The organism is Rhodopseudomonas sp. WA056 (assembly GCF_010906995.1).
GTDB lineage: Bacteria > Pseudomonadota > Alphaproteobacteria > Rhizobiales > Xanthobacteraceae > Rhodopseudomonas > Rhodopseudomonas palustris_G.
Window position 1 is genome coordinate 1 of the sequence record NZ_QPFS01000022.1, and the last position, 47,531, is coordinate 47,531.

The following is a 47,531-nucleotide window of genomic DNA, read 5'->3' on the forward strand; positions in this document are numbered from 1 at the left end:
GGCCGTCGCCGAGCCGAATGCCGATCACCCGACCGTCCCGCCACAACAGGACGTCCGCCTCCCCCTCGATCACCGACAGATTCGGTGTGGCGAATATCGCGGTCTGCATCGCAGCCGCATACAACTTGCGATCGGCCTGCGCCCGCGGTCCGCGGACCGCTGGACCTTTGCGGCGGTTGAGCATCCGGAACTGGATGCCACCGGCATCAGCGACCCGGCCCATCAGGCCGTCGAGAGCGTCGACTTCGCGGACCAAATGACCTTTGCCGAGCCCACCAATGGCCGGATTGCAGGACATCGCCCCGATCGTGGCATAGCGATGCGTGACCAGCGCCGTTGCGGCGCCGATCCGGGCAGCCGCAGCAGCAGCCTCGCAGCCGGCATGGCCGCCGCCGATAACAATGACGTCGAAGGAAGTGCGCATGAGAGGGTTCTAGCTCAGCTCCTGGGAGCTTTGAAGGCGGCGCGCCAATCTGATACCGGCCAAAGCTCACCACATTGTTTCACGTGAAACAGCGTCGGCGGCAATCGGTGTGGCATGGTTACCAAATCGTTGTCCGGCGCGCCTCCCATAGCCAGATGCCGAATGGGTCTTCGATCCTGGTTTCAAAGCAGGCTCTTCTACTGTTTCACGTGAAACAGCGGCCATCCGCAGGGCTATGGTTAACCAAGTCTTACCCGCCGGCCGATTGCGGCCTCCCTATTTCCCTATGCAGAACCGGCCAAAGATCTCGCCGAGGACGTCCTCGACATCGACCCGCCCAAGCAAGCGTCCCAGGTCATGGCAAGCGGCGCGGAGTTCCTCGGCGACGATTTCCTCGGCCAGTCCCAGTGCCAGACTTCGGCCCAGCGCTGCCCCGGCATCGGCAAGCAGCAGCCGATGGCGGTCTCGGGTGATCAAGCCGGCCTCCGCAGAGGCGAAATATTGCGCGGCAAACTGCGTCAGTTCGCGCAGCAAACCGGCGACGCCCTCGCCGCTGGAGGCAGAAATACGAAAATCAGCGTCTGACGACCCCTTCTTCCGCCCCGCGTCCGTTTCCGCCAGATCGATCTTGTTGCGCACCCGCCAGACCTCCGGTCCGCTGAGATCCGGATCGGAAGCGTCGGTGGGCGTGCTGAGCCACAGCACTAGATCCGCCGCCGCCGCCCGCGCCCGCGCCCGCCGCACACCCTCCTGCTCGATCGGATCGTCGCTGTCGCGCAACCCCGCGGTGTCGATCACCGTCACCGGATAGCCGCCGAGATCGAGATGAACCTCGATCACATCCCGGGTCGTGCCGGCATGAGGCGACACGATCGCCACATCACGCCGCGCCAGACGATTGATCAGGGTCGACTTGCCGACGTTCGGCGGGCCGGCGATCGCCACCACCATCCCGTCGCGGAGCTTTTCGCCCTGGCCCTGCTCGGCCAAGACCTCCGCAATCTCCGCGGACAGCGCGGCGATCTTCGCCCGCGCGGGTGCCATCAGGTCGGCGGCGACGTCACCTTCGTCGGAAAAGTCGATCCCGGCCTCGACCAGCGCCAGCGCTTCGATGATCTGGTCGCGCCAACGCCGCGCCCGGTCGCCCAGCACGCCCTGAAGTTGCCGCAGAGCCTGCCGCCTCTGCACCTCGGTATCGGCGTGGATCAGATCGTCGAGACCTTCGGCTTCGGTCAGATCGAGCTTGCCGTTCTCGAATGCCCGCCGGGTGAACTCGCCTGGCTCGGCCGGCCTCACCCCTTCGAATGCGGAAAGCGTCTTGATCAGCGCCGCCGCCACCGCGCGACTGCCGTGGATGTGCAGTTCAGCGACGTCTTCGCCGGTGGCCGACGCCGGTCCCGGAAACCACAGCGCCACGCCGTCATCGATCATCTCGCCGCTGCGATTTCTGAGATCACAACGCACCGCACGTCGCGGCGCAGGCAACGATCCGGTCAGCGCCGTTACCACGTTCCCAGCCTGTGGTCCGGAAAGCCGAAAGATTGCGATCGCCGACGGCAGCGGCCCGGTCGCGAGAGCAAAAATGGTCTGGTCGCTCGGATGCATGAGCGCTGTCTTGCCGAGGCACTGTTCCGAACGCAAACAAAAAGGGCGCCCGCGCGGGACGCCCTTGATCGCTGGTGTTGGCCGGTTCGCTCAGGTGTTCATCGAGTCGAAGAATTCCGAGTTGTTCTTGGTGTTGCGAAGCTTGTCGAGCAGGAACTCGATCGCATCCATCGTGCCCATCGGGTTGAGGATACGGCGCAGCACGTACATCTTCTTCAAGAGCTGCGGGTCGGTGATCAGCTCTTCCTTGCGGGTGCCGGACCGCGAGATGTCGATCGCCGGGAAGGTGCGCTTGTCGGCGACCTTGCGGTCCAGGATCAGCTCCGAGTTACCGGTGCCCTTGAACTCTTCGAAGATCACTTCGTCCATACGCGAGCCGGTGTCGACCAGCGCTGTGGCGATGATAGTGAGCGATCCACCCTCTTCGATGTTGCGGGCGGCGCCGAAGAATCGCTTCGGCCGTTGCAGCGCGTTGGCGTCGACACCACCGGTCAGCACCTTGCCGGAGGACGGCACTACCGTATTGTAGGCGCGGCCGAGCCGGGTGATCGAGTCGAGCAGGATGACGACATCGCGGCCGTGTTCCACCAGGCGCTTGGCTTTCTCGATCACCATCTCGGCGACCTGGACGTGGCGGACGGCAGGCTCGTCGAACGTCGAGGAGATCACCTCGCCCTTCACCGAGCGCTGCATGTCGGTGACTTCTTCGGGCCGCTCGTCGATCAGCAGCACGATCAGGTAGCATTCGGGGTGGTTCGCGGTGATCGAGTGCGCGATGTTCTGCATTAGCACCGTCTTACCGGTGCGCGGCGGCGCGACGATCAGGGCGCGCTGGCCTTTGCCGATCGGCGCGACGATGTCGATCACGCGGGCCGACAGATCCTTGCGGGTCGGATCGTCGATCTCGAGCCTGAAACGCTCGTCCGGGAACAGCGGCGTCAGGTTGTCGAAATTGACCTTGTGCTTGGACTTTTCGGGATCTTCGAAGTTCAGCGAGTTGACCTTGAGCAGCGCGAAGTAGCGTTCCCCTTCCTTCGGGCTGCGGATATGGCCTTCGATGGTGTCTCCGGTGCGTAACCCGAACCGGCGGATCTGCGAGGGGGAGACGTAGATGTCATCCGGACCGGGAAGGTAGTTCGCATCCGGTGATCGCAAAAACCCGAAGCCATCGGACAGCACCTCGACGACGCCCTCCCCGATGATGTCGGTTTCCTTCGCCGATAGCTGCTTGAGGCAGGCGAACATCAGCTCCTGCTTGCGCATCGTGCTGGCGTTCTCGACCCCCAGCTCCTCTGCAAACGAAACGAGCTCGGCCGGCGTCTTGGCCTTCAGGTCTTGAAGTTTGATTTCCCGCATGGGGGTGGTCCTGTGGAAACGAGACTGGGGATTCGTCAGCGGAAGAAAAAGCGGGAGGAAATAACCGGAGGTCCGCAGGTCTTCAGGTCGACGGTGTCTTGAGCAAGGAAGGTGCGGGAGGTTTCAGACCCGATGCGGCGGCCGGTCCAAAAGGAGCCAGGATCGCAACCACATTCGCCTGCTTTAGGTGGGACGACGCAACTATAGGAAATCCGTCGCAATCACGCAAGACGATCCCGGTGCCCGGCGAGGATTTGCGCCCTCAGAACGGTTTGACGATGACGAAGATCACCGCCGCAACCATGAGAACAGTCGGTATCTCGTTGATAACGCGATAGAATTTATGCGACCGCGTATTCCGGTCTGCGGCAAAATCGCGCACATAGCGACCGAGCAGCAGATGGATCACCGTCATCAGCACCACCGCGGCGAGCTTGCCGTGAAACCAGCCCGACGCGAAGTAGTCCTGCTCCCAGGCGATGGCGAGGCCGGCGACCCAGGCGACCAGCATCGCCGGATTCATGATCGCCCGGTACAGCCGCCGCTCCATGATCTTGAAGGTCTCGGACTGCTTCGATCCGACCTCGGCGGTGCAGTGGTAGACGAACAGTCGCGGCATATACAGCATGCCGGCCATCCAGGAGATCACCGCCACCACGTGCAGGGTCTTCACCCACGGATAGACATAGATCCATTCGATCATTCGAACTTCCATCCCGCTGTGCCGAGACGCTGCAACGAGATCCGGAACGCAGGACCTGCATCGCGCGTTGATCGAATGCTCGAATGCGGAGATTTCCGCAAGCGCCAGCCTTCTCATCAATATTTATAGATTCTTAAGGTTTGAGTCTAAGTGGCCGTGGATTTGACTCACCCAACGGCATTGTCGAGTTGTTCTGTGCCCCTCCACATCTGCACAGCCGTCCCCAGCCGACATCGTCCTTGGACGTGCTTGCAGGATCAGAGGGTTGCGCCGGTTCGCCGCCGCATTACCGAGAGACAAATCCACATTCACCCGCTAACCTCGAACCGATCCCGAAATGCTCTTCTCACCCGACGCCTGTGAAGAAAAAGCCGGGTTATCCCGGTCGCGACGGCCGAGGGGCCGACCTGGTGCGGTTCTCGCCCCGTTGTTCACAGGTTACACAGGGCCACGATGCTGACCGACGGCTCCTATTTTCATCTTCATCTGGTCTCCGACTCGACAGGCGAAACCCTGATCACGGTGTCGCGTGCCGTCACCGCGCAATACGCCAACGTCACGCCGGTCGAGCACGTCTATCCGCTGGTGCGCAGCCAGAAGCAGCTCGATCGCGTGCTGCAGGAAATCGAGGAAGCCCCCGGCATCGTGCTGTTCACCCTGCTGGAGACCGAGCTCGTCAACCGGCTCGAGGCGAAGTGCCAGGAGATCAACAGCCCGAGCCTGTCGATCATCGGACCGGTGATGCAATTGTTCGAGGCCTATCTCGGCGCTTCGACCATGGGCCGGGTCGGCGCCCAGCACACCCTCAACGCCGAATATTTCCAGCGCATCGACGCCCTGAACTATTCGATGATGCACGACGACGGCCAGCACGTCGAAGGGCTTGAAGAGGCCGATGTGGTTCTGGTCGGCGTGTCGCGCACATCGAAGACCCCGACCTCGATCTATCTGGCCAATCGCGGCATCCGCACCGCCAATGTGCCGCTGGTGGCCGGCATTCCGATTCCGCACCAGCTCGAGACCTTGAAGAAGCCGCTGGTGGTCAGCCTGCACGCGTCGCCCGAACGATTGATACAGGTCCGGCAGAACCGGCTTCTGAGTCTCGGCGCCGGCGCCGGCAACGATTCCTATATCGATCGCCAGGCGGTCACCGACGAAGTGCTGCTGGCCCGCAAGCTCAGCGCCAAATACGGCTGGTCACTGCTCGACGTCACCCGTCGTTCGATCGAGGAGACCGCCGCGGCGATCATGAAGCTGCTGGCCGACAGGCAGCGCCAGAGAGGCCCGGAATGACGCTGTGGCTCGGGCCGCAGCCGCTGGTGCTGGCTTCGCAAAGCCGCGCCCGGCAGACAGTGCTCGCCAATGCCGGCATTCCGTTCGACGCGATTCCGGCCGACATCGATGAACGCGGTATCGCGGATGCGTCGGGTCTCAGCGCGCCGGGCGAGATCGCCGCATTGCTGGCGCAGCAGAAGGCGGCGTTCGTCAGCAATCATCATCCGGGCCGTCTGGTGCTCGGCGCCGATCAGACGCTGGCGCTCGGTGCGCGCGGCTTCAACAAGCCCGCCGATCGCGCCGCCGCCGCCAGGCAGCTCCGCGAGCTCGCCGGCCGCCGCCATGAATTGCATTCGGCGATCGCCGTGGTGCGCAACGGCATCACGCTGTTCGCCGACGTCTCGATCGCGCGCATGACGATGCGGCCGCTGACCGAAGCCGAGATCGACGCCTATCTGGACGTTGTCGGTGATAAAGCCACTACCAGTGTCGGCGCCTATCAGATCGAAGGTCTCGGAGTGCATCTGTTCGACGGCATCCACGGCGATCATTTCACCATCCTTGGACTGCCGCTGTTGCCGTTGCTCGGTTTTCTGCGTAGCCAGAACCTGCTGGCGGTCTGACGCGCGGACGACGAACCAGAAAAAAAGCGAGTCTCAGAACCGATCGGAATCGGATCTGAAATGTCTCGCGACGAAGACGGAGGCGACGGAATGCTGGTGCTCGGACTGACCGGTTCGATCGGGATGGGCAAATCGACCACCGCCAAGCTGTTCGCCGAAGCCGGCGTGCCGGTCTATGACGCCGATGCGACCGTGCATAAGATCTACGAGAACGAAGCGGTGCCGGCGATCGAAGCCGCGTTTCCCGGCACCACGGTCGGCGGCAAGGTCGATCGCGCGCTGCTGTCGGCAAAGGTTGTGCATGATCCGGCTGCGATGAAGCGGCTCGAAGCAATCGTGCACCCGATGCTGCGCGCCCATCACCAGCAGTTTCTCGACGATGCCGAGTCATCCGGCGCTGCGGTCGCAGTGGTCGATGTGCCGCTCTTGTTCGAAACCGGCGGCGAAAAGCGTGTCGACGCGGTGGTGGTGGTGACGACCTCGCCGGAGGTGCAGCGTGAACGGATTCTCGCGCGTGACAACATGACTCCCGACAAGCTCGACGCCATTCTGGCTCGGCAGATGCCCGATGCCGAAAAGCGCAAGCGTGCCGATTTCGTCGTGGATACGTCCAACGGACTCGACCCGGTGCGGGCCCAGATCCGCGAAATCCTCGAGGCGGCTGCTAGAATGCCGCGCCGGCGCGATTGATTCGCCGGATCCCCGACAACAACGGCCTGATCAGAAGCGATGCGCGAGATCGTCCTCGATACCGAAACCACCGGCCTCGACCCGCTGCGCGGTGACCGGCTGGTCGAAATCGGCTGCGTCGAGATCTTCAACCGGATGCCGACCGGCCGCACCTATCATCGCTACCTCAATCCCGAACGCGACATGCCTGCCGAGGCCTTTGCGGTGCATGGACTGTCGGCCGAGTTCCTCGCCGACAAGCCGCTGTTCGCCCAGGTCGCCGATGAGTTCCTCGAATTCATCGGTGATGACCCGCTGGTGATCCACAACGCCTCGTTCGACATCGGCTTCATCAATGCCGAACTGTCACGGCTGTCGCGTGCGCCGGTGCCGCGCGACCGGCTGGTCGACACGCTGCTGCTCGCCCGCCGCAAGCATCCGGGCGTGTCGAACCGGCTCGACGATCTGTGTTCGCGCTACGCGATCGACAATTCGCGTCGCACCAAGCACGGGGCGCTGCTCGACGCCGAATTGCTGGCCGAGGTCTATATCGACCTGATCGGTGCCCGGCAGTCGCAGCTCATTCTCGCCGATGTGCCCGCCGAAGTGGTCGGAACCAGTGCCGAGTCCCGGCGGCGGCAGCGGCCCGCCCCGCTCCCGAACCGGATCACCGACGCCGACCGCGAAGCCCATCGGGCGTTCATCGCCACCATGGGCGACAAGGCAATCTGGCCGGAATATCTCCCGGCGGGTGCCTAGATGTGAGCTTTCGGTCTGGCTGATGGCCGGTTCCGAAACGAAAATGCCCGGCACGAGGCCGGGCATGTATTCTTCGATCTAAGCGGCCGGGGCCGGCAGCTCAGCTCGGGCGGACCTGCTGCGATTCCGCGGCTGCCTGACGCTCCAGGTTCTGGCGATACAGACCGATGAAATCCACGGGGTCGAGCATCAGCGGCGGGAAGCCGCCGTCGCGCACCGCGCTGGCGATGATCTCGCGGGCAAACGGGAACAGCAGCCGCGGGCATTCGATCATGATCAGCGGATGCAGGTTATCCTGCGGCACGTTCAGAACCCGGAACACGCCCGCATAGGCCAGTTCGAAGCTGAACAGCACGCTGCTGCCCGATTCGGCCTTGCCCTCGATCGACAACGTCACTTCGAATTCGTTCTCGCCGACATTGTTGGCGCCGACATTGATCTGGATGTTGATCGCTGGCTGCTGCTGCTGCGGCGCGAGCGACGCCGGAGCGTTCGGGTTCTCGAACGACAGATCCTTGGTGTATTGCGCCAGCACATTGAGCTGCGGAGGAGCATCCTCGGGAGGCGTGCCGTTACCGTTGGTCATCGATGAATCTCCTGGAAGCGGACTGAAGGCGACCGCCGGCCGGCGGCGAGCGTCGCAACAATGGGCGGGTGCTGGGGCGAGTGGCTATCATACGCCTGCGGCGTTCCACAAGGTAGACGGACGCCTCTGCCGGATCCCGGTCCAGCCCTTCGTCAGATACCGGCAATCTGGTCGCCTTGTTCCCGAGGCCGCATCGATAAACCATTCGTTAACCGTTGCCCGACCAGGTTTCGGGCCGCTCCCGGTTTCCGGATCGGCCCGAAACGCGTAAGCTCGCGCGACGACTGCTCCAGAGATCGCGCTCGGGCTTGCGAACCCCAATGGCTGTGCCAAAACGCGCCATTGGCGTGCCGCGGTTGATGCCTACATGGTGAAAACCGGCCTTGCCGCGTTGGCGCCACGAGGCCGGAGACCAAAGCCGCGCCGGCAGGCCCCGGCCCGATCAGAAAGTGAATGCGACGTGGATATTTACACCATTATCTTCCTGGCGCTCGCGGTGTTCATCTTCCTGCGTCTGCGCAATGTGCTCGGCCAGCGCACCGGCAACGAACGGCCCCCGTTCGATCGCGCCGCGGCGCGCGACATGATTTCGGGCAAGCAGGACAACAACGTGATTTCGATGCCCGGCACCGTGATCGATCAAGCTCCGATCGCGCCGAATGCCGACGTGGTGCCGCCCTCCGACCGCTGGAAAGGCATCGCCGAGCCGGATTCCGAGCTGGAACACGGCCTCAACGCCATCGCTCAACACGATTCCTCGTTCGATGCCCGTCACTTCGTGGACGGCGCCAAGAGTGCCTACGAGATGATCGTGATGGCGTTCGCCAACGGCGACCGCCGCTCGCTGCGCGACCTGCTGTCGAGCGAGGTCTATGAAAGCTTCGACGCCGCCATCAAGGATCGTGAAAAGAACGACCTGAAGGTCGAATCCCGCTTCGTCGCGATCGAGAAGGCCGAGCTGATCAGCGCGGAGCTGCGCGATCGCACTGCGATGCTGACGCTGAAATTCGTGTCGCAGATGATCTCCGCGACCCGCGACAAGACCGGTGCGGTGGTCGACGGCTCGCCCGACAAGGTCACCGACATCACCGATGTCTGGACCTTCGCCCGTGACACCAGCTCGCGCGATCCGAACTGGAAGCTGGTTGGCACCGGCAGCGGCACCTGACGCACGCGGCGCCGCCATCGCCGGCTGCATGATCGCAGCCGCGCTGATGCTCGTTCCCACGACATCGGACGCGCGCAGCCGGCATCATCACCACGGCGCCAAATCCTCGCACCATGCCGGCTCGCATCCGCGGCATCGCCATGTGCTGTGGCCCTTGCAGATCGCCGACGGCCAGTATCTTCCCGCCGGCTGGGATCAGCTTCCCGGCTGGGAGGACGACGATCACCTGGCCGCGTTCAAGACCTTTCGCGCAAGCTGCCGCCCGATCCTGGCCGGTCGTGGCCGAGCCGATGCCAAGCCGCTCGGCGATTCGCTCCGCGAGCCGTGCCGCGCTGCCCGCGCCAGTGCGATCTCGATAGAACCGGCGGCCCGCGCGTTCTTCGAACGGCACTTCGTGCCGCTGCTGATTTCGCGGATCGGTGAAACACAGGGCTTCGTCACCGGCTACTACGAACCGGTGATCGACGGCTCCCCGGTCAAGACGGACGACTACACCGTGCCGGTGTATCGCCGCCCGTCGAATCTGTTCGTCCGCGGCTACACGCAAGGGGCGGCACTGCCGAACGGCGGACCGGTGTTTCGCAAGGTCGGCCGACGCAAGCTGGTGCCGTATTACGATCGCGGCGCGATCGAAGATGGCGCGATCGAAGGGCGCGGACTGGAGATCTGCTGGCTGAAGAGCCAGACCGATCTGCTGTTCGCCCAGATTCAGGGGTCGGCCCGGATCAGGCTGCCCGACGGCCGCGTCGTCCGCATCAACTACGACGCCCATAATGGCTATCCCTACACCCCGGTCGGCCGCATCCTGATCGAACGCGGCATCATCCCCCGCGAAGAAATGTCGATGCACCGCATCCGCGAATGGATGGACGCCAATCCCGACGGCGCCAAGGAGCTGCGGCGGGCGAACCGCTCGTATGTGTTTTTCCGGAAGGTCGACCTGAACGATGACGACGAAGCGGTCGGCGCCCAGGGGGTGCCGCTGACCCCGTGGCGCTCGATCGCGGTCGACAAGGGGCTGCACGTCTACGGCACGCCGTTCTTCATTTCGGGCGAACTGCCGATCGAATCGGTCAACGCCAAGACGCCGTTCCGGCGGTTGATGATCGGCCAGGACACCGGGTCGGCGATCGTCGGTCCGGCGCGCGCCGACCTGTATTTCGGTGCCGGTGCCGAGGCCGGTGCGGTAGCGGGTCGGATCCGTCATCCGATCGGGTTTGCAATCCTGGTGCCGACCAGCCTCGATCCGGTGGCGAGCGGCCGCACCTTGCCGCTGCCCGAGCCACGACCGCCGTCAAAAGCCCGGAAGCCCGCGGCGACGCCGGCGAAGTCCGGTGGTAAGGACGGAGCTGCGATCGTCCCGACGCCGGAGGCCCGGCCTGCCGCGACGCCGTCGCAGCCGCAGGCTCGGCGGCACCACCCGCATCACCACCGGCATCATCGCCGCCCGCACTGACCTCGATGAAACGCATCATCCCGCCGCTCGACCCGCCGATGTCGCGCCGCAAGCGAAGTCTGACCGAGGACGAACGGGCGCTGTGGGACGGCGTCGCTCGTCAGATCAAGCCGCTGCGCGGCCGGCCGCGCCCGATCAAAGCCGAGATCGCCGATCCGCTGTCGGAATCTCCGTCGATCAAGCCGTCGCCGGCTGCTCCGCCGCAACCGCTCAAGCGCGCCGCAAAGCCGTCGGTTGCGCCGCCGCCGCTCGCCAGCCTCGGTCGGCGCGAGCGGGCGCATCTGTCGCGCGGCCGCAAGGATATCGACGCCCGGATCGATCTGCACGGTATGACCCAGGCCCGCGCCCATCACGCGCTGCTGCACTTCCTGCAGCGCGCCAGTCACGACGGTCTCGGCTTCGTGCTGGTGATCACCGGCAAGGGCAAGAGCGGCGACGCCGAGCGTGGCGTCCTGCGCCGACAGGTGCCGCAATGGCTCGCCCTCCCCGAATTCCGTGCCTATGTGGTCGGCTTCGACGAAGCCCACATCGGCCACGGCGGCGAAGGCGCGTTGTATGTGCGGGTGCGGCGGGCGCGCGGTTAGTTAGCCAAGCACGGGGTGTTCATCGGCCGACGCGGCCCCCGTCTCCAAACGTCATCACCCGCGCATGCGGGTGATCCAGTATCCCAGAGAGGTTGTTACTTGGACGCGGACGCTCTGCAATACTGGGTCGCCCGGACAAGCCGGGCGATGACGTGAGGTGATGGGGTGAGGACTGTTGTTCCTTGCGGCGTATCATACATAAGAAATCGTCATTGCCGGGCTTGACCCGGCAATCCATCGTCTTTCGGAAAAGATGGATGCGCGGGTCAAGCCCGCGCATGACGTCTGTGTGTGAGGATACGTTCCATCCTCGGACTACTTGTCTTTGCGGACGGCGATCAACAGCCACTAACTAAACTGCCGCTCACAAAATAAACCGGCTCAAATCCGTGTTCTTGGCCAGATCGCCGACATTGGTCTTCACGTAGTCCGCATCGACCCGGAAGGTCTCGCCGTGGCGGTCGGGGGCGACGAACGAGATCTCGTCGAGCACGCGCTCCATCACGGTCTGCAGTCGCCGCGCGCCGATGTTCTCGACGGTCGAATTCACCGCCACTGCGACATCGGCGAGCGCGTCGATGGCGTCGTCGGTGAACTCCAGCGTCACGCCTTCGGTCTTCATCAGCGCCACATATTGCTTGATCAGCGACGCCTCCGGCTCGGTGAGGATGCGCCGCATGTCGTCGCGGCTGAGCGCATTGAGTTCGACGCGGATCGGCAACCGGCCCTGCAATTCAGGAAGCAGATCGGACGGCTTGGCGATGTGGAAGGCGCCCGAGGCGACGAACAGGATGTGCTCGGTCTTCACCGCGCCATGCTTGGTCGACACCGTGGTGCCTTCGATCAGCGGCAGCAGATCGCGCTGCACGCCCTCGCGCGAGACCTCGCCGCCGCTGCGGCCGTCGCGGACGCAGATCTTGTCGATCTCGTCCAGGAAGACGATGCCGTTGTTCTCGACTGCCGTGATCGCTTCCTGCACGAGCTGATCGTTGTCGAGCAGCTTGTCGGCTTCCTCGTTGACCAGAATTTCGTGCGAATCGGCGACGGTGAGCCGCCGGGTCTTGGTACGCCCGCCCATCTTGCCGAAGATGTCGCCGAGAGAGATCGCGCCGATCTGGGCGCCCGGCATCCCGGGAATTTCCAGCATCGGCGAGCCGGCTCCGGCCTGGGTCTCGATCTCGATCTCCTTGTCGTTGAGTTCGCCCGAACGCAGCTTCTTGCGGAACGAATCGCGCGTCGCCGGGCCCGAGCCGGGTCCGACCAGCGCGTCGAGCACGCGCTCTTCGGCGGCGATCTGGGCGCGCGCCTGGACGTCCTTGCGCTTCTTCTCGCGGACCTGGGCGATGGCGACTTCGACCAGGTCGCGGATGATCTGCTCGACGTCGCGGCCGACATAGCCGACTTCGGTGAACTTGGTCGCCTCGACCTTGAGGAACGGCGCGCCGGCGAGCTTCGCCAGCCGCCGGGCGATCTCGGTCTTGCCGACGCCGGTCGGCCCGATCATCAGGATGTTCTTCGGCAGCACTTCTTCGCGCAAAGCCCCTTCGAGCTGCAGCCGCCGCCAGCGGTTGCGCAGCGCGATGGCGACCGCGCGCTTGGCGTCGGCCTGTCCGACGATGAAGCGGTCGAGTTCGGAAACGATTTCGCGGGGGGAGAAGTCGGTCATGGTTCTCTTTTTCGGCGTTGGCTCCCGTCATTGCGGGGAGTGCTCGGATCGGCCTTTCGCGCCGTCCGAGGACAGGCTCCGCGACGAAGCGATCCAGACTTGGTGCTCAGAGCTCCTGGATTGCTGCGCGTCGCTGGCAATGACGAGCCGTTCACAGCGTTTCGATCGTCAGATTACCGTTGGTGTAGACGCAGATATCGGCAGCGATGCCGAGCGATTTGCGGACGATGGCCTCGGCGTCCTGGTCGGTGTCGATCAGCGCGCGGGCGGCGGCCAGCGCGTAATTGCCGCCGGAGCCGATCGCCATCACGCCAGCTTCCGGCTCAAGCACGTCGCCGGTGCCGGTCAGCACCAGCGACACGTCCTTGTCGGCCACGATCATCATCGCTTCCAGCCGGCGCAGATAGCGGTCGGTGCGCCAGTCCTTGGCGAGTTCGACCGCGGCGCGGGTGAGCTGGCCGGGATATTGTTCGAGCTTGGCCTCAAGCCGCTCGAACAGCGTGAAGGCGTCGGCGGTGGCGCCGGCGAAGCCGCCGATCACGTCACCCTTGCCGAGCTTGCGAACCTTCTTGGCGTTGGCCTTGATCACGGTCTGTCCGATCGAGACCTGGCCGTCGCCGCCGATCACGACCTTGCCGCCCTTGCGCACGGTCAGAATGGTGGTGCCGTGCCAGACCGGAGGTCCGGCGTCTCCCGAAGAGCTATGCAGTGCCATGGAGTTCCTTTCGCGAGCGCTGATCTAGGCACGGCCGGGCGGCGTTGCAATCGCCGAGCGGGCCGCCGCCGCAGCGGCCAATCCGCTCACCATAGGACGAAGATCGCCCCCGCTCCGCACCCGGCGCAGTAGCGAAGGTGTCACCGGCCTGTTAAAAGACCGGCGTTTTTACCGGAGAGCCCGCTTCATGCGCACGGCGACGATCAAGCGCAAGACCAAGGAGACCGACATCGAGGTCACGGTCGACCTCGACGGCACCGGTGTGGCCAACGCGGCCACCGGGATCGGCTTCTTCGACCATATGCTCGATCTGCTCGCCAAGCATTCGCGGATCGACATCACCGTCAAGGCGGTGGGCGACCTCCATGTCGACTTCCACCACACCACCGAGGACGTCGGTATCGCGCTCGGCCAGGCGGTGAAGCAGGCGCTCGGCAACATGGCGGGCATCAGCCGCTATGCCAGCATCTTCATGCCGATGGACGAGACCCTGACCCGGGTGGTGATCGACGTCTCGGGCCGGCCGTTCCTGGTGTTCAAGGCCGACTTCCCGCGCGACAAGATCGGCGAATTCGACACCGAACTGGTTCGGGAGTGGTTTCAGGCCTTCGCGATCAACGCGGGCGTGACTCTGCACGTCGAGACCCTATATGGCGAGAACAGCCACCACATTGCTGAATCCTGCTTCAAGGGATTGGCCCGCGCGCTGCGTGCGGCGGTCGCGATCGATCCCAAGACGGCCGGCGAAGTGCCTTCGACGAAGGGGCAGCTCGGCGGCTAAGCGTTGTCGAGCGGCGGAGACGAGTCCATGCCGGTGTTTACTGTTCACGCCCCGCGGGCGGACGATGACGAGCTGCAGCGCGCCGAACCCGAGCAGTTTCGCTTCATCCGCGACGGGTTCTATGTCTGGGCGTTCGTGTTCGGCCCGTTCTGGCTGGTGTACCGCCGGCTGTGGCTGGCAACGATCGGCTATCTGGTGGTGATCGGCGCCTCCGCGGTGGCGCTGACGGCGCTGCACGCTGGCAGCGGTACTCGGTTCTTGGTCGCGTTGCTGCTGGCATGCCTGCTCGGGCTCGAAGCTGGCAGCCTGTGGCGCTGGACCTTGGCGCGGCGCGGCTGGCAGTCGGTCGGCGTTGCGGTCGGTGAGGACCGCGAGATCGCCGAGCGGCGGTTCTTCGATCGCTGGGTCGAAGGGCAGCCGCAGCCGATCGCCTTCACCCTGCCGATCGATCGCGGCGCACCGCCGCCGGCGCGCAGCATTCCGCTGCCGGCGTCGTCGATCCATGGCGACATCTTCGGCTCGTTCCCGAATCCTGGAGGTTCGCGATGAGCGTTGCGATCATCGATTACGGCTCCGGCAATCTGCACTCGGCCGCGAAAGCGTTCGAGCGTGCGGCGCGCAGCATGGAGAATCCCGAACCGATCCTGGTGACCCGTGATCCGGACCAGGTGTTTCGGGCTGATCGCGTCGTTCTGCCCGGCGTCGGCGCCTTCGCCGACTGCCGCAAGGGACTGGATTCGATCGACGGCATGGTCCAGGCCCTGACCGAGACCGTCCGCGACAAGGCGCGGCCGTTCTTCGGCATCTGCGTCGGCATGCAGCTGATGGCGACCCGCGGCAAGGAGCACGTCACCACCGACGGGCTGAACTGGATCGCCGGTGACGTCGTCAAGATCGCGCCCAACCGCGAGGATCTGAAGATCCCGCATATGGGCTGGAATACCCTCGATCAGGTCCGCGAGCACCCGGTACTGGACCGGCTGCCGCTCGGTTCGAAGGGCCTGCACGCTTACTTCGTGCACTCCTTCCACCTCGCCGCCGAAAACGAGGGCGATGTGCTGGCACGCGCCGATTACGGCGGGCCGGTCACCGCCGTCGTCGGCAAGGACACCGCGATCGGGACTCAGTTTCACCCCGAGAAGAGCCAGCGCTTCGGCCTGGCGCTGATCTCGAACTTTTTGAAGTGGAAGCCGTGAGCATGATCCCGCGGCCTCAGCTCCGGAGTGCGCGACGGCGCTGCTCCCCTCCCCCTTGCGGGGAGGGGTCGGGGGTGGTGGTCCGCGAGTCCGGCGCTTGTGGCTCACCCCCCACCCCGACCCTCCCCCGCAAGGGGGGAGGGAGTGAGTGTTTCCGATGATTCTCTTCCCTGCGATCGATCTCAAGAACGGCCAGTGCGTGCGGCTCGAACAGGGCGACATGGCGCGCGCCACCGTGTTCAATCTCGATCCCGCCGCGCAGGCGCAGAGCTTTGCGGCCCAGGGCTTCCAGTACCTGCACGTCGTCGATCTCGATGGCGCCTTCGCCGGCAAGCCGATGAACGCCCACGCGGTCGAGGCGATGCTGAAGGTGGTCAAGATGCCGGTGCAGCTCGGCGGCGGCATCCGCGACCTGAAGACGATCGAGGCCTGGCTGTCCAAAGGCATCGCCCGCGTCATCATCGGCACCGCCGCGGTGCGTGACCCGGCGCTGGTGAAGGAAGCCGCCAAGACGTTTCCGGGCCGCGTTGCGGTCGGTCTCGATGCCCGCGACGGCAACGTCGCGGTCGAGGGCTGGGCCGAGAGCTCGCAGGTGACCGCGCTCGACATCGCGCAGCGCTTCGAAGATGCCGGCGTGGCTGCCATCATCTTCACCGACATCGCCCGCGACGGCTTGCTCAAAGGCATCAACTGGGACGCCACCATTGCGCTGGCCGAGGCGATTTCGATCCCGGTGATCGCCTCCGGCGGCCTCGCCTCGATCGAAGACGTCAAGACGCTGCTCAGCCCGCGCGCCAAGAAGCTCGAAGGCGCGATCGCCGGGCGGGCGCTGTACGACGGCCGGCTCGATCCCACCGAGGCGCTGGCGCTGATCGGCGCCGCCAAGGCCGCGTAAGGACGCCGCGATGTTCAAGGTCCGCGTCATTCCCTGCCTCGACGTCAAGGACGGCCGTGTCGTCAAAGGCGTCAACTTCGTCGATCTGCGCGACGCCGGCGATCCGGTCGAGGCGGCGATCGCCTATGACGCTGCCGGCGCCGACGAACTCTGCTTCCTCGACATCACCGCCACCCATGAGAACCGCGGCATCATGCTGGATGTGGTACGGCGGACGGCGGAAGCCTGCTTCATGCCGGTGACGGTCGGCGGCGGCGTCCGCACCGTCGACGACATCAAGACCCTGCTGCGCTCCGGCGCCGACAAGGTCTCGATCAATTCGGCCGCGGTGGCGCGGCGCGAATTCGTCAAGGAAGCGGCCGAGAAGTTCGGCGATCAGTGCATCGTGGTGGCGATCGACGCCAAGCGGGTGCCGGGCCGCGACCGCTGGGAGATCTTCACCCATGGCGGCCGCAAGGGCACCGGGATCGACGCGATCGAGTTCGCCCAGGAAGTGGTGTCGCTCGGCGCCGGCGAGATCCTGCTGACCTCGATGGACCGCGACGGCACCAAGTCCGGATTCGATATTCCGCTGACCCGGGCAATCGCCGACAGCGTCGGCGTCCCGGTGATCGCCTCGGGCGGCGTCGGCAACCTCGATCACCTGGTCGACGGCATCCGCGAGGGCCACGCCACCGCGGTGCTGGCAGCCTCGATCTTCCATTTCGGCGAGTACACCATTCGTCAGGCCAAGGATCATATGGTCCAGGCCGGGCTGCCGATGCGGCTCGATCCCTAGCGTTACGTGGCGAGGGGCGGTCCTCTCGCACCAAGAACCGGCAGAGTTAGCGTATGGCCCGTTTCACCCTTCATGATCTCGCCGCGACGGTCGATGCCCGCGCGGCGTCCGGCGGCGAGAGCTCCTACACCAAGAAGCTGCTCGACAAGGGCCCCGAGCACTGCGCCAAGAAGTTCGGCGAAGAGGCGGTCGAGATGGTGATCGCGGCGGTCGAGAACGATCGCGGCCATCTGATCGCCGAGACTGCCGACGTGCTGTTTCACATGCTTGTGCTGTTGAAGTCGCGCGGCGTGAAGCTCGAGGAAGTCGAGGCCGCGCTGGCGCAGCGCACCTCGATGTCGGGCTTGGAGGAAAAGGCGTCGCGTAAGCGCGACTGACGGCATCGGCCGCAGCAAGCGGCCGCAATAACAATAAATCCCGCCACTCAAAACCAAGGCGAAGGGCCCGCGAGATGGACGCAAGGTCGGATCTGCACCCCTACAACCCGTACCGGGTTTTCTCGCGGTCGGAATGGGCGAGCATGCGTGAAGACACGCCGATGACGCTCGATGCCGCCGAGGTCGCGGCGCTCCGCTCGATGCACGACCGGCTCGACCTCAGAGAAGTCGAAGAGATCTATCTGCCGATGTCGCGCCTGCTGTCGATCCATGTCGCGGCGATGCAGCAGCTGTACTACGCACAGCGCCGCTTCCTCGGCGTGGTCGAGCGCAAGATGCCGTTCATCATCGGCGTTGCCGGCTCGGTGGCGGTCGGCAAGTCGACCACCGCGCGCGTGCTGCAGGCGCTGCTGGCGCGCTGGTCGCCGCGCCCCACCGTCGATCTCGTCACCACCGACGGCTTCCTTCATCCGAACGCGGTGCTGGAGCGCGCCGGCATCCTGCAGAAGAAGGGCTTTCCGGAGAGCTACGACCTGCCGGCGCTGCTCGGCTTCCTGTCCGACATCAAATCGGGCCGCCGCAAGGTCAAGGCGCCGATCTATTCGCATCTCACTTACGACATCGTGCCGAACAAGTTCACGGTGATCGACCGCCCCGACATCCTGATCGTTGAAGGCGTCAACGTGCTGCAGACCGGGCGTCTGCCGCGCGACGGCAAGGCCGTTCCGGTGGTGTCGGACTTCTTCGACTTCTCGGTGTATCTCGACGCCGACGAGCCGGTGCTGCGCGACTGGTACGTCCGCCGCTTTCTGGCGCTGCGCGACACCGCATTCCACGATCCGCGGTCGTACTTCCATCGCTACGCGGTGCTGTCCGACGAAGAGGCGACCGCGACCGCAATCGCGATCTGGGAACGCACCAACTTGGCCAACCTCGAAGACAACATCCTGCCGACCCGTCCGCGCGCGACGCTGATCCTGAAAAAGGGCGCCGATCACGTCGTGGATTCGGTGGCGCTGCGAAGGTTGTAGTCCTCGCAGGTTACTCAGCGTCATCCGCGGGCTTGACCCGCCTGCGTGGCCGAAGCCGCTTCGGCGCGGCGAAGGCCCGCGGATCCATCGCGCGCGCAAGCGCGCGTGACGATGTATTCTCTCGAAGACGATGGATTGCCGGGTCAAGCCCGGCAATGACGGACGTGTCGGGTGGATGAACCCTGCTACGCCGCGTGTCGCGACGCATCGGCGCCGAAATGCTCGATGTAGCGAGCGCTGATCGCCGACACCGGCAGGATGATCAGCACGTCGGTGGTGCCGAACTGATAGTCGATCACCGCGCCCTCGCCGATCGTGGCGCCGAGCCGCAGATAGCCTTTGATCAGCGGCGGCAGCTCGCGCAGCGCGGCCTTTTGATCGATCGCCTCTTTGGGCAGCCGGTTCATCTCGACATAGCGCGACGGATGCGCGCGGGCGCGCCAGGCTTCCGGCGCCGGCGCGTAGTGGTGCAGGAACGACAGCGGCAGCGCTAGGCGATCCGGATCGGTGCCGTCGAAGCTGGCGCAGCCGAGCATCACGTCGACGCCGTGCTGGCGCACGTAAGTCCAGATGCCATGCCACAGCAGTTCGACGGTGCGCTTGTTCCGATACGGCGGCAACACGCAGGAGCGGCCGAGTTCGAGAAAGCGCAGCTCCGGATGCCGGGTGATCAGTCCGCCGATATCGAACTCGCTCTCGGTGTAGAAGCCGCCATTGCGATTGGCGACGTCCTGACGGAGCAGCCGATAGGTGCCGACCACCGGCTGCTTGCCGCTCAGCGACGGCTTGGCGGCGTGATCGACCACCAAGAGGTGATCACAGATTGGATCGAACGCATCCTTGTCGCGCCGCGCCAGCATCGTCGGCGCGTCGGCAATCGCGGTGCCGTCCTTGTAGAACACCCGGTAGCGCAGCTTCTGGGCGCGCTTGACGTCCTGCTTGGTCTGCGCGAGCCGAACCTCGAGCGGCCCTAGGCGGCCCAGCGTCGCCGGCGACGGGCCGATCGGCTTGCCGGTCTCGGCCAGCTTGAGCGCGGGCTTGAACCAAGTAATTGCGGTTTGCGCGGCGGCTCCGGCGGTCTCCGGGCGCAGCAGCTTAATGAATTTCTTCGAACGGGCGAGATGGTCGGTGTGCATGGCGTCCTCGCGACCGCACCCGTCCCGAACGGAATCGCCGCGGCCTGATCGCACCAACAATCATGGCCGTTCAACAGCGGTGTGACGCGATGATTGCCGAACGATGACATCGCCGCCGACTTTGTTGTTAGCAGCGTCGTTCGGTATCTACTTGCCGTGTCAGGCAGTTTGCCGTGTGGCCGCCAGGTCGGCCAGAATCCCGGAGAGCCTGTCGGGATCGAGCGGCTTGATCAGGACGCCATTCATCCCGGCCGTCCGGCAGGCGTCGCGATCTTCCGCCAGCGTATTTGCGGTCAGCGCCAGGATCGGCACCCGCGTCCCCGTCTGCCCGGCTTCGTATCGCCTGATCTGCCGGGCGGCTTCGAGCCCGTCGAGGACCGGCATCTGCACATCCATCAGCACCAGATCGAACGGGGTGCCTGCCTGCCTCGCGGTTCGCCACGACGCGACGGCGCTGCGGCCGTCGCGGGCGATCTCGGCGCGATGCCCGAGCCGGCTCAGCAGCGCACGGATCAGCAGCGCGTTGATATCATTGTCCTCGGCGACCAGAATCGCGAGCCGGGCTTGCGGGACGGCAGGCGGCGCGTCCTGCAGGTCCGGCGGGTCGCCATCGGCGATATTCGGTGCTGCGACTTCGGCGAGCGCGCCGAGCCGCGTGGCCATCGAAACCGCGCGCAGCGGCTTCACCAGATAGCCGGTGAACGCGTCTGGCAGGCCCGGCAACAATTCGTGCCGCGCCGCGGGTGTCAGCATCACCAACCGATGCGTCGCATGCAGCGCTGCTTGTCGCGCCAGCGTCTCGAGGGACGCCGAACCGAACGCGTGGTCGATCAGCACCGCGTGCCAGCTCCGTTCCGCCAATCGCGCGACAGCGACATCGGCGTCGTGGCAGGTGCAGGTCGTTGCGCCCCAGCGCGCGAGGCGACGGGCGATCAGCGAGGCTTCGACGGCGTGCGGCGCGACGATCATCACCGATGCGCCGCGCAGGTCCGGCGGCTCCAAGGTCGCGGCTGCGCCGGCGTCTTCGGCTGCGACCAGCGGCAGCGTGACGGTGAAGGTGGTTCCCCGGCCCGGCGTGCTGTCGAGCGCGATCCGCCCACCCATCGCCGCGACGATGCGGTCGCTGATACTCAGGCCGAGGCCGGTGCCGCCAAAATGACGGGCGATGTCGGCATCGGCCTGTTCGAACTCGCGGAAGATCCGCGCCTGCGCGTCGGGCGCGATCCCGATCCCGGTGTCGCGGACGATCAGACGAAATTCGGCAGCTTGATCGCCGGGCTCGGCCGTCAACGTCACACCGCCGGCTTCGGTGAATTTGATGGCGTTGCCGCAGAGATTGAGCAGCACCTGTCGCAACCGGGCGGCATCGCCGATCAGACATGCCGGCAGCCGCTCGTCGATGTCGGCCGCGATTTCCAATCCGCGTGCCTGCGCCCGCGGCGCCAGCAGTTCGACGACGTCTTCGATCAGGTTGCCGAGGACGAACGGGCGGCGATCGAGCTCGATCTTGCCGGCCTCGACCCGCGCGTTGTCGAGCAGCTCGTCGGTCAATGCCAGCAGTGCTTCGCCCGAGGTTTTGACGGCCCTGGCATAGGTCGTCTGCTCGGCGGTCAGCGAGGTGTCGAGCAACAACCGGCTCATGCCGATGATGCCGTTCAGGGGCGTGCGGATTTCGTGCGACGCCATCGCCAGCAGCCGCGATCGGGCGCGGCTCGCTGGATCGCCGGTTGCCGGATCGTCGTCGCCTGCCGCATTCGAGCCGGACCGGTTGCCGTCCTTGATCGGCCGATCCGGCAATGCGCCATGTGAGCCGGTGAGCATTCGCAGGCGGTTCCGCATCCGGCGCAGCCGCATCGTCTGGATCGCGAGTGCCAGACAGGCCAGCGCGAACAGGAAGCTGGCGCCGATCGCAAACGTGTGCGGATCGTATCCTGAGATCTCCGGCGTGCTGCTGAGCAACAATCCATAGGCGCCGCCGAACCCGGCGGAAAACGCCATGGCGGCCCGGCCCGCCAGCACGATGCGCGGATGCCGGCGCGCCATCAGGCGCAGCCTCGACCTGATCCGCAGCTTCCCTGCCATCGTAGCTCCTGCATTTGCCGCCCTAGGCAACGCCGATCCTGGCGCCTTGGGTGCTGCAATCAGGTTGAAGGCTGTCCGGGTGGGCAGCCGCGCTGCAAAAAGGGTTGATGTTGCGTTAACTCCCGGGATCGATTTTCACGCCGCGCGGCGCAGGTCGTCGGCCAGCGCGCGATACGACAACGCTTCGGCCAGATGGACTCGCCCGATCCGGTCGCAGCCGTCGAGATCGGCGAGCGTTCGGGCGACCCGCAGCACCCGGTGATAACCGCGCGCCGACAGCCGCATGGTTTCGGCGGCCTCGTGCAGCAGTTTGAGGCCGGCGGAATCCGGCTGCGCGGTGGTTTCCAGAACCGCGGCCGGCGCTTCCGCATTGGTACGGACCTGTGGCAGGCCGATCGAGGCGTAGCGGGCGCGCTGCACCTCGCGCGCTGCAGCGACGCGAGCGGCGACTTCGGCGGAGCCTTCGGTCGGCGGCGGCAGGATCAGGTCGGCGGCGCTCACCGCCGGCACCTCGATCCGCAGATCGATCCGGTCCATCAACGGGCCTGAGATGCGCGACTGATAATCGGACGTACAGCGCTCGATCCTGCCGCGCTTGCAGGCGAACCCAGGCTCGAACGCCTGGCCGCAGCGGCAGGGGTTCATGGCCGCCACCAGCATCACCCGGGCCGGATAGGTGATGCGGTGATTGGCGCGCGATACCGAGACCTCGCCGGTCTCCAGCGGCGCCCGCAGCGAATCCAGCACCCGCGGATCGAACTCGGGCAGCTCGTCGAGAAACAGCACGCCCTGATGCGCCAGCGAGATCTCGCCCGGACGCGCCTTGATGCCGCCGCCGGTCAACGCCGCCATGCTGGCGGAATGATGCGGCGCGCGGAACGGCCGCCGCGACGTCAGTGCGCCGTCGCGGATTTCGCCCGCGACGGAAGCGATCATCGACACTTCGAGCAGTTCGGCCGGCGACAGCGGCGGCAGGATCGACGGCAGCCGCGCCGCCAGCATCGACTTGCCGGCTCCCGGGGCGCCGATCATCAACAAATGATGTCCGCCCGCGGCGGCGATTTCGAGCGCCCGCTTGGCGCTCTCCTGGCCCTTGATGTCGCGCAGGTCGATCCTCGACGGCTCCGCCTCCCGGACCCGCGGCTGCGGCCGGCCGAGCAGTTGCGAGCCTTTGAAGTGATTGGCGATCTGGATCAGGGAGCCGGCCGCGATGATCTCGATATCGGGGCTGGCCCAGGCTGCTTCGGAGCCGCAGGCGGCCGGACAGATCAGGCCGTGCTCGCGTCCGTTGGCGGCGATCGCCGCCGGCAGCACGCCGGCGACCGCTGCGATCGAGCCGTCGAGCCCGAGCTCGCCCAGCACGGTGAAGCCTTCGAGCGCGTCGGCCGGAATGGCGCCGATCGCGGCCATCAGCCCGAGCGCGATCGGTAGATCGTAGTGGCTGCCTTCCTTGGGGAGGTCGGCAGGAGCCAGATTGACGGTAATTCGCCGCGCCGGCAGCGCCAGCCCGGATGCGATCAACGCCGACCGCACCCGCTCGCGCGCTTCCGACACCGCTTTGTCGGCGAGTCCGACCACCGCAAAGGCCGGCAGCCCGGGCGACACCTGGACCTGAACATCGACGCTGCGCGCCTCGATGCCCTCAAAAGCCACGGTGGACACGTGCTGGACCATGACGCCTCTCCCGGTCCGAAACGCTAGCGCGGGCGCAGAACCCGCGCAAGAACATTAAGAGAACAAACCGGCGAGGGATCGCCCGCCGGTCCGGGGTCAGGCGCTGGTCTTGTGCCGGCTTTCCAGCGCGATCTCGGTCAGATCGACCTCGAGCCGCGCCATCATCAGGAGCTGGACGGCCGAAGGGATGCCGAGGTCTTCGGCCTGCTCGATCGCGCGGTTGATCGTCAGCGCCAGCGTGTCGATGCTGACCGCCTGCTGTTTGATCGGCGCATTGGCCGCATTGAGAACCACCGGCCGCGCTGCGCGGGGCTTGGACGAAGCGTTCATCGGATCACCTGAAATTCCGGAAGCGATTGGCGACGCACGGCCTCGAGACCGCGCCATTCCAGCGTTGGGCCGGGCACCGACCGGCGGCTGCAGATTCCGACCCAGGCCTCGTCATCGATGTCGACGATCACCGCGGTGGTCGAGAAGCCGTTGATGTCCTGGGGCAGACCGAGCGGCTTGGCCTTCCAGCCTTGATCCACCAGCCGGGGAAGCCACCAGGTTTCCAGCACGATGGTGAACGCCGACAGTCCGATCGACAGTCCGTATTCCATCGCGGCCGCCTGGATCACCGCCTCGGCGCGCGGTCCGCCATGTTCGCCGCGCTTGCGCGGCACCACGAAGATCCGCGACAGCTCGTAGGCGTCCGACCGGTGAACCGGGCCGGCGAGGGCCAGTTGAGGAAATACGTCGCTGAGCAGCGTGGGCGAGGTGGTCGGCACCATTCGCATGCCGGCGACGATCTCGTCGTTGTCGACGCCGAGCAGATACACCGCATCTTCGGTGTCGAACTGATCGATCTCGCGGCCGTCCGGCCGCGCCAGCTCTTTCCAGCCGCGTTCGACGACGTAGATCTGGTGCCGAATCCTGAAATAATTGTCGAGCAGACCGGCGTAGAGCGCCCGGTTCTCCCGACGGATGACATGAACCTGCATGCTGATTTTCCCTCCTGCAGTGGGGTCTGCGGGAGAGAACTGTGCAGGTGCGAACGGGAACCGAACTACTGTCCGATCGGACAGGTCACAGCCGGATCAATCCAAGCGTCAGCGCCTTGGCCACCGCAGCGGTGCGGTTGGCTGCGTCGAGTTTGCGAGCCGCCTCGATCAGATGAAATTTCACGGTGCGCTCGGCGATGCACAGGATCATCGAGATCTCCCAGGCGGTCTTGCCCTGGGCGGCCCATTGCAGGATCTCGCATTCCCGTGCGGTGAGCTTGTTGCGGCGGCCGGGCTTCGGCCGGCCGAGCGTGCGCAGGCGGCTGTGGGCGTAGATGCTGACGAGCTGCATCGCGCCCCGGGCCGCGGGGCTGAGATCAGGATCCTTGCCGGCCATGCTGATCGCGGCGCTGCCGTCGTCGTAGTGCAGCGGAATGCAATAGCCCTCGACCAGGCCGAATTCTGCCGCGCGGGTCATCACCCGATGCGCGGCCGGATCGCGGTCGCGGTCGTATGGCGCCTCCGACCAGACGAACGGATGCACCGTGCTGGCGACATGGCGCGGCACCGGGTCGACCGCGCTGAAATTCTCGCTGACGTAGAGGTCGAACCAGTCGCGCGGCCAGCCATTGGCCAGCGTCAATTCCGGCAGTCCGGCATTTCGCGACGGCAGTCCGGCTATGATGTAGGCGGTGAAGCCGCAGCTCGCGATCAGCGACTCGAACTGGCTGACCAGCGCCGGCGCATCCAGCCGTTCGACGGCATCGACGAATTCGAGCGCGCGCCGTCCCCAAAGCTGATCCTCGCCGACGATCATGCTGCCGCAACCTCCGATCCGATAACTGCCGGGCGCGAGGCCGGTTCGCCTGCCGTCGACCGAGCGACCACACCATAGCTTACCGCGGCGGTATCCACCACGCGCCGGATGCCTCGGCAGTCGTCGGCTGTTCGGATAGTGGACGCGCCGCTTAGTTGTGCGGCCAGTGCGGCCGACTGGCAAGAGGGACGTTCGGCGCGCCCGGGCCGAACCAGGCCGCGCACCCCGCCGGTCCGTCAGGCCCTTTTCGACGCGATGACGTCCCAGATCCTGGCTGCGATGTCGGGGCCGCCGAGCCGGGCGACGGCACGGATTCCGGTCGGCGAGGTGACGTTGATCTCTGTCAGGTAGCCGTCGATTACATCGATACCTACGAACAACAGCCCACGCTCGCGCAGTTTCGGACCAAGTGCCGCACAGATCTGTTGCTCGCGCGGCGACAGGTCGGTGGCCGCCGCGGCGCCGCCGCGGACCATATTTGAGCGAAGATCGTCGGCGGCCGGAACGCGGTTGACGGCGCCGGCGAACTCGCCATCGACCAGAATGATGCGCTTGTCGCCGTGCTTCACCTCCGGGAGGAAGCGCTGGATCACCCAGGGTTCACGGAAGGTGACCGCGAACATGTCGTACAGCGAGCCGAAATTGATGTCCTGCGGCAGCACCCGAAACACCGCAGCGCCCCCGTGGCCGTGCAGCGGCTTCATCACCACCGCACCGTGCTCGGCCCGGAACGCGTTGATCTCGTCCTTGTCGCGGCTGATCAGCGTCGGCGGCATCAGTTCGGTGAAGTCCATCACGAACAGCTTCTCCGGCGCATTCCTGACGCTGGCCGGGTCGTTGACCACCAGCGTGTGCGGGTGGATGCGCTCGAGCAGATGCGTCGAGGTGATGTACGCAAGGTCGAACGGCGGATCCTGACGCAGCAGCACCACGTCGAAGCTGCGCATGTCGACGCGCGCAGGCTCGCCCAGCGTGAAGTGATCGCCCTCCTGATCGCGCACCTTCAGGCTCTGCACCGATGCGATCACCTCGTTGCCGCGCAGCGACAATTTGTCGGGCGTGAAGTACGAGATCGAATGGCCGCGGGCCTGTGCTTCGAGCAGCAGCGCGAACGTCGAATCGCCACGGATGTTGATCCGCGCGATGGGGTCCATCTGGACGGCGACCTTCAATGTCATGTCGGGTGTTCCGGAGTTGGCAGGGCGGTGACGATGCGGCGGCGCGGCGATCCGGTCAAGCAGCCGGGCTCACGGCGTGGCGTCGAAGGCGCCGGGCAGATGCCGTGGCGCGGTGTCGGGCGAGATCAGAATGGCGTCGAAGCGCAGCTCGCTCATCGCGTGTTCGGGATGGCGGCTCAGCCACGCTTCGGCGGCCGCGACGATGCGGGCCTGCTGCCGCGGTGTCACCGCATAGGCGGCATCGTCGACATTGCGGCGCGCCTTGACCTCGACGAACGCCACCAGCGCGCCGCGCTGGGCGACGAGGTCGATCTCGCCGCAGCGGACCTTGAAGCGACGCGCCAGGATGCGGTAGCCCTGCCGTTCGAGATAATCGGCCGCGCTGGCTTCGGCCGACAACCCGGTCCGGAACGCGGCGAGTCGCGCCAGGACCGACCGGCGCGAGGGCTCGATCTTAGCCATCGTCGGTCTCGCGGCGTCGTGCCAGGGCGAGCGCGCGCGCGTAGATGTCGCGCCGCGGCCGGCCCGAAAGTTCGACGCCCTGCGCCGCCGCATCCTTGACGCTGTGCCGAGTCAATGCCTCCTCCAGCCAGCGATCGAGCGCGTCGTCGCTCATCACCTGCGCGGCCGGATCGGGCGGCGCGATCACCACCACGAACTCGCCACGGGTCTCCATCTCGTCGGCTCGCGCTGCGAGTTCGGCCAGCGGCGCGCGGCGCACCTCCTGGTGCAGCTTGGTGAGTTCGCGGCAGATCGCCGCTTCGCGCGCCTCGCCGAGCAGATCGGCGAGGTCGCGCACCGCGTTCTGAATCCGGCTGCCGGCTTCGAACAGCACCAGGGTCGCGTCGATCGCCGCAAGCTCGGCGAGGCGGGCGCGGCCAGCGCCCTGTTTGGGCGGCAGGAAGCCGCCGAAGAAGAACCGATCCGTCGGCAGCCCGGCGAGCGTCAACGCCACCATGACGGCGGAGGGGCCCGGCAAACTGATTACTTGGTGTCCGGCAGCGTACACGTCGCGCACCAGCTTGTAGCCGGGATCGGAAATCAGCGGCGTGCCGGCGTCGGACACCAGTGCGACAGAACCGCCCTGGCCGAGGATTTCGAGGAGCTTCGGCCGCGCCTGCGCGGCATTGTGCTCGTGATACGGTTTCAGCCGCGCCGAGATGCCATATCGTTCGAGCAGGCGATGCGTGATTCGTGTATCTTCGCAGGCGATCAGATCGGCGCCGGCCAGTGTTTCCAGCGCACGCAAGGTGATATCGCCGAGATGGCCGATCGGCGTCGCCACCAGATGCAGACCGGGCGTCGCGCGCGGTGCGACCAGACGCTGCCCGGCGATCAGGAAGGTTCGCGCGTCGGGCTCCGATGGGTCGGACGACGGGACGGAGATCTGTGGTTTGACGCGCATCGGACCGGCTTGATGGTCATCCTGGAGGGCATGAACGAGGCGGGATGATCGAAAACGACGGCACAGTGATTTGTCCGGCGCCGCTAACCAGCATAGACCTATTGGCCCGGTTAATCATTGGCCGACATTGTGATGAAATCTCCGGCGAAAGCCCCCGCGGGCCGATCGTTCGGAAGACGACACGGGATCCGGCGCTGCGCCGGACTGCCGCAAGAGATGGCATGGGAAGCTTGCACGATCCACACACGAAACCGTTGCGAACCACACGCCGCGCCGCACTGGGCCTGATCCTCGGGGCCCCGCTGCTGAGCGCCTGCTCCGGCGTCCAGCAGACCCTGAGCGACCGGTTCGGCCAGTCGCAGCCAGCGACCGGGCCCGCTCAGCAGCCGACTGCGGTCGGCAACGGCCGGGTCAAGGTCGGGCTGGTGCTGCCGCTGTCGGCACCCGGCAATGCCGGTGTCGCCGCGCAGTCGATGAAGAATGCCGCCGAGATGGCGCTGGCTGAATTCCACAATCCCGACGTTCAGTTGCTGATCAAGGACGACGGCGGCAATCCGCTCGGCGCCCAGTCGGCGACCCAGCAGGCCCTCGACGAAGGCGCCGAAATCATTCTCGGGCCGTTGTTCGCGCAGTCGGTTCCGGCGGCCGCGCAGGCGGCGCGGGCGCGCGGCGTCACGGTGATCGCGTTCTCGACCGATTCCAGCGTTGCCGGCCGCGGCGTCTATCTGCTGAGCTTCCTGCCGGAATCCGACGTCAACCGGATCGTCGGTTACGCCGGCAGCATCGGCAAGCGTTCCTACGCGGCGCTGCTGCCGGACAATGCCTACGGGTCGGTGGTCGAGGCCGCCTTCAAGCAGATCGCCAACCAGAAGGGCGGGAGGATCGTCGCGTTCGAGAAGTACGGCGCCGATCGCAGTGGCCCGGCGCGCTCGATCGCCGCCTCGCTCGGCAATGCCGATGCACTGCTGCTCGCCGACGACGGCGACGCGCTGGCCGGCATCGCTGAGACGCTGACCGCCTCCGGGGCCGATTTGAAGCGCGTGCAGCTTCTCGGCACCGGGCTGTGGGACAATCCGCGGGTGTTCTCGACCCCGGCGCTGCAGGGCGGCCTGTTCGCGGCGCCCGACCCGTCCGGCTTCCGAGCGTTTTCGGGCCGGTATCGTACCCGCTACGGCCAGGATCCGGTCCGCACCGCGACGCTCGCCTATGACGGCGTGGCGCTGGTGGCGGCGCTGTCACGCACCCAGGGTCCGCAGCGGTTCTCGAGCGAAACGCTGACGAACCCGTCCGGCTTCGCCGGCATCGATGGGCTGTTCCGGTTCAGGGCCGACGGTACCAACGAGCGCGGCTTGGCGGTCATGAAGGTCGCTACCGGCGGCGCGCAGGCCGTCGCCGGCTCGCCGAAGAGTTTTGGAGCGTAGCGCGGTCTCATCTCGTTCCGGGTTCGCACCTCGCCGGTGCGCCCCGGGAACCACACCTGGGGTGCCGACTACGCCGCCAGATCGGCCACCACGGCGTCGAGCACCGGGAAGCCCTCTTGCGTCACGCGCAACCGGCCGTCGGCATCGACCGCGATCGCGCCCTCTTCGCGCAGCAGCGCGATCCGCGATGGATCGAGCGGCCGTCCCGACAGCGCCTGATAGCGCCGCGGATCGATGCCCTCGGCGAGCCGCAGCCCCATCAGCAGAAATTCGTCGGCGCGCTCCTCGCTGGTGAGGCGTTCGTCGGCGATCACACCGTGGCCGGTGGCTTCCACCCGCATCAGCCAGCTCTCGGGCCGTTTTTCGGTGGCGGTGGCGTAGCGTGCGTTGCCGATATCGAGCCGGCCATGGGCGCCGGGACCGATTCCGGCATATTCCTGGCCGCGCCAGTAGATCAGATTGTGCCGGCATTCCGCGCCCGGGCGGGCGTGGTTGGAGATCTCGTAGGCCGGCAGGCCGAGGTTGGCGCAGACCGTCTGGGTGACGTCGTACAGGGCCCGCGCCTCGGCCTCGTCCGGTGTCGGCAGCTTGCCGGCTCTGTGCAGGGCGTAGAACGGCGTGTCGGGCTCGATGGTGAGCTGATACAGCGACAGATGCTCGGCGGCCTCGCCGATCGCATAGCGCAGTTCGGCTTCCCACATCGCCGCGGTCTGGCCGGGCCGCGCATAGATCAGGTCGAACGAGTAGCGGTCGAACGCCGACTTGGCGATCGCCACCGCATTGATGGCTTCTTCGGCCGAATGCAGCCGTCCGAGCGCCTTCAGCGAGGCGTCGTCGAGCGCCTGCACGCCGAGCGAGACCCGGTTGACGCCGGCCGCCCGATAGCCGCGAAAACGCGTCGCCTCGACGCTGGTCGGATTGGCCTCGAGCGAGACTTCTGCACCCGGTTCGACGTGCCAGTGCCGGGCGATGGCGTCGAGGATCGCCGCCACGGTCGACGGCTGCATCAGGGATGGCGTGCCGCCGCCCAGGAAGATCGAGCTGACCTGGCGCGGACCGATCCGCTCCGCGGTGGTGGCGATCTCGCGCGCGAAGCCGCGGGCGAACCGCTCCTCGTCGATCGCGGCGTGGCGGACATGGCTGTTGAAGTCGCAATACGGGCACTTCGACAGGCAGAACGGCCAGTGCACGTAAACGCCGAAAGCTGGATCGGGGCTAGCCCGCAAGGCAGATCTCCGCCAGTTTGACGAACGCCTTGGCGCGATGCGACAGGCCGAGGCCGAGCGGCGGCAGGCCGTGCTTCTCGACGCTGGTCATCTCGCCGAAGGTTCGGTCGTGCCCGTCGGGCAGGAAAATCGGATCGTAGCCGAACCCGGCTGTCCCACGCGGTGGCCACACTAAAGTACCGCCGGCGTGCGCCTCGACCTCCTCGACGTGCCCATCAGGCCAGGCCACACACAGCGCCGACACGAAATGCGCGGTGCGCCGCTCCGGCGCGGTGGCGCCGCGTTCCTGCAGCAGCCGTTCGATCTGCGCCATGGCAGCGCCGAAGTCCTTAGTCTCGCCGGCCCAGCGTGCGGAATATATTCCCGGGGCACCGCCGAGCGCATCGACTGCCAGTCCGGAATCGTCGGCAAACGCCGGCAGTTGCGCGGCCCTGGCGGCGGCTTCGGCCTTGATCCGGGCATTGGCCTGGAAGCTGTCGCCGGTCTCGTCCGGCTCGGCGAGGCCGAGCTCGCCGGCGGAGATCGCTTCGATGCCGTAAGGAGCCAAGAGCTCGCGCATCTCGGCCAGCTTGCCGGGATTATGGGTGGCGATCACGAGCTTACCGGTGATTCGACGATGCATAGCGGTGTCAGCCTAGCTCAGCGCGCGCTGCGAAGAGGTTGCAGGAATGACTCACCCCACCGCCATTTTCTGCAGATCCACCAGCCTGGCGACGCCCTTCTGGGCGAGCGCCATCAGCTTGAGGAACTCGTCCTGCGAGAACGGCGTGCGCTCTGCGGTGCCCTGCACCTCGACCAGGCGGCCGTCGCCGGTCATCACGAAATTGGCGTCGGTCTCGGCCTCGGAGTCCTCGGCATAGTCGAGATCCAGCACCGGGGTGCCGTTGTAGATGCCGCAGGAGATCGCCGCGACGTTGTCGCGGAGCACCTGGGTCTTGATCATGTTGCGAGCCTTCATCCAGTTCAGGCAGTCGGCGAGCGCGACCCAGGCGCCGGTGATCGAGGCGGTGCGGGTGCCGCCGTCGGCCTGCAGAACGTCGCAGTCCACCGTGATCTGACGCTCGCCTAGCGCCTCGAGATCGACGATGGTGCGCAGCGAGCGGCCGATCAGGCGCTGAATCTCCACGGTGCGGCCATTCTGCTTGCCGGCCGAAGCCTCGCGCCGGGTGCGTTCCAGCGTGGCACGCGGCAGCATGCCGTATTCGGCCGTCACCCAGCCGCGGCCCTGGCCCTTCAGCCACGGCGGCAGCCGCTCTTCCAGGGTGGCGGTCACCAGCACATGGGTGTCGCCGAACTTCACCAGGCAGGAGCCCTCGGCATATTTGACGACGCCGCGTTCCAGCGACACGGCGCGCAATTCGTCGGGCGCACGGCGGCTCGGCCGCATGGGGGACCTCCATCTATGGCAGGGGGGAAGAACAATGTTGCGCTGCTTTTAGGGGGCCGCAGCCGCAGCGGCAAGGGTTGTGGGCCAAAGCCCTGCGCTCCCCGCTTGTAACCGGGCCGAAGCGACGACAAATTAAGGGGATTACGGAGGACAATTTGGCTCAGCACGACCCGATCGGCCTGATCGCGCCCAATGCCGGCCTTGCCCAGCTCAACGAGCGCTCGCGGGAGATTTTTCGTCAGATCGTCGAAAGCTATCTCGCGACCGGTGAGCCGGTCGGCTCCCGCAACATTTCCCGTCTGATTTCCGTCCCGCTGTCGCCGGCTTCGGTGCGCAACGTGATGGCCGATCTCGAACAGCTCGGCCTGATCTACGCCCCGCATACCTCGGCCGGCCGGTTGCCGACCGAACTCGGTCTGCGATTCTTCGTCGATGCCCTGATGCAGGTCGGCGACCTCACCGAGCCGGAGCGACAGTCGATCCAGGCGCAGCTATCGTCGGTCGGTCGCGCCCACACGGTCGAAGCCGCGCTCGGCGAGGCGTTGACACGGCTGTCCGGCCTGACGCGGGCCGCCGCGGTGGTGCTGACCGCAAAGGCCAATGTCCGGCTCAAGCACATCGAATTCGTTCGGCTGGAGCCGGAGCGGGCGCTGGTGATTCTGGTGGCCGAAGACGGTCAGGTCGAAAATCGTGTGCTGACGCTGCCGCCGGGTGTGCCGTCGTCGGCGCTGGTGGAGGCCGCCAATTATCTTAACGCGAGGATCCGGGGCCGGACGTTGGCGGAGGCGCGGCTCGAGCTCGAATCGCTGATGGTCCAGAACAAGGCTGAACTGGATCAGCTCACCCAGAAGGTCATCGCGGCCGGCGTCGCGAGCTGGTCGGGCGGCGACGGCGACGACCGGCAATTGATCGTGCGCGGCCACGCCAATCTGCTCGAAGACCTGCATGCGCTCGACGATCTGGAGCGGGTGCGGCTATTGTTCGACGATCTCGAGACCAAGCGCGGGGTGATCGATCTGCTCGGCCGCGCCGAAAGCGCCGACGGCGTCCGGATCTTCATCGGCTCGGAGAACAAGCTGTTCTCGCTGTCGGGCTCGTCCACCATCATCGCGCCTTACAGCGACGGGGCCGGCCACATCGTCGGCGTGCTCGGCGTGATCGGGCCGACCCGGCTGAACTATGCGCGGGTGATCCCGATGGTCGATTACACCGCGCGGATCGTCAGCCGGATGCTGGGCGGCTGATTTTCCGAAACTTGATTTTCGCGCCGCAAACCACGATATCCCGGCCAGCTCTCCCGTAACGATCCAGAGATTTTTCAAGAAGGTAGCGTGATGACCGAGACTGATGGACAGAAGGACAACAACCAGGACACGGCGCAGGCCGCCGCCGATCCGGTCGTTTCCAAGCCGTACATCATGCCGGACGACCCGGAAGAAGGATCGAACGAGGCGCTGGTGCGCGAGGCTGCGGATGCGCGCGACAAGATGCTACGCACGCTGGCCGAGATGGAGAACCTGCGCAGGCGGACCCAGAAGGAGGTCGCAGACGCCCGTACCTACGGGGTAACGTCGTTCGCGCGCGACGTGCTCGATATCGCCGACAATCTGCAGCGCGCGCTCGATGCGGTGCCGGCCGACGCCCGCGCCAACGCCGAGCCCGGCCTCAAGGCCCTGATCGAGGGTGTCGAGCTGACCGAGCGCTCGCTGCTCAACGCGCTGGAAAAAAACGGCGTCAAGAAGTTCGACCCTAAGGGCCAGAAGTTCGATCCGAATTTCCAGCAGGCGATGTACGAAGTGCCGGATCCGTCGGTGCCGGCCGGCACCGTTGTGCAGGTGGTACAGGCCGGCTTCACGATCGGCGAACGGGTGCTGCGCCCGGCGCTGGTCGGAGTGGCCAAGGGCGGCGCCAAGGCTGCGCCAAGCGACGGCGGCACCGAGGCCGGCAGCGCCGGCTGATTCGATTCGCGGCTTCGGCCCGTGCCGGAGCCGCACCGCTCGCCAGGCTCAACAAATGGTCTGAGAGAACAAACGGCGCGCGGTTGCGTACGTCGTTCGGTGCCGATCAGCGCGGCTGCAGTCCGTCGCGCACTTTGCGGAAGCGCGGAAAGGCCTCCGCCCACTGCTCCTTCGGTGACGAACCGATCACCCGCATCGCCACATTGGCGCTGCCGAAGCGCAGCCATTGCACCACGGTCACCGGCGTATTGTCCTTGCCGCTGACGCCGGTGATCCGGGTCTCGAATCCCTGGGCGCCGTCGATCCGCATCGGCTCCGACATGGTGATCTTGCCGTCGCGTAGTCCGGGAATCGCTTCGGCGGCCTGCTGGGCGAAGCGGGCGCGGTCGTCGGTCTTTTCAGGCACCGAGCCGATCAACCCCAGCACCATGAACGGTCCGGTCTCGACCGCCTCCTCGTTGCCGTCGGTCAGCAGCAGCGCGACGCCGGGCGCCAGCGTCCGCACCGTCTTGAAATCTCCGAGCTCGCGGACCTTGAACGGCATCTGGGCGATCTGCTCGTCGGCCGGCACCTGCTGGCGGACCGAGACCGATGCCAGCATCTTCTTGACCGCCTCGTCCGAATACGTCTCGGATTTGACAGCGGCGACCTGCACCGCGACGTACCCGGAAAACAGCTTGCTGCCCGGCACGATCATCGAGTAGCGACGGACCTTGTCGGGGCCGATCACGGCGTCCTCGGCGGTGAAATAGCCGCTGCCGGCGGGAGTCTCGATCTTCTCCGGCTTGACGTTGCCGAGCGAGCCCTCGGGCGCCGCTTTGAACGCGGCATCGACCTTTTCGAAGGCCGGGCCCGGCAGCTCCGAGACCAGCACCTTGACGCCGTGGTCGTCGGATTCAAAGCCCAGGAAGGCATTGGATTGGGTCAGCCCTGGCATCGGCACGATGCCGACCCGGATGCCGCGTGGGTAGACCGTGTCGGCAGCCACCGCATGGGTCGCGGCGACCGACAGCAGGGCAATCGCAAACAGGCGCGCTATCTGTCTCATGGCGAGTGTCCTGAGGCCGCATTGAGGCCGTTGTTTGGTGGGGCATCGACCGCCGGGGCGCGGCAAATCGGTCGGTCGGCAACCTCGATGATGCGCTGCCGGCGCCGACCCCGCAAGCTGCACTGCAGCGCGCTAACGCGGTGTTTCGTAACGATTCGTAAAGCCCATGATTTCGTGATCGAAACACCGCAACGGTCCTTGCGGACCCGACCCCCCCTCCTATATCAGGCTCACCGCCGCCAAATCGCGAGCAATTGAATTTTCTTGGGGGTTTGGACCGGTGCGCCGTCAGGGCCCGTCCAACTCGCCGCAAAAAGAAGGATGTGAACACCATGGGAAAGGTCATTGGTATCGACCTTGGCACCACGAATTCGTGCGTCGCCGTAATGGATGGTAAGTCTGCCAAAGTCATCGAGAACGCCGAGGGTATGCGCACCACCCCGTCGATCGTCGCGATCACCGACGACGGCGAGCGTCTGGTCGGCCAGCCGGCGAAGCGTCAGGCGGTCACCAATCCCGAGCGCACCTTCTTCGCGGTGAAGCGCCTGATCGGCCGCCGCTACGACGACCCGATGGTCGAAAAGGACAAGGGCCTCGTCCCCTACAAGATCGTCAAGGCCTCGAACGGCGACGCTTGGGTCGAAGCCGACGGCAAGACCTATTCGCCTTCGCAGGTCTCGGCCTTCATTCTGCAGAAGATGAAGGAGACCGCGGAAGCCCATCTCGGCCAGAAGGTCGATCAGGCCGTCATCACCGTTCCGGCGTACTTCAACGACGCCCAGCGCCAGGCCACCAAGGACGCCGGCAAGATCGCCGGTCTCGAAGTGCTGCGCATCATCAACGAGCCGACCGCGGCCGCGCTGGCCTACGGTCTCGACAAGGCCAAGACCGGCACCATCGCGGTGTACGACCTCGGCGGCGGCACTTTCGACGTCTCGATCCTGGAGATCGGCGACGGCGTGTTCGAGGTGAAGTCGACCAACGGCGACACTTTCCTCGGCGGTGAAGACTTCGACATGCGTCTGGTCAACTACCTCGCCGACGAATTCCAGAAGGAGCAGGGCATCGACCTGCGCAAGGACAAGCTTGCGCTGCAGCGCCTGAAGGAAGCCGCCGAAAAGGCCAAGATTGAGCTGTCGTCGACGACGCAGACCGAGATCAACCTGCCGTTCATCACTGCGGACCAGTCCGGTCCGAAGCATCTGACCATGAAGCTGACCCGCGCCAAGTTCGAAGCGCTGGTCGACGATCTGGTGCAGAAGACCATCGAGCCGTGCCGCAAGGCGCTGAAGGATGCCGGCCTCACCGCCGGTGAGATCAGCGAAGTGGTGCTGGTCGGCGGCATGACCCGCATGCCGAAGGTCCAGGAGGTGGTGAAGCAGTTGTTCGGCAAGGAGCCGCACAAGGGCGTCAACCCGGACGAAGTCGTGGCGATCGGCGCGGCGATTCAGGCCGGCGTGCTGCAGGGCGATGTCAAGGACGTGCTGCTGCTCGACGTCACCCCGCTGTCGCTGGGCATCGAGACGCTGGGTGGCGTGTTCACCCGCATCATAGATCGCAACACCACGATCCCGACCAAGAAGAGCCAGGTGTTCTCGACCGCCGAAGACAATCAGAACGCGGTCACCATCCGGGTCTTCCAGGGCGAGCGTGAAATGGCGGCCGACAACAAGATGCTCGGTCAGTTCGACCTGATGGGCATTCCGCCGGCACCGCGCGGCATGCCGCAGATCGAGGTGACGTTCGACATCGACGCCAACGGCATCGTCAACGTCTCGGCCAAGGACAAGGCGACCGGCAAGGAGCAGCAGATCCGCATCCAGGCTTCTGGCGGTCTGTCCGACTCCGAGATCGACAAGATGGTCAAGGACGCCGAAGCCAACGCGGCCGAGGACAAGAAGCGCCGCGAGGCGGTCGACGCCAAGAACCACGCCGACGCGCTGGTGCACTCCACCGAGAAGGCTCTGGCCGAGCACGGTTCGAAGATCGACGAAGGCGAGCGCCGCAGCATCGAGGACGCGCTCAGCGATCTGCGTGAAGCGCTGAAGGGCGATGATGCCGAGGCAATCAAGGCCAAGAGCAACACCCTTGCGCAGGCTTCGATGAAGCTCGGCGAAGCGATGTACAAGCAGGCCGAAGCCGGCGGCGGCGCTCAGCAGGCCGGCAAGGACGACGTGGTCGACGCGGAATTCACCGAAGTCGACGACGACAAGAAGAAGTCGGCGTAAGTCACCTCCGACGGAGACTTCGCGACGAGGACCATGCCCCCATCTGACGAACGCCATCCGCGGTCATCAGGTGGGGGTTGTCTTGTAAGGCGTGCCGATCCCGGTTCGGGGCTGGTCGCCGGCCGTGGCGGGCGCTCCCTCGGATCGTCTTTCACCGGCATGAAAGCTGCACGAGCCCGGCGCTGAACGGGTCGAATTCCAGCAGGTTTGACGGATGTCCACCACCAAGCGTTGCTACTACGAAACCCTCGAAGTCGAGCGCAACGCCGACGATTCGACGCTGAAAAGCGCTTTTCGTAAGCTCGCGATGAAATGGCACCCGGACCGCAATCCGGGCGATCCGCAGTGCGAGATCAAGTTCAAAGAGATCAACGAAGCCTACGAAGTGCTCAAGGACGGTGATAAGCGCGCCGCCTACGACCGCTACGGACACGCCGCCTTCGAGCAGGGCGGCTTCGGCGGCGGCGCCGGCTTCGGTACGGGGTTCGCCTCCTCGTTCTCCGACATCTTCGAAGATCTGTTCGGCATGGCCTCCCAGCGCGGCCGTGGCACCGGGCGCGAGCGCGGTGCCGACCTGCGCTACAATATGGAGATCACGCTCGAGGATGCCTTCAAGGGCAAGACCGCGCAGATCGAAATTCCGGTCTCGGTGACCTGCGAGGCTTGCTCCGGCACCGGCGCCAAGGCCGGCACCAAACCGAAGACCTGCTCGACCTGCGGCGGCGCCGGCCGGGTTCGCCAGGCCCAGGGCTTCTTCACGCTCGAACGCACCTGCCCGAGCTGCCAGGGCCGCGGCCAGACCATCGAGGATCCCTGCCCGTCCTGCACCGGCTCCGGCCGGGTCACGCGGGAGCGGACGTTGTCGGTCAACATTCCGCAGGGCGTCGAAGACGGCACTCGGATCAGGCTCGCCGGGGAAGGCGAAGCCGGGTTGCGCGGCGGTCCGCCCGGCGATCTCTACATTTTCCTGTCGCTCGCCAATCACGCCATCTTCCAGCGCGATGGCGCCGATCTGCACTGTCGGGTGCCGATCTCGATGGTCACGGCGGCGCTCGGGGGCGAATTCGAAGTCCCGACCATCGACCGCGGCAAGACCAAGGTCAAAGTGCCGAGCGGCACTCAGACCGGGCGACGCTTCCGGATCGGCGGCAAGGGAATGCCTGTGCTGCGTTCCCGGCAGGTCGGCGACATGTACGTCCAGGTGGTGGTGGAAACCCCGCAGAACCTGACCAAGAAACAGCAAGAACTGCTGGCCGAGTTCGAAAAATTGTCGTCAGGTGAAACCCAGCCCGAAGCCGTGGGTTTCTTCTCCAAGGTCAAAGAATTCTTTGGCTCGCGTGCGAGCGCTCCCTGACGGTCGTCTAACTTGACCGCTTGGGAAGCGGCCTATACTTGTGGATGTAACAAAAATTTGACACTGGGCCGCGTTTTCCCGGTTGGTAGCTGAATGGCTTTGCAGTCGTCCGTTCGCGCGTTCAAGAAGCCGGCCCGTCCGCTCGACGACGAGGTCCGCTTTCTGCGCTCTTGGATCGAGAAGCCGTTGCGGATGGGTGCCGTGATGCCATCCGGCCGGCTGTTGGCCCGCACCATGGCGCGCTACGTCGATATCGATTCCAACGGCCCGGTGATCGAACTCGGACCGGGTACTGGGGCGATCACCAGCGCTCTGGTCGAGCATGGCGTCGACCAGAAGCGTCTGGTTCTGCTCGAATTCGATCCCGGGTTCTGCGCACTGCTGCGTGAGCGGTTTCCGCAGGCCAAGGTGGTGCAGGGCGACGCCTATCGGCTGCGCGACTCGCTGTGGGATGCGCTCGACGTGCCCGCCACTGCGGTCGTATCCGGGCTGCCGCTCGTCACCAAGCCGATGCTGACGCGGATGAAACTGATACGCGATGCCTTCAATCTGCTCGAACCCGGCGCGCCGTTCGTGCAGTTCACCTATTCGGTTGCGCCTCCGATTCCGAAATCACTGTCCGGCGTCGCCACCGAAGCCTCCGAGCGGATCTGGATGAATGTTCCGCCGGCGCGGGTTTGGGTTTACCGCAAGCGCTGAGCGCCGCGGGCAGCTCCGCTTCCTCTTACCCCTCCATTCCCTGACAGCATCCGGCGCTAGATCATTCCGGCGGCCTTGATCGAAGGCTTGCAGTGGGAGATACCGGGTCATGTCCGCGGTTAAGATCCTGATCATACCCGGCTCGTTGCGCACCGGCTCGCACAATGTGCGGCTGGCCGCCGCCGCTGCGCGCGAACTGGCGCGCGCCGACGTCGACGCGACGTGGCTGTCGCTCGCGGACTATCCGTTGCCGATCTACGATGCCGACCTCGAGGCAAAGTCCGGCGTGCCGAAGAACGCCGTCGGCCTGAAGCGGATGATCGGCGCGCACCATGGCGTGCTGATCGTCAGTCCCGAATATAATTCGGCGCCGCCGCCGCTGCTGAAAAATGCGATCGACTGGGTGTCGCGGGTCGCCGATCCGCACGAAGCCCCGGGGCAGGTATTTCGCGACCGCGCCTTCGCGCTCGCCGCTGCTTCCGAAGGCAAGCTCGGCGGCGCCCGCTGCCTCGCCGCGCTGCGGCTGATTCTGACCGGCTGCCGCGCACCGGTGATTCCCAATCAGCTCGCGCTGTCGTTCGCTCACATGGCCTATGACGACGACAGGCTCAAGCTCCCCGCCGACAGCGCTGCCCTGCAGGCGATGGTCCGGCAATTGATCGATTTCGCCCAGCAGATGATGAGGTAACGAGTTCATGACGACAGCCGACATCCCTGACCGCGACCGGCTGATCGTCGCGCTCGATCTGCCTGATCTGCGCGTTGCGGAGGCGATGGTCGACCGTCTCGGCGACAGCGTCACTTTCTACAAGATCGGCTATCAGCTCGCTTATGCGGGCGGGTTGCCGCTCGCCCGCGCGCTGGTCGGCGCTGGCAAGCAAGTGTTCGTCGATCTCAAGCTGCACGACATCGGCAACACCGTCGCACGCGGCGTCGAAAGCCTGAGCCATCTCGGCGCCAGCTTTCTCACGGTCCATGCCTATCCGCAGACCATGAAGGCCGCGGTGGAAGCGCGCGGCTCCTCAAAGGTCAAGATCCTCGCCGTCACGGTGCTGACTTCCTACGACGACCACGACCTCGCCGACGCCGGCTATCGGTTCGGCGTGCGGGATCTAGTCGAAGCGCGGGCGCGGCAGGCGCTGGCGATCGGCGTCGATGGTCTGGTGTGTTCATCGGAGGAAGCCGCCCATCTGCGCGGCATCGTCGGGCCTGAGATGGCGCTGGTTACGCCGGGGATTCGCCCCGCCGGCGCCGCGGCGGGCGACCAGAAGCGGATCATGACGCCGGCCAGGGCGATCGCCGCCGGCGCCAGCCATCTGGTGGTCGGCCGGCCAGTGCTGGAGGCGCCGGATCCCAAGGCCGCTGCGGATGCGATCGTCGCCGAGATCGCCGCTGCACGCGGATCATAACGAACTGCAAAGGGAGAGCTCAGAGATGCCGAAGGGTTATTGGGTGGGGCGGATCGATGTGCACGATCTCGACGGTTACCGCCGCGATTACGTCGCCCACAACGGCGCGGTGTTCGCCAAATACGGCGCCAAATTCCTGACCCGCGGCGGCACTTACGAGGCCAAGGAGGGACAGGCGCGGTCCCGCAACGTTGTGATCGAATTCAAGGACTACGAGACCGCGCTGGCCTGCTACAACTCGCCGGAGTATCAGGCGCTGATCAAGGCGCGGGCGCCATTCTCCGAGGGCGAGATCGTCGTCGTCGAGGGGTATGACGGTCCGCAGCCGTCCTGATCCCCACGGCGGAGCCGAGCTGTCCGCCCGTCTCCGAGTTGCCGCGCCACAGACCGGCCGCTATACGGCGGCGTTCAACACGAGGATGCTGAGCCGATGTCCGAGATGCGCCTGATCGTTGCCGGAGCCGGCGGCCGCATGGGCCGGGCGCTGACCCGTGCCATCAGCGAGACCGACGGCGTGGTGCTGACCGGCGCGCTCGAGTCGCCGAATTCCGAGCTGCTCGGCCAGGACGCCGGCACCCTCGCCGGCCTGTCCGCCAACGGTGTGCTGCTGTCGGCCGACCTGTGGTCGCTGTCGGCGAATGCCGACGGCATCGTCGATTTCACCGTGCCGCAGGCGACCATCGCCAATGTGGCGATCGCGGCGCAGCGCGGTATCGCCCATATCATCGGCACCACCGGACTGTCGGCTTCCGACAACGCGGTGATCCAGAGCGTCACCAATCGTGCCGTGGTGGTGAAGTCCGGCAATATGAGCCTCGGCGTCAATCTGCTGGCCGCCATCGCCAAGCGCGTGGCGCAGTCGCTCGATGACAGCTTCGACATCGAGATCGTCGAAATGCATCACCGCGCCAAGGTCGACGCGCCGTCCGGTACGGCGCTGCTGCTCGGCGAAGCGGTGGCGGCCGGCCGTAAGATCGACCTCGCCACTCACTCCGCGCGCGGCCGCGACGGCCTCACCGGCGCCCGCAAGCCCGGTGACATCGGTTTCGCGTCGCTGCGCGGCGGCACCGTGACCGGCGATCACACCGTGATCTTCGCCGGCGCCTCGGAGCGGATCGAACTCACCCACAAGGCCGAAGATCGCATGATCTTCGCTCACGGCGCGCTGACGGCGGCGCGCTGGGCCAAGGACAAGAAGCCAGGCTTGTACTCGATGGCCGATGTGCTCGGCCTCGGCGATATCTGAGGTCCGCGCCGATTAGTTGAGCCATCCTGAGGGGGCCGTTCGGCCCGCCCTCGGCAGCGCGCTGTGCTCAATTAATCCTAGCCGATCAGCGATTTGCCGGTCATCTCGGTCGGCTGCGGCAACTCCATCAGCTTGAGCAGCGTCGGGGCGAGATCGGAGAGCTGGCCGTCGGACAGCGGGCCGTCGTGGCCGACCAGCAGCACCGGCACCGGATTGGTGGTGTGCGCGGTGTGCGGCCCGCCGGTTTCCGGATCGCGCATCATTTCGCAATTGCCGTGGTCGGCCGTGACCAGCAGCGCGCCGCCGGCCTTGCGGATCGCCGCGACAATGCGGCCGAGCTGGGTGTCGACCGTCTCGACCGCCTTGATCGCCGCGGGCAGGCTGCCGGTATGGCCGACCATGTCCGGATTGGCGAAGTTGAGGACGATCAGGTCGTACTTGCCGGATTCGATTGCCGCGACGGCCTTATCGCCGAGCTCCGGCGCCGACATTTCCGGCTGCAGATCGTAGGTTGCGACCTTCGGCGACGGCACCATGATCCGGTCTTCGCCCGGATAAGGCACTTCCTCGCCGCCATTCAGGAAGTACGTGACGTGCGGATACTTCTCCGTCTCCGCCATCCGAAGCTGATGCAGGCCGGCGTCGGCGACCACTTGGCCGAGGCCATTCACCAAGCTTTGCGGCGGGAAAATCGTACCCATCAGCGCATCGAGCGCGGTCGAGTACTGTGTCATGCCGACGGCGGCTGCGATCTTCTTCGCCTGCTTGCGTGGGAAGCCGGCGAAAGCGGGGTCGAGCAAGGCGGCGAGGATTTCGCGCACCCGGTCGGCGCGGAAGTTGAAGCACAGCACGCCGTCGCCATCGCGGATGCCCTGATAATCGCCGACGACGGCCGGCACGATGAACTCGTCGTTCACCCCGGCCGCATAGCCGTCGGCGATCACTGCGTCTGCGTTCGCAAACCGCGGTCCGTCAGCGTCGGCGATCACCCCATAGGCCTTGGAGACGCGCTCCCAGCGGTTGTCGCGGTCCATCGCATAATAGCGGCCGCTGACGGTGGCGATCGGCACATTCGGCGGCAGGTCGGCGCGCAGCCGCACGATGTCGTCGACCGCGGATTTCGGCGGCGTATCGCGGCCGTCGGTGAAGGCGTGCAGCACCGTCGGCACGCCGGCCTTGGTCAAGATTTTGGCCAGGGCGCAGGCATGGTCCTGGTGCGAGTGCACGCCGCCGGGCGAGACCAGGCCCATCAGGTGGCAGGTGCCGCCGCTGGCGCGCAATTTTTCGATGAACGTCACCAAACCCGGCGCCCGCTCGATCTCGCCGCTGGCGATGGCGTCGCTGATCCGCGGCAGATCCTGCATCACCACGCGGCCGGCACCGATGTTGAGATGGCCGACCTCGGAGTTGCCCATCTGGCCGTTTGGCAGTCCGACCGATTTGCCGGACGTGCGCAGAAACGCATGCGGGCCGTTGCCCCACAGCGCGTCGAAGGTCGGCGTCTTGGCCTGCAGCACGGCGTTGTCGGCCGGGTCCTCGCGCCACCCCCAGCCATCGAGAATCACGAGCATCACGGGGCGACGGGACTGCATGGCAACGACTTTCCTGGATGTGGGGGACGCCTCAGCGCTCCCCACACCTATGGTCGCCACCCGCCCCCGTCAATCGGCCCTGCGGTTCACTCGCCCCCGAGTCGTCCCGCTTCCCAGCCGATCATCGCCTGCTTGCGCGTCAGGCCCCAGTGATAGCCGGTGAGCGCGCCGCCTTTGCCGAGCGCGCGATGGCACGGCACCACGAACGAGATCGGGTTCTTGCCGACCGCTGCGCCGACCGCGCGCGAGGCTTTCGGCAGGCTGATCTTGGCGGCGATGTCCGAGTAGCAAACCGCCTTGCCGAGGGGGATCTTCAGCAGCGTCTCCCACACCCGTACTTCAAAATCTGTGCCTATCAGCACCACCCGCAGCGGTTGCTCGGCGCGCCACTGTGCCGGATCGAAGATCCGCTGCGCCAGCGGCGCGGTGGTGTCCTGATCCGGCACGCAAACCGCGCGCGGCCAGCGCTGTTGCAGATCGACCAGCGCCGCCTGCTCCTCGCCGGGATCGGCGAAGGCGAGACCGGCGAGCCCGCGGTCGGACGCGATGATCACCGCGGTGCCGAACGGCGACGGATGGAAGCCGTAGCGCAGGCCGAGCCCGGCGCCGCCGGCCTTCCATTCACCTGGCGACATCGCCTCGTGGGTGACGAACAGATCGTGCAGCCGGCCCGGCCCGGACAATCCGGATTCCAGCGCGGCGTCGAGCACGCTGGCGGAATCGCGCAGCAGCGATTTGGCGTGGTCGAGCGTGAGCGCCTGCATGAACGCCTTCGGCGTCAGCCCGGCCCAGCGCCGGAACAGATGGTGCAGCTCGTCGGGCGTCAGGCCGGCGGCGTCGGCGATCGCCTCGATGGTCGGCTGCGCCTTCCATTTCTGCGAGATGAAGGCGATGGCGCGCCGCACGCAATCGTAATCGGCCAGCGCGGAATTGCGGGCGCCGGGTTTGACGAGCTGATGGTCGGCAAGGGCGAGGTTCATCATACCGCCGATGTTACCCGTCGCGGCGTCCGCCGCCACCCGATTCCTCGGTCGTCACGGCTGGTACAGCGGCCCGCGCCGGGCAGCGTCCAGCGCCGCCATCAATGCGTTGGCGAAGCTGGCCTTTTCCTCGGCACCGAGGAATCCGGCGATCGCCAGCCGGCGCCCTGAGGAGACCAGATACAGCCGCTCGATCCCGGCCTCGGGGTGGACGATCTTTTCCAGCCGCACCCAGAGCGGGTTCAGCACCCATTCGGCCACCTCGCCGCGCGCCGAGGTGCGACGGACCCGCAGTTCGTTGCAGGTCATCGAGATCTCCTCGCTGGCCCGGGCGCGGGCGAAGCTCACCCTGAACGCAATGGCCAGCGCCAGCACGTCCAACCCGAAGAATCCGAACACCGGCCACGCGCCCATCATCCAGAACGCCAGCCCGGCCGCGAAGCTCACGGTGCCGACCAGCCCGATCAGGATCAGAAATCCGTTGTGACTCAAGGCACGGTGCGGCTTCAGCCGCGCCGAAAACAGTTTCGGCTCTCTCGAATCCGGACCAAGATCAGGTTCTGTCGCCATAGCGGAATATTATACCTCACCCATGCCGAAAACCACCCGCCGCCCCGCCAAGCCGGCCGCCAGGACGCCTGCGACGCCCCCTGCCAAATCCGCCAAGCGCGCCATCACCGCCAAGCCGAAACCAGCGGCCAAGCCGGCGGCGCCTCGCCGCGGTAAGTCCCCGCGCCGCTGGAGTGCAGCCGAAGTGCACGAGGCGTTCAGCCGCTTCGCCGAGGCCAACCCGGAGCCGAAGGGCGAACTCGAACACCTCAACCCGTTCACGCTGCTGGTCGCGGTCGTGCTCTCGGCGCAGGCGACCGACGCCGGCGTCAACAAGGCGACGCGGCCATTGTTCGCGGTCGCCGACACGCCGCAGAAGATGCTGGCGCTCGGTGAGGACCGGCTGCGCGAGTACATCAAGACCATCGGGCTTTTTCGCACCAAGGCGAAGAACGTGATTGCGCTGTCGCAAAAACTGATCACCGACTTTGGCGGTGAGGTGCCGGACACCCGCGAGGCGCTCGAGACGCTGCCCGGCGCCGGCCGAAAGACCGCCAATGTGGTGCTGAACATGGCGTTCGGTCAGCCGACCATGGCGGTCGATACTCATGTATTCCGGGTTGGTAATCGCACCGGGCTGGCACCCGGCGAAACGCCGCTCGCGGTCGAGCTCGAACTCGAACGGGTGATCCCGGCCGAGTTCATGCAGCACGCCCATCACTGGCTGATCCTGCACGGCCGCTACACCTGCCTCGCGCGCAAGCCGCGCTGCGAGGTCTGCCTGATCGCCGATCTGTGCCGCTGGCCGGAGAAGACGGTGAGTTAGTTCGGACTGTCCTGTGTCCGGGCCCTATCCGTCATTGCGAGCGAAGCGAAGCAATCCAGAGGTCGCGAAGGGTGACCGGGATTGTTTCGTCGCTTTTCTCTTCGCAATAACGAGACCGCCGCCGAACTACTTCATCATCGCCTTCACTTCGTCGTGCAGCGATCGCCGGGCGGTGTCGTCGGCGTAGAACATGTGGCCGCCGGGATAGACGATGTACTTCACGCGTTTGTCCGCCAACGTCGGTGGTAACTGATCGAGGATCATCTGCGTGCCGTAATACGGCACGGCGAGGTCGAACAGGCCGCCGGTGACCAGCACCTGCAGGCTCGGGTCGACGCTGAGAATTTCACGAAGCTGCGTGGTCGATTCCAGCGGCTGGCGGCCGCGGCCGAAATCCCATTGTTCGGCGACCGAGTCGTTGAGCAGCTCGTAGGAGCCGTCGGGCTTCCAGTTCAGCGTGTTGCGGGTGAGATCGACCGCCGCACTGGTCAGCGGTGCGATCAGGGAATCCGCCGACGGATCGCCGAAATGCGCGCCGCTTGAATCCGGGAACGGATCGAGCCCCAGTCTGGCGCCGTCGAACCGCCCGGTGACACGCCCACGGTCGCGATCGAATTCGCGCTGGAATTCGCGGGTATCGAACCGGCCGGCGAGCCGCCGGCTCACGGTCTTGTCGATCCCGGTCAACGCGGCGACGCGGTCGGCCAGCCGCGTGGTGGCTTCCTTGTCGGCCTCGCCCTTGATCAGATCGGTGATGAATTCGCTGCGCGCGTAACTTTCGACGTCGGCGAGGTCGGCGCGGGTCACCTTGCCCTTCTGTTGCCGCGCCACCGCGGCCAGCGACGGCAGCCGGGCCGCATATTGCAGCAGGCTGCTGCCCGACAGGTCGCGGAAATCGAGTGCCGGTGACACCAGGATCAGGCCGTTGACGCCGATGCCCTGCTTGGTCTGCAGGTTGCGCACCACGCGCGGCCCACGGATGCCGCCATAGCTTTCGCCGGCGATGTATTTCGGCGAGGTCAGCCGGTCGTTCTTCTCCAGCCAGCGCCGGATCGCCAGCGCGATCGCCGAAATGTCGCCGTCGACCGAATAGAATTGCTTGCGCACCTCATCGCCGCTGGCAGCGAAACGGCTGTAGCCGGTGCCGACCGGATCGATGAACACCAGATCGGTGAAGTCCAGCCAGGTCTCGGCATTGGCCTGCAGCACCGGCGGCGAAGACGCCACCACGCTGTTGCCGATCGGCAGCCGCCACGGTCCGGCGGCGCCGAGCTGCAGCCAGGCCGAGGATGCGCCGGGTCCGCCGTTGAACAGGAAGGTCACCGGCCGGGTGCGTGCATCGGCGCCGTCGAGCTTGTAGGCGGTGATGGCGATATCGGCCTGCGGCTCGCCTTTGCCGTTGTACAGCCGGATCGATCCGGCTGTGGCGGTGAACGCCAGGGTACGGCCGGGCAGCACGAGGCTGTGCCTGGTGGTGACGTCGGGCGGCAGGCTGCTGAGCTCGGCGCGAGCCGGCGAGGCGTCGGCTTTGCCGGGAGCGGTCTCGGCCTGCTCCGAGCCGGGCTTGGCGCGGTCGGCATGCGGCGCCGCGCGCTGTTCCTGGGCGATTGCGGCGTTCAGGCCCAGCGGCGGCAGCGCGAGCGCCGCGATCAGCACAGCGGCGGGCACGGCGGAGCGGGTCGACAG

General features: G+C 66.0%; 49 protein-coding genes. 25 read left to right on the forward strand and 24 right to left on the reverse strand.

What is annotated here, in order from left to right; genetic code table 11:
• The 4 genes from DU475_RS06855 to hemJ form a co-directional block, all read right to left on the reverse strand.
• On the reverse strand, nt 1–424 hold a 424-nt coding region (locus DU475_RS06855), incomplete at its 3' end, for an FAD-dependent oxidoreductase (protein ID WP_164631449.1).
• 276 nt (nt 425–700) lie between these two features.
• Nucleotides 701–2,029 carry a tRNA uridine-5-carboxymethylaminomethyl(34) synthesis GTPase MnmE gene (gene mnmE, locus DU475_RS06860; RefSeq protein WP_164631450.1) on the reverse strand — a complete coding sequence of 443 codons (1,329 nt, stop codon included), beginning with the start codon at nt 2,027–2,029 and terminating at the stop codon, nt 701–703.
• Nucleotides 2,030–2,119: 90 nt separating this feature from the next.
• Nucleotides 2,120–3,385 carry a transcription termination factor Rho gene (rho, locus tag DU475_RS06865; protein WP_013500171.1) on the reverse strand — a complete coding sequence of 422 codons (1,266 nt, stop codon included), beginning with the start codon at nt 3,383–3,385 and terminating at the stop codon, nt 2,120–2,122.
• A gap of 262 nt (nt 3,386–3,647) precedes the next feature.
• Nucleotides 3,648–4,088 carry a protoporphyrinogen oxidase HemJ gene (gene hemJ, locus DU475_RS06870; RefSeq protein WP_013500170.1) on the reverse strand — a complete coding sequence of 147 codons (441 nt, stop codon included), beginning with the start codon at nt 4,086–4,088 and terminating at the stop codon, nt 3,648–3,650.
• Between the two features lie 453 nt (nt 4,089–4,541).
• Between hemJ and DU475_RS06875 the strand changes: the two genes are divergently transcribed.
• The 4 genes from DU475_RS06875 to dnaQ all read left to right on the forward strand — a co-directional run bounded on the left by DU475_RS06875 (nt 4,542) and on the right by dnaQ (nt 7,414).
• Nucleotides 4,542–5,381, forward strand: coding sequence for a pyruvate, water dikinase regulatory protein (locus DU475_RS06875; protein ID WP_013500169.1), 840 nt, complete (start codon nt 4,542–4,544; stop codon nt 5,379–5,381).
• Nucleotides 5,378–5,986 carry a Maf family protein gene (locus DU475_RS06880; RefSeq protein ID WP_047307706.1) on the forward strand — a complete coding sequence of 203 codons (609 nt, stop codon included), beginning with the start codon at nt 5,378–5,380 and terminating at the stop codon, nt 5,984–5,986. The genes DU475_RS06875 and DU475_RS06880 overlap by 4 nt, the downstream gene beginning before the upstream one ends.
• A 90-nt stretch (nt 5,987–6,076) precedes the next feature.
• The gene (gene coaE / locus DU475_RS06885) at nt 6,077–6,676 is read left to right on the forward strand and encodes a dephospho-CoA kinase (protein WP_013500167.1); all 600 of its coding nucleotides are present in this window, start codon (nt 6,077–6,079) and stop codon (nt 6,674–6,676) included.
• A 39-nt stretch (nt 6,677–6,715) separates the two neighbouring features.
• Nucleotides 6,716–7,414, forward strand: coding sequence for a DNA polymerase III subunit epsilon (gene dnaQ / locus DU475_RS06890; protein WP_164631452.1), 699 nt, complete (start codon nt 6,716–6,718; stop codon nt 7,412–7,414).
• A 100-nt stretch (nt 7,415–7,514) separates the two neighbouring features.
• On the opposite strand, the gene secB is transcribed toward dnaQ, so the two are convergent.
• The gene (gene secB, locus DU475_RS06895; RefSeq protein WP_164631454.1) at nt 7,515–8,000 is read right to left on the reverse strand and encodes a protein-export chaperone SecB; all 486 of its coding nucleotides are present in this window, start codon (nt 7,998–8,000) and stop codon (nt 7,515–7,517) included.
• Nucleotides 8,001–8,460: 460 nt separating this feature from the next.
• Between secB and DU475_RS06900 the strand changes: the two genes are divergently transcribed.
• From DU475_RS06900 to DU475_RS06910, 3 genes are read left to right on the forward strand one after another with little or no spacing between them, the layout of a single operon-like run.
• Complete coding sequence (locus tag DU475_RS06900) at nt 8,461–9,168, forward strand: Tim44/TimA family putative adaptor protein (RefSeq protein ID WP_041806945.1); 708 nt, start codon at nt 8,461–8,463, stop codon at nt 9,166–9,168.
• A complete protein-coding gene (gene mltA / locus DU475_RS06905; protein WP_502706842.1) occupies nt 9,146–10,624 on the forward strand; it encodes a murein transglycosylase A in 1,479 nt (492 codons plus the stop codon). Before DU475_RS06900 ends, mltA begins: the two co-directional genes overlap by 23 nt.
• A gap of 5 nt (nt 10,625–10,629) precedes the next feature.
• On the forward strand, nt 10,630–11,208 hold the full coding sequence (locus tag DU475_RS06910; protein WP_013500162.1) for a Smr/MutS family protein: 579 nt from the start codon (nt 10,630–10,632) through the stop codon (nt 11,206–11,208).
• Nucleotides 11,209–11,572: 364 nt separating this feature from the next.
• Here DU475_RS06910 and hslU read toward each other — a convergent pair whose 3' ends face one another.
• Together hslU and hslV are read right to left on the reverse strand one after the other, a co-directional pair.
• Complete coding sequence (hslU, locus tag DU475_RS06915) at nt 11,573–12,874, reverse strand: ATP-dependent protease ATPase subunit HslU (protein ID WP_013500161.1); 1,302 nt, start codon at nt 12,872–12,874, stop codon at nt 11,573–11,575.
• 151 nt (nt 12,875–13,025) lie between these two features.
• The gene (hslV, locus tag DU475_RS06920) at nt 13,026–13,589 is read right to left on the reverse strand and encodes an ATP-dependent protease subunit HslV (RefSeq protein ID WP_013500160.1); all 564 of its coding nucleotides are present in this window, start codon (nt 13,587–13,589) and stop codon (nt 13,026–13,028) included.
• A 187-nt stretch (nt 13,590–13,776) separates the two neighbouring features.
• Between hslV and hisB the strand changes: the two genes are divergently transcribed.
• The 7 genes from hisB to coaA all read left to right on the forward strand — a co-directional run bounded on the left by hisB (nt 13,777) and on the right by coaA (nt 18,647).
• Complete coding sequence (hisB, locus tag DU475_RS06925) at nt 13,777–14,370, forward strand: imidazoleglycerol-phosphate dehydratase HisB (protein WP_164631456.1); 594 nt, start codon at nt 13,777–13,779, stop codon at nt 14,368–14,370.
• Nucleotides 14,371–14,397: 27 nt separating this feature from the next.
• Nucleotides 14,398–14,919, forward strand: coding sequence for a DUF2628 domain-containing protein (locus DU475_RS06930; RefSeq protein ID WP_164631458.1), 522 nt, complete (start codon nt 14,398–14,400; stop codon nt 14,917–14,919).
• Complete coding sequence (gene hisH / locus DU475_RS06935) at nt 14,916–15,566, forward strand: imidazole glycerol phosphate synthase subunit HisH (protein WP_164631460.1); 651 nt, start codon at nt 14,916–14,918, stop codon at nt 15,564–15,566. The genes DU475_RS06930 and hisH overlap by 4 nt, the downstream gene beginning before the upstream one ends.
• A gap of 157 nt (nt 15,567–15,723) precedes the next feature.
• Nucleotides 15,724–16,461 carry a 1-(5-phosphoribosyl)-5-[(5-phosphoribosylamino)methylideneamino]imidazole-4-carboxamide isomerase gene (gene hisA / locus DU475_RS06940; protein ID WP_164631462.1) on the forward strand — a complete coding sequence of 246 codons (738 nt, stop codon included), beginning with the start codon at nt 15,724–15,726 and terminating at the stop codon, nt 16,459–16,461.
• 10 nt (nt 16,462–16,471) lie between these two features.
• A complete protein-coding gene (gene hisF / locus DU475_RS06945) occupies nt 16,472–17,239 on the forward strand; it encodes an imidazole glycerol phosphate synthase subunit HisF (RefSeq protein ID WP_011155881.1) in 768 nt (255 codons plus the stop codon).
• A 53-nt stretch (nt 17,240–17,292) separates the two neighbouring features.
• Nucleotides 17,293–17,616, forward strand: coding sequence for a phosphoribosyl-ATP diphosphatase (locus tag DU475_RS06950; RefSeq protein ID WP_164631464.1), 324 nt, complete (start codon nt 17,293–17,295; stop codon nt 17,614–17,616).
• A 74-nt stretch (nt 17,617–17,690) separates the two neighbouring features.
• A complete protein-coding gene (gene coaA, locus DU475_RS06955; protein ID WP_164607818.1) occupies nt 17,691–18,647 on the forward strand; it encodes a type I pantothenate kinase in 957 nt (318 codons plus the stop codon).
• A gap of 185 nt (nt 18,648–18,832) precedes the next feature.
• Here the strand turns inward: coaA and olsB are convergent, their stop codons facing one another.
• The 9 genes from olsB to rsmI form a co-directional block, all read right to left on the reverse strand.
• On the reverse strand, nt 18,833–19,783 hold the full coding sequence (gene olsB / locus DU475_RS06960; RefSeq protein ID WP_012494061.1) for a l-ornithine N(alpha)-acyltransferase: 951 nt from the start codon (nt 19,781–19,783) through the stop codon (nt 18,833–18,835).
• A gap of 159 nt (nt 19,784–19,942) precedes the next feature.
• Nucleotides 19,943–21,865 carry an ATP-binding protein gene (locus DU475_RS06965; RefSeq protein ID WP_164631466.1) on the reverse strand — a complete coding sequence of 641 codons (1,923 nt, stop codon included), beginning with the start codon at nt 21,863–21,865 and terminating at the stop codon, nt 19,943–19,945.
• 135 nt (nt 21,866–22,000) lie between these two features.
• On the reverse strand, nt 22,001–23,539 hold the full coding sequence (locus DU475_RS06970) for a YifB family Mg chelatase-like AAA ATPase (RefSeq protein WP_164631468.1): 1,539 nt from the start codon (nt 23,537–23,539) through the stop codon (nt 22,001–22,003).
• Between the two features lie 96 nt (nt 23,540–23,635).
• Nucleotides 23,636–23,869 (reverse strand): hypothetical protein, encoded by a 234-nt coding sequence (locus DU475_RS06975; protein WP_013500148.1) that lies wholly within the window; start codon nt 23,867–23,869, stop codon nt 23,636–23,638.
• Nucleotides 23,866–24,522 carry a 4-coumaroyl-homoserine lactone synthase gene (gene rpaI / locus DU475_RS06980; protein ID WP_013500147.1) on the reverse strand — a complete coding sequence of 219 codons (657 nt, stop codon included), beginning with the start codon at nt 24,520–24,522 and terminating at the stop codon, nt 23,866–23,868. Before rpaI ends, DU475_RS06975 begins: the two co-directional genes overlap by 4 nt.
• A gap of 85 nt (nt 24,523–24,607) precedes the next feature.
• Complete coding sequence (locus tag DU475_RS06985) at nt 24,608–25,339, reverse strand: LuxR family transcriptional regulator (protein ID WP_013500146.1); 732 nt, start codon at nt 25,337–25,339, stop codon at nt 24,608–24,610.
• Between the two features lie 236 nt (nt 25,340–25,575).
• A complete protein-coding gene (gshB, locus tag DU475_RS06990; protein WP_164631469.1) occupies nt 25,576–26,517 on the reverse strand; it encodes a glutathione synthase in 942 nt (313 codons plus the stop codon).
• A gap of 69 nt (nt 26,518–26,586) precedes the next feature.
• On the reverse strand, nt 26,587–26,979 hold the full coding sequence (locus DU475_RS06995; protein WP_013500144.1) for a YraN family protein: 393 nt from the start codon (nt 26,977–26,979) through the stop codon (nt 26,587–26,589).
• Nucleotides 26,972–27,922 (reverse strand): 16S rRNA (cytidine(1402)-2'-O)-methyltransferase, encoded by a 951-nt coding sequence (gene rsmI, locus DU475_RS07000; protein WP_164631471.1) that lies wholly within the window; start codon nt 27,920–27,922, stop codon nt 26,972–26,974. Before rsmI ends, DU475_RS06995 begins: the two co-directional genes overlap by 8 nt.
• A gap of 221 nt (nt 27,923–28,143) precedes the next feature.
• Here rsmI and DU475_RS07005 point away from each other — a divergent pair, with 221 nt between their 5' ends.
• Nucleotides 28,144–29,343, forward strand: coding sequence for a penicillin-binding protein activator (locus tag DU475_RS07005; protein WP_142883954.1), 1,200 nt, complete (start codon nt 28,144–28,146; stop codon nt 29,341–29,343).
• 68 nt (nt 29,344–29,411) lie between these two features.
• Here the strand turns inward: DU475_RS07005 and hemW are convergent, their stop codons facing one another.
• The 3 genes from hemW to rph are packed head-to-tail and all read right to left on the reverse strand — an operon-like array spanning nt 29,412 to nt 31,956.
• Nucleotides 29,412–30,569 carry a radical SAM family heme chaperone HemW gene (gene hemW / locus DU475_RS07010; RefSeq protein WP_164631473.1) on the reverse strand — a complete coding sequence of 386 codons (1,158 nt, stop codon included), beginning with the start codon at nt 30,567–30,569 and terminating at the stop codon, nt 29,412–29,414.
• Nucleotides 30,559–31,191, reverse strand: coding sequence for an RdgB/HAM1 family non-canonical purine NTP pyrophosphatase (rdgB, locus tag DU475_RS07015; protein WP_164631475.1), 633 nt, complete (start codon nt 31,189–31,191; stop codon nt 30,559–30,561). Before rdgB ends, hemW begins: the two co-directional genes overlap by 11 nt.
• A 51-nt stretch (nt 31,192–31,242) precedes the next feature.
• On the reverse strand, nt 31,243–31,956 hold the full coding sequence (gene rph, locus DU475_RS07020) for a ribonuclease PH (RefSeq protein WP_047308263.1): 714 nt from the start codon (nt 31,954–31,956) through the stop codon (nt 31,243–31,245).
• 155 nt (nt 31,957–32,111) lie between these two features.
• Here rph and hrcA point away from each other — a divergent pair, with 155 nt between their 5' ends.
• Both hrcA and grpE read left to right on the forward strand, forming a co-directional pair.
• Complete coding sequence (gene hrcA / locus DU475_RS07025; protein ID WP_164631477.1) at nt 32,112–33,200, forward strand: heat-inducible transcriptional repressor HrcA; 1,089 nt, start codon at nt 32,112–32,114, stop codon at nt 33,198–33,200.
• Between the two features lie 90 nt (nt 33,201–33,290).
• Nucleotides 33,291–33,914: a nucleotide exchange factor GrpE gene (gene grpE, locus DU475_RS07030; RefSeq protein WP_047308262.1), complete on the forward strand. Its 624-nt coding sequence runs from the start codon at nt 33,291–33,293 to the stop codon at nt 33,912–33,914.
• A 106-nt stretch (nt 33,915–34,020) separates the two neighbouring features.
• Here grpE and DU475_RS07035 read toward each other — a convergent pair whose 3' ends face one another.
• Nucleotides 34,021–34,962, reverse strand: a complete 942-nt coding sequence (locus DU475_RS07035) for a hypothetical protein (RefSeq protein ID WP_013500136.1) — start codon at nt 34,960–34,962, stop codon at nt 34,021–34,023.
• Between the two features lie 332 nt (nt 34,963–35,294).
• Between DU475_RS07035 and dnaK the strand changes: the two genes are divergently transcribed.
• The 7 genes from dnaK to dapB all read left to right on the forward strand — a co-directional run bounded on the left by dnaK (nt 35,295) and on the right by dapB (nt 41,898).
• Nucleotides 35,295–37,190, forward strand: a complete 1,896-nt coding sequence (gene dnaK / locus DU475_RS07040) for a molecular chaperone DnaK (RefSeq protein ID WP_013500135.1) — start codon at nt 35,295–35,297, stop codon at nt 37,188–37,190.
• A 214-nt stretch (nt 37,191–37,404) separates the two neighbouring features.
• Nucleotides 37,405–38,544: a molecular chaperone DnaJ gene (gene dnaJ / locus DU475_RS07045; RefSeq protein ID WP_013500134.1), complete on the forward strand. Its 1,140-nt coding sequence runs from the start codon at nt 37,405–37,407 to the stop codon at nt 38,542–38,544.
• A gap of 93 nt (nt 38,545–38,637) precedes the next feature.
• Complete coding sequence (locus DU475_RS07050) at nt 38,638–39,243, forward strand: class I SAM-dependent methyltransferase (RefSeq protein WP_013500133.1); 606 nt, start codon at nt 38,638–38,640, stop codon at nt 39,241–39,243.
• Between the two features lie 109 nt (nt 39,244–39,352).
• On the forward strand, nt 39,353–39,931 hold the full coding sequence (locus DU475_RS07055; protein ID WP_164631479.1) for an NADPH-dependent FMN reductase: 579 nt from the start codon (nt 39,353–39,355) through the stop codon (nt 39,929–39,931).
• A 7-nt stretch (nt 39,932–39,938) separates the two neighbouring features.
• Nucleotides 39,939–40,652, forward strand: coding sequence for an orotidine-5'-phosphate decarboxylase (gene pyrF, locus DU475_RS07060; RefSeq protein WP_013500131.1), 714 nt, complete (start codon nt 39,939–39,941; stop codon nt 40,650–40,652).
• 25 nt (nt 40,653–40,677) lie between these two features.
• Nucleotides 40,678–40,986 (forward strand): DUF1330 domain-containing protein, encoded by a 309-nt coding sequence (locus DU475_RS07065; RefSeq protein ID WP_013500130.1) that lies wholly within the window; start codon nt 40,678–40,680, stop codon nt 40,984–40,986.
• A 96-nt stretch (nt 40,987–41,082) separates the two neighbouring features.
• Complete coding sequence (dapB, locus tag DU475_RS07070) at nt 41,083–41,898, forward strand: 4-hydroxy-tetrahydrodipicolinate reductase (protein ID WP_164631481.1); 816 nt, start codon at nt 41,083–41,085, stop codon at nt 41,896–41,898.
• Between the two features lie 77 nt (nt 41,899–41,975).
• Here dapB and gpmI read toward each other — a convergent pair whose 3' ends face one another.
• From gpmI to DU475_RS07085, 3 genes are all read right to left on the reverse strand, one after another.
• The gene (gene gpmI, locus DU475_RS07075; protein WP_164631483.1) at nt 41,976–43,490 is read right to left on the reverse strand and encodes a 2,3-bisphosphoglycerate-independent phosphoglycerate mutase; all 1,515 of its coding nucleotides are present in this window, start codon (nt 43,488–43,490) and stop codon (nt 41,976–41,978) included.
• Nucleotides 43,491–43,576: 86 nt separating this feature from the next.
• Nucleotides 43,577–44,473 (reverse strand): methylated-DNA--[protein]-cysteine S-methyltransferase, encoded by an 897-nt coding sequence (locus DU475_RS07080; protein WP_164631492.1) that lies wholly within the window; start codon nt 44,471–44,473, stop codon nt 43,577–43,579.
• Nucleotides 44,474–44,524: 51 nt separating this feature from the next.
• On the reverse strand, nt 44,525–45,040 hold the full coding sequence (locus DU475_RS07085; protein WP_164631485.1) for a DUF2244 domain-containing protein: 516 nt from the start codon (nt 45,038–45,040) through the stop codon (nt 44,525–44,527).
• A 22-nt stretch (nt 45,041–45,062) separates the two neighbouring features.
• Between DU475_RS07085 and nth the strand changes: the two genes are divergently transcribed.
• Entirely contained in the window at nt 45,063–45,845 is a 783-nt protein-coding gene (gene nth, locus DU475_RS07090) for an endonuclease III (protein WP_164631487.1), read from the forward strand.
• A gap of 126 nt (nt 45,846–45,971) precedes the next feature.
• Here nth and DU475_RS07095 read toward each other — a convergent pair.
• A partial coding sequence (locus DU475_RS07095; protein ID WP_246700263.1) for a S10 family peptidase occupies nt 45,972–47,531 on the reverse strand: 1,560 nt, incomplete at its 5' end.

Bases quoted from the DNA above. Each gene is read 5' to 3' on its own strand.
- DU475_RS06975 (WP_013500148.1), bottom strand. From the start codon at position 23,869: ATGAACGCTTCGTCCAAGCCCCGCGCAGCGCGGCCGGTGGTTCTCAAT.
- pyrF (WP_013500131.1), top strand. From the start codon at position 39,939: ATGACGACAGCCGACATCCCTGACCGCGACCGGCTGATCGTCGCGCTC.
- hslU (WP_013500161.1), bottom strand. From the start codon at position 12,874: ATGACCGACTTCTCCCCCCGCGAAATCGTTTCCGAACTCGACCGCTTC.
- DU475_RS06875 (WP_013500169.1), top strand. From the start codon at position 4,542: ATGCTGACCGACGGCTCCTATTTTCATCTTCATCTGGTCTCCGACTCG.
- DU475_RS06965 (WP_164631466.1), bottom strand. From the start codon at position 21,865: ATGGCAGGGAAGCTGCGGATCAGGTCGAGGCTGCGCCTGATGGCGCGC.
- DU475_RS07065 (WP_013500130.1), top strand. From the start codon at position 40,678: ATGCCGAAGGGTTATTGGGTGGGGCGGATCGATGTGCACGATCTCGAC.
- coaE (WP_013500167.1), top strand. From the start codon at position 6,077: ATGCTGGTGCTCGGACTGACCGGTTCGATCGGGATGGGCAAATCGACC.
- rsmI (WP_164631471.1), bottom strand. From the start codon at position 27,922: ATGCGCGTCAAACCACAGATCTCCGTCCCGTCGTCCGACCCATCGGAG.
- mnmE (WP_164631450.1), bottom strand. From the start codon at position 2,029: ATGCATCCGAGCGACCAGACCATTTTTGCTCTCGCGACCGGGCCGCTG.
- DU475_RS07085 (WP_164631485.1), bottom strand. From the start codon at position 45,040: ATGGCGACAGAACCTGATCTTGGTCCGGATTCGAGAGAGCCGAAACTG.
- dnaJ (WP_013500134.1), top strand. From the start codon at position 37,405: ATGTCCACCACCAAGCGTTGCTACTACGAAACCCTCGAAGTCGAGCGC.
- DU475_RS06910 (WP_013500162.1), top strand. From the start codon at position 10,630: ATGAAACGCATCATCCCGCCGCTCGACCCGCCGATGTCGCGCCGCAAG.
- olsB (WP_012494061.1), bottom strand. From the start codon at position 19,783: ATGCACACCGACCATCTCGCCCGTTCGAAGAAATTCATTAAGCTGCTG.
- dnaK (WP_013500135.1), top strand. From the start codon at position 35,295: ATGGGAAAGGTCATTGGTATCGACCTTGGCACCACGAATTCGTGCGTC.
- DU475_RS07005 (WP_142883954.1), top strand. From the start codon at position 28,144: ATGGGAAGCTTGCACGATCCACACACGAAACCGTTGCGAACCACACGC.
- hslV (WP_013500160.1), bottom strand. From the start codon at position 13,589: ATGGCACTGCATAGCTCTTCGGGAGACGCCGGACCTCCGGTCTGGCAC.
- DU475_RS06880 (WP_047307706.1), top strand. From the start codon at position 5,378: ATGACGCTGTGGCTCGGGCCGCAGCCGCTGGTGCTGGCTTCGCAAAGC.
- rdgB (WP_164631475.1), bottom strand. From the start codon at position 31,191: ATGCATCGTCGAATCACCGGTAAGCTCGTGATCGCCACCCATAATCCC.
- hisH (WP_164631460.1), top strand. From the start codon at position 14,916: ATGAGCGTTGCGATCATCGATTACGGCTCCGGCAATCTGCACTCGGCC.
- DU475_RS06995 (WP_013500144.1), bottom strand. From the start codon at position 26,979: ATGGCTAAGATCGAGCCCTCGCGCCGGTCGGTCCTGGCGCGACTCGCC.
- DU475_RS07080 (WP_164631492.1), bottom strand. From the start codon at position 44,473: ATGATGAACCTCGCCCTTGCCGACCATCAGCTCGTCAAACCCGGCGCC.
- hemJ (WP_013500170.1), bottom strand. From the start codon at position 4,088: ATGATCGAATGGATCTATGTCTATCCGTGGGTGAAGACCCTGCACGTG.
- coaA (WP_164607818.1), top strand. From the start codon at position 17,691: ATGGACGCAAGGTCGGATCTGCACCCCTACAACCCGTACCGGGTTTTC.
- secB (WP_164631454.1), bottom strand. From the start codon at position 8,000: ATGACCAACGGTAACGGCACGCCTCCCGAGGATGCTCCTCCGCAGCTC.
- hisB (WP_164631456.1), top strand. From the start codon at position 13,777: ATGCGCACGGCGACGATCAAGCGCAAGACCAAGGAGACCGACATCGAG.
- DU475_RS07035 (WP_013500136.1), bottom strand. From the start codon at position 34,962: ATGAGACAGATAGCGCGCCTGTTTGCGATTGCCCTGCTGTCGGTCGCC.
- dnaQ (WP_164631452.1), top strand. From the start codon at position 6,716: ATGCGCGAGATCGTCCTCGATACCGAAACCACCGGCCTCGACCCGCTG.
- DU475_RS06970 (WP_164631468.1), bottom strand. From the start codon at position 23,539: ATGGTCCAGCACGTGTCCACCGTGGCTTTTGAGGGCATCGAGGCGCGC.
- rho (WP_013500171.1), bottom strand. From the start codon at position 3,385: ATGCGGGAAATCAAACTTCAAGACCTGAAGGCCAAGACGCCGGCCGAG.
- nth (WP_164631487.1), top strand. From the start codon at position 45,063: ATGCCGAAAACCACCCGCCGCCCCGCCAAGCCGGCCGCCAGGACGCCT.
- dapB (WP_164631481.1), top strand. From the start codon at position 41,083: ATGTCCGAGATGCGCCTGATCGTTGCCGGAGCCGGCGGCCGCATGGGC.
- DU475_RS07050 (WP_013500133.1), top strand. From the start codon at position 38,638: ATGGCTTTGCAGTCGTCCGTTCGCGCGTTCAAGAAGCCGGCCCGTCCG.
- gpmI (WP_164631483.1), bottom strand. From the start codon at position 43,490: ATGCAGTCCCGTCGCCCCGTGATGCTCGTGATTCTCGATGGCTGGGGG.
- hisA (WP_164631462.1), top strand. From the start codon at position 15,724: ATGATTCTCTTCCCTGCGATCGATCTCAAGAACGGCCAGTGCGTGCGG.
- DU475_RS06950 (WP_164631464.1), top strand. From the start codon at position 17,293: ATGGCCCGTTTCACCCTTCATGATCTCGCCGCGACGGTCGATGCCCGC.
- DU475_RS06985 (WP_013500146.1), bottom strand. From the start codon at position 25,339: ATGATCGTCGGCGAGGATCAGCTTTGGGGACGGCGCGCGCTCGAATTC.
- gshB (WP_164631469.1), bottom strand. From the start codon at position 26,517: ATGACATTGAAGGTCGCCGTCCAGATGGACCCCATCGCGCGGATCAAC.
- rpaI (WP_013500147.1), bottom strand. From the start codon at position 24,522: ATGCAGGTTCATGTCATCCGTCGGGAGAACCGGGCGCTCTACGCCGGT.
- rph (WP_047308263.1), bottom strand. From the start codon at position 31,956: ATGCGGCCGAGCCGCCGTGCGCCCGACGAATTGCGCGCCGTGTCGCTG.
- grpE (WP_047308262.1), top strand. From the start codon at position 33,291: ATGACCGAGACTGATGGACAGAAGGACAACAACCAGGACACGGCGCAG.
- DU475_RS07055 (WP_164631479.1), top strand. From the start codon at position 39,353: ATGTCCGCGGTTAAGATCCTGATCATACCCGGCTCGTTGCGCACCGGC.
- hisF (WP_011155881.1), top strand. From the start codon at position 16,472: ATGTTCAAGGTCCGCGTCATTCCCTGCCTCGACGTCAAGGACGGCCGT.
- DU475_RS06930 (WP_164631458.1), top strand. From the start codon at position 14,398: ATGCCGGTGTTTACTGTTCACGCCCCGCGGGCGGACGATGACGAGCTG.